Source organism: Kitasatospora sp. NPDC004745, assembly GCF_042873275.1.
Lineage (GTDB): Bacteria > Actinomycetota > Actinomycetes > Streptomycetales > Streptomycetaceae > Kitasatospora.
The window spans coordinates 459,226-509,898 of the sequence record NZ_JBIALK010000004.1; the positions used below are offsets into that span (position 1 = coordinate 459,226).

47 protein-coding genes and 1 riboswitch (1 of these 48 only partly in view) are annotated in these 50,673 nt (G+C 74.0%); of the genes, 13 read left to right on the top strand and 34 right to left on the bottom strand.

Going from position 1 to position 50,673, the window contains the following annotated elements; genetic code table 11:
- Window positions 1-1,149 carry the 3' portion of a tetratricopeptide repeat protein gene (locus ACFYUY_RS10995; RefSeq protein ID WP_387899976.1) on the top strand. The gene continues 1,236 nt to the left of window position 1, outside the view, so 1,149 of the gene's 2,385 nt are visible here — the last part of the coding sequence; its start codon lies beyond the left edge, outside the window; it ends in the stop codon at window positions 1,147-1,149.
- Window positions 1,150-1,183: 34 nt separating this feature from the next.
- On the opposite strand, the gene ACFYUY_RS11000 is transcribed toward ACFYUY_RS10995, so the two are convergent.
- Complete coding sequence (locus ACFYUY_RS11000) at window positions 1,184-2,695, bottom strand: PQQ-binding-like beta-propeller repeat protein (protein ID WP_387899978.1); 1,512 nt, start codon at window positions 2,693-2,695, stop codon at window positions 1,184-1,186.
- Between the two features lie 225 nt (window positions 2,696-2,920).
- Here ACFYUY_RS11000 and ACFYUY_RS11005 point away from each other — a divergent pair, with 225 nt between their 5' ends.
- The 8 genes from ACFYUY_RS11005 (at window position 2,921) to ACFYUY_RS11040 (ending at window position 8,793) form a co-directional block, all read left to right on the top strand.
- Window positions 2,921-3,721, top strand: coding sequence for an ArsR/SmtB family transcription factor (locus ACFYUY_RS11005; protein WP_387900027.1), 801 nt, complete (start codon window positions 2,921-2,923; stop codon window positions 3,719-3,721).
- Window positions 3,722-3,734: 13 nt separating this feature from the next.
- Window positions 3,735-4,214: a hypothetical protein gene (locus ACFYUY_RS11010; RefSeq protein ID WP_387899980.1), complete on the top strand. Its 480-nt coding sequence runs from the start codon at window positions 3,735-3,737 to the stop codon at window positions 4,212-4,214.
- Window positions 4,215-4,440: 226 nt separating this feature from the next.
- Window positions 4,441-5,850, top strand: a complete 1,410-nt coding sequence (locus tag ACFYUY_RS11015; protein ID WP_387899982.1) for a serine/threonine-protein kinase — start codon at window positions 4,441-4,443, stop codon at window positions 5,848-5,850.
- A gap of 183 nt (window positions 5,851-6,033) precedes the next feature.
- A complete protein-coding gene (locus ACFYUY_RS11020; protein WP_387899984.1) occupies window positions 6,034-6,738 on the top strand; it encodes an alpha/beta hydrolase in 705 nt (234 codons plus the stop codon).
- A gap of 127 nt (window positions 6,739-6,865) precedes the next feature.
- Entirely contained in the window at window positions 6,866-7,219 is a 354-nt protein-coding gene (locus ACFYUY_RS11025; protein WP_360214316.1) for a DUF6204 family protein, read from the top strand.
- A 71-nt stretch (window positions 7,220-7,290) separates the two neighbouring features.
- The gene (locus ACFYUY_RS11030; protein WP_387899986.1) at window positions 7,291-7,824 is read left to right on the top strand and encodes a MarR family winged helix-turn-helix transcriptional regulator; all 534 of its coding nucleotides are present in this window, start codon (window positions 7,291-7,293) and stop codon (window positions 7,822-7,824) included.
- Window positions 7,825-7,892: 68 nt separating this feature from the next.
- Window positions 7,893-8,204, top strand: coding sequence for a sulfurtransferase TusA family protein (locus ACFYUY_RS11035; RefSeq protein WP_360214320.1), 312 nt, complete (start codon window positions 7,893-7,895; stop codon window positions 8,202-8,204).
- A 136-nt stretch (window positions 8,205-8,340) separates the two neighbouring features.
- Window positions 8,341-8,793: a hypothetical protein gene (locus ACFYUY_RS11040; protein WP_360214322.1), complete on the top strand. Its 453-nt coding sequence runs from the start codon at window positions 8,341-8,343 to the stop codon at window positions 8,791-8,793.
- Window positions 8,794-9,016: 223 nt separating this feature from the next.
- Here ACFYUY_RS11040 and ACFYUY_RS11045 read toward each other — a convergent pair whose 3' ends face one another.
- The 3 genes from ACFYUY_RS11045 to def form a co-directional block, all read right to left on the bottom strand.
- Window positions 9,017-10,450 carry a transcription antitermination factor NusB gene (locus ACFYUY_RS11045; protein ID WP_360214324.1) on the bottom strand — a complete coding sequence of 478 codons (1,434 nt, stop codon included), beginning with the start codon at window positions 10,448-10,450 and terminating at the stop codon, window positions 9,017-9,019.
- Between the two features lie 138 nt (window positions 10,451-10,588).
- Window positions 10,589-11,533: a methionyl-tRNA formyltransferase gene (gene fmt, locus ACFYUY_RS11050; protein ID WP_360214326.1), complete on the bottom strand. Its 945-nt coding sequence runs from the start codon at window positions 11,531-11,533 to the stop codon at window positions 10,589-10,591.
- A 40-nt stretch (window positions 11,534-11,573) separates the two neighbouring features.
- A complete protein-coding gene (def, locus tag ACFYUY_RS11055; protein WP_360214328.1) occupies window positions 11,574-12,119 on the bottom strand; it encodes a peptide deformylase in 546 nt (181 codons plus the stop codon).
- A 279-nt stretch (window positions 12,120-12,398) separates the two neighbouring features.
- Between def and ACFYUY_RS11060 the strand changes: the two genes are divergently transcribed.
- On the top strand, window positions 12,399-13,025 hold the full coding sequence (locus tag ACFYUY_RS11060) for a hypothetical protein (protein ID WP_387899989.1): 627 nt from the start codon (window positions 12,399-12,401) through the stop codon (window positions 13,023-13,025).
- 157 nt (window positions 13,026-13,182) lie between these two features.
- On the opposite strand, the gene ACFYUY_RS11065 is transcribed toward ACFYUY_RS11060, so the two are convergent.
- The 14 genes from ACFYUY_RS11065 to pyrR form a co-directional block, all read right to left on the bottom strand.
- Complete coding sequence (locus ACFYUY_RS11065) at window positions 13,183-15,267, bottom strand: primosomal protein N' (protein WP_387899991.1); 2,085 nt, start codon at window positions 15,265-15,267, stop codon at window positions 13,183-13,185.
- A 94-nt stretch (window positions 15,268-15,361) separates the two neighbouring features.
- Entirely contained in the window at window positions 15,362-16,570 is a 1,209-nt protein-coding gene (metK, locus tag ACFYUY_RS11070) for a methionine adenosyltransferase (protein ID WP_360214334.1), read from the bottom strand.
- Window positions 16,571-16,704: 134 nt separating this feature from the next.
- On the bottom strand, window positions 16,705-17,964 hold the full coding sequence (coaBC, locus tag ACFYUY_RS11075; protein WP_360214336.1) for a bifunctional phosphopantothenoylcysteine decarboxylase/phosphopantothenate--cysteine ligase CoaBC: 1,260 nt from the start codon (window positions 17,962-17,964) through the stop codon (window positions 16,705-16,707).
- Window positions 17,965-18,207: 243 nt separating this feature from the next.
- Entirely contained in the window at window positions 18,208-18,474 is a 267-nt protein-coding gene (gene rpoZ / locus ACFYUY_RS11080) for a DNA-directed RNA polymerase subunit omega (RefSeq protein WP_030240625.1), read from the bottom strand.
- A gap of 37 nt (window positions 18,475-18,511) precedes the next feature.
- A complete protein-coding gene (gmk, locus tag ACFYUY_RS11085) occupies window positions 18,512-19,069 on the bottom strand; it encodes a guanylate kinase (protein WP_350601852.1) in 558 nt (185 codons plus the stop codon).
- Between the two features lie 49 nt (window positions 19,070-19,118).
- The gene (mihF, locus tag ACFYUY_RS11090; protein WP_030056187.1) at window positions 19,119-19,445 is read right to left on the bottom strand and encodes an integration host factor, actinobacterial type; all 327 of its coding nucleotides are present in this window, start codon (window positions 19,443-19,445) and stop codon (window positions 19,119-19,121) included.
- A gap of 372 nt (window positions 19,446-19,817) precedes the next feature.
- A complete protein-coding gene (pyrF, locus tag ACFYUY_RS11095) occupies window positions 19,818-20,651 on the bottom strand; it encodes an orotidine-5'-phosphate decarboxylase (protein WP_360214338.1) in 834 nt (277 codons plus the stop codon).
- Window positions 20,652-20,680: 29 nt separating this feature from the next.
- The gene (locus tag ACFYUY_RS11100; RefSeq protein ID WP_387899993.1) at window positions 20,681-21,796 is read right to left on the bottom strand and encodes a quinone-dependent dihydroorotate dehydrogenase; all 1,116 of its coding nucleotides are present in this window, start codon (window positions 21,794-21,796) and stop codon (window positions 20,681-20,683) included.
- A gap of 105 nt (window positions 21,797-21,901) precedes the next feature.
- Complete coding sequence (gene carB / locus ACFYUY_RS11105) at window positions 21,902-25,210, bottom strand: carbamoyl-phosphate synthase large subunit (protein WP_360214342.1); 3,309 nt, start codon at window positions 25,208-25,210, stop codon at window positions 21,902-21,904.
- Window positions 25,203-26,360 (bottom strand): glutamine-hydrolyzing carbamoyl-phosphate synthase small subunit, encoded by a 1,158-nt coding sequence (carA, locus tag ACFYUY_RS11110; protein ID WP_360214344.1) that lies wholly within the window; start codon window positions 26,358-26,360, stop codon window positions 25,203-25,205. Before carA ends, carB begins: the two co-directional genes overlap by 8 nt.
- A complete protein-coding gene (locus ACFYUY_RS11115; RefSeq protein ID WP_360214346.1) occupies window positions 26,357-26,920 on the bottom strand; it encodes a hypothetical protein in 564 nt (187 codons plus the stop codon). The genes carA and ACFYUY_RS11115 overlap by 4 nt, the downstream gene beginning before the upstream one ends.
- Window positions 26,917-28,221 (bottom strand): dihydroorotase, encoded by a 1,305-nt coding sequence (locus ACFYUY_RS11120; RefSeq protein WP_360214348.1) that lies wholly within the window; start codon window positions 28,219-28,221, stop codon window positions 26,917-26,919. Before ACFYUY_RS11120 ends, ACFYUY_RS11115 begins: the two co-directional genes overlap by 4 nt.
- Window positions 28,218-29,195: an aspartate carbamoyltransferase catalytic subunit gene (locus ACFYUY_RS11125; protein ID WP_360214350.1), complete on the bottom strand. Its 978-nt coding sequence runs from the start codon at window positions 29,193-29,195 to the stop codon at window positions 28,218-28,220. Before ACFYUY_RS11125 ends, ACFYUY_RS11120 begins: the two co-directional genes overlap by 4 nt.
- Window positions 29,196-29,200: 5 nt before the next feature.
- Window positions 29,201-29,824 (bottom strand): bifunctional pyr operon transcriptional regulator/uracil phosphoribosyltransferase PyrR, encoded by a 624-nt coding sequence (pyrR, locus tag ACFYUY_RS11130; RefSeq protein ID WP_360214352.1) that lies wholly within the window; start codon window positions 29,822-29,824, stop codon window positions 29,201-29,203.
- A 329-nt stretch (window positions 29,825-30,153) separates the two neighbouring features.
- Here pyrR and ACFYUY_RS11135 point away from each other — a divergent pair, with 329 nt between their 5' ends.
- Window positions 30,154-30,657 (top strand): transcriptional regulator, encoded by a 504-nt coding sequence (locus ACFYUY_RS11135; RefSeq protein ID WP_031072501.1) that lies wholly within the window; start codon window positions 30,154-30,156, stop codon window positions 30,655-30,657.
- Window positions 30,658-30,787: 130 nt separating this feature from the next.
- Here the strand turns inward: ACFYUY_RS11135 and ACFYUY_RS11140 are convergent, their stop codons facing one another.
- The 6 genes from ACFYUY_RS11140 to ACFYUY_RS11165 form a co-directional block, all read right to left on the bottom strand.
- Window positions 30,788-31,708: a hypothetical protein gene (locus ACFYUY_RS11140; protein ID WP_387899997.1), complete on the bottom strand. Its 921-nt coding sequence runs from the start codon at window positions 31,706-31,708 to the stop codon at window positions 30,788-30,790.
- A 150-nt stretch (window positions 31,709-31,858) separates the two neighbouring features.
- The gene (locus ACFYUY_RS11145; RefSeq protein WP_360214356.1) at window positions 31,859-32,686 is read right to left on the bottom strand and encodes a thioesterase family protein; all 828 of its coding nucleotides are present in this window, start codon (window positions 32,684-32,686) and stop codon (window positions 31,859-31,861) included.
- Window positions 32,687-32,839: 153 nt separating this feature from the next.
- Entirely contained in the window at window positions 32,840-33,277 is a 438-nt protein-coding gene (gene nusB / locus ACFYUY_RS11150; protein WP_360214358.1) for a transcription antitermination factor NusB, read from the bottom strand.
- A gap of 4 nt (window positions 33,278-33,281) precedes the next feature.
- Entirely contained in the window at window positions 33,282-33,845 is a 564-nt protein-coding gene (gene efp / locus ACFYUY_RS11155; protein WP_350629439.1) for an elongation factor P, read from the bottom strand.
- Window positions 33,846-33,921: 76 nt separating this feature from the next.
- Complete coding sequence (locus tag ACFYUY_RS11160; RefSeq protein ID WP_360214360.1) at window positions 33,922-35,028, bottom strand: aminopeptidase P family protein; 1,107 nt, start codon at window positions 35,026-35,028, stop codon at window positions 33,922-33,924.
- Window positions 35,029-35,141: 113 nt separating this feature from the next.
- Window positions 35,142-36,257 (bottom strand): HoxN/HupN/NixA family nickel/cobalt transporter, encoded by a 1,116-nt coding sequence (locus tag ACFYUY_RS11165; RefSeq protein ID WP_387900000.1) that lies wholly within the window; start codon window positions 36,255-36,257, stop codon window positions 35,142-35,144.
- Window positions 36,258-36,288: 31 nt separating this feature from the next.
- Window positions 36,289-36,482, bottom strand: a riboswitch (cobalamin riboswitch).
- A gap of 82 nt (window positions 36,483-36,564) precedes the next feature.
- Between ACFYUY_RS11165 and ACFYUY_RS11170 the strand changes: the two genes are divergently transcribed.
- Together ACFYUY_RS11170 and ACFYUY_RS11175 are read left to right on the top strand one after the other, a co-directional pair.
- Entirely contained in the window at window positions 36,565-36,948 is a 384-nt protein-coding gene (locus ACFYUY_RS11170; protein WP_360214364.1) for a metalloregulator ArsR/SmtB family transcription factor, read from the top strand.
- Between the two features lie 51 nt (window positions 36,949-36,999).
- Window positions 37,000-38,691 carry a hypothetical protein gene (locus ACFYUY_RS11175; RefSeq protein WP_387900001.1) on the top strand — a complete coding sequence of 564 codons (1,692 nt, stop codon included), beginning with the start codon at window positions 37,000-37,002 and terminating at the stop codon, window positions 38,689-38,691.
- Between the two features lie 27 nt (window positions 38,692-38,718).
- Here the strand turns inward: ACFYUY_RS11175 and ACFYUY_RS11180 are convergent, their stop codons facing one another.
- From ACFYUY_RS11180 to mltG (ACFYUY_RS11225), 10 genes are all read right to left on the bottom strand, one after another.
- The gene (locus ACFYUY_RS11180) at window positions 38,719-40,722 is read right to left on the bottom strand and encodes a hypothetical protein (protein ID WP_387900003.1); all 2,004 of its coding nucleotides are present in this window, start codon (window positions 40,720-40,722) and stop codon (window positions 38,719-38,721) included.
- Between the two features lie 70 nt (window positions 40,723-40,792).
- A complete protein-coding gene (locus ACFYUY_RS11185) occupies window positions 40,793-41,602 on the bottom strand; it encodes a DNA-formamidopyrimidine glycosylase family protein (RefSeq protein ID WP_360214370.1) in 810 nt (269 codons plus the stop codon).
- A gap of 139 nt (window positions 41,603-41,741) precedes the next feature.
- Window positions 41,742-42,695, bottom strand: coding sequence for an AAA family ATPase (locus ACFYUY_RS11190; protein ID WP_387900029.1), 954 nt, complete (start codon window positions 42,693-42,695; stop codon window positions 41,742-41,744).
- 95 nt (window positions 42,696-42,790) lie between these two features.
- Window positions 42,791-43,219, bottom strand: a complete 429-nt coding sequence (aroQ, locus tag ACFYUY_RS11195) for a type II 3-dehydroquinate dehydratase (protein ID WP_360214388.1) — start codon at window positions 43,217-43,219, stop codon at window positions 42,791-42,793.
- Window positions 43,220-43,227: 8 nt separating this feature from the next.
- Window positions 43,228-44,319, bottom strand: coding sequence for a 3-dehydroquinate synthase (aroB, locus tag ACFYUY_RS11200; protein WP_360214374.1), 1,092 nt, complete (start codon window positions 44,317-44,319; stop codon window positions 43,228-43,230).
- Window positions 44,312-44,833, bottom strand: coding sequence for a shikimate kinase (locus ACFYUY_RS11205; protein ID WP_360214376.1), 522 nt, complete (start codon window positions 44,831-44,833; stop codon window positions 44,312-44,314). Before ACFYUY_RS11205 ends, aroB begins: the two co-directional genes overlap by 8 nt.
- Window positions 44,833-46,017 (bottom strand): chorismate synthase, encoded by a 1,185-nt coding sequence (aroC, locus tag ACFYUY_RS11210; protein ID WP_360214378.1) that lies wholly within the window; start codon window positions 46,015-46,017, stop codon window positions 44,833-44,835. Before aroC ends, ACFYUY_RS11205 begins: the two co-directional genes overlap by 1 nt.
- A 262-nt stretch (window positions 46,018-46,279) precedes the next feature.
- Window positions 46,280-47,110 (bottom strand): shikimate dehydrogenase, encoded by an 831-nt coding sequence (locus tag ACFYUY_RS11215; protein WP_360214380.1) that lies wholly within the window; start codon window positions 47,108-47,110, stop codon window positions 46,280-46,282.
- Window positions 47,111-47,144: 34 nt separating this feature from the next.
- Window positions 47,145-49,073, bottom strand: a complete 1,929-nt coding sequence (mltG, locus tag ACFYUY_RS11220; protein WP_387900006.1) for an endolytic transglycosylase MltG — start codon at window positions 49,071-49,073, stop codon at window positions 47,145-47,147.
- 150 nt (window positions 49,074-49,223) lie between these two features.
- Window positions 49,224-50,504 carry an endolytic transglycosylase MltG gene (gene mltG / locus ACFYUY_RS11225; protein WP_360214384.1) on the bottom strand — a complete coding sequence of 427 codons (1,281 nt, stop codon included), beginning with the start codon at window positions 50,502-50,504 and terminating at the stop codon, window positions 49,224-49,226.
- Window positions 50,505-50,673 lie beyond the last annotated feature (169 nt).

Below are 50,673 nucleotides of genomic sequence, written 5' to 3' on the forward strand. Positions count from 1 at the left end.
GCCCTCCTCGATCCGCCCTCGCCCCGCTTCGCCGACCTCGCGGCGGCCCTGGCCTGGCTGGACGCAGAGCGGCCCAACCTCATCGCCCTCGTCACCGCCGCCCCGCCCCTCGGGCGGCCGCGCGCGACGACCTCCCTCGCCCTGAACCTGTCCCACTTCCTGAGCCGCCGTCGTCATCTCGACGACCTGCTCGACGTCACCGCCGCCGCCTTGAGGACGTTCCGCGAGCGAGGCGACCACGCGGGCGAAGCCGGGGCCCTGAACAACCTCGGCGTCACCCTGCGGAAGAAGCGCAGGTTCGAGGAGGCCATCGACGCCCACACCCGGGTCGTCGCCCTACGCCGCCGACTGGGAGACCGCAGTGGTGAGGCCGTGGCGCTGGTCAACCTCGGGGTCGCGCTCCGGGACGTCCGCAGGTTCGAGCAGTCCATCGACGTCCAGACCCGGGCAGCCGCGATCTTCGCCGAGCTCCACGACCGTCATGGCGAAGCCAAGGCCCTGAACAACCTGAGCCTCGCCCTGAGGGAGGCCCGCAGGTTCGAGGAAGCCATCGAGGTCCTCTCCCGGATCGGCACCGTGTTCCGTGACCTCCACGACCTCGAGAGCCAAGCCTCCTTGCTGAACAACCTCGGTGCCGCACACACGGCGGTCCACAGGTTCGAGGAAGCCATCGCCGCCCACGACCGGGCCGCCGCGACCTACGCCGAACTCCACGACCGCCACCGGGAGGCCATGACCCTGGCCACCCTCAGCGAGGCTCTGGTGAAGGTGGGCAAGTTGGAGGAGGCCATCGACCTCCTCACCTGGGCGGGCACCGTCTTCCGTGACCTCCACGACCCCCACAGCCAGGCCAGCACCCTGAACAACCTCGGTATCGCGCTGCGGAAGGCCCGCAGGTTCGACGAAGCCATCGCCGCCCACACCCGGGCCGCCGCGACCTACGCCGAACTCCACGACCACCACCGCAGGGGCGGTGCGCTGAACAACCTCGGCCTCGCTCAGAGCCGGGCGGGCAGGTTCGACGAGGCCCTCGATTCGTTGTCCCGGGCCGCCACCATCTTCCGAGAGCTCGACGACCGCCACAACGAGGCCAGGGCCCTGGCCAACCGTGCGCAGGCTGCGGAGCGGGGCCAGGCTCCGCCGGACTGACCCCGACGCTCCGTCACCGCCCCCGCCCCGCCCCTCAGCCGAGGCCGCGCACCGGGGGCTCGTCCCGGGTCCCGTCCTCCGCCACCACGGTGAACCGCTCCCGGCCGGTGACGGACAGGGTGACGGGGTTGACCGACACCGTGTCGTTGACGTCCAGTTCGCTGCGCCGCCGCCCGGTGGCCGCCTCGACGCTGGTGAGCTTGTCCCGGGTGAGCGCCCACACCGAGGGGCCGTCGACCACCACGCCGATGACCTGGTCGTCCAGCCCGGCCGTCCAGCGCTTGGCGCCGTCCGCGAGGGAGTAGGCGACCAGCCGCCCGGTGGCGGTGCGGCTGGGGTTCTTGCCACCGGTGATCCGCACGTCGTCGGGCCGTTTGCCGGGGACGATCAGCAGGTCGCCGACGACCACGCCGCCGTACAGCGGCCGGGCGTCGAACTCGTCGAAGGCGTGGACCCCGCCGAGCATCACGTCGAGGTCGTACTCGTCACCGGTGACCGGTATCGCGGCCCGCTGCCGGCCGGCCCGGTCGTAGCTGAGGACGGCGTGCGTGCCGCGCTCGCCCTGGGTGTCCACCCACACCGCGAGCGGCTCGACGGAGACGACGGCCAGGTTCCGCAGTCCGCCTGCACCGGGGAGCGCGACCCGCGTCTGCTCCCGGCCGTCGGCCGGGGAGAGCGAGCGCAGCACGGGTTCGGCCGCCCCGCACTGGGCGACGGTGACGACCGCCGCCGCTCCTCCGGCCACCTGGAGCGGCGCGCAGCCGGTGTCCGGGTCGCTGCGCCAGGCGGCGGCGCCGTCGGCGAGGCGCAGGGCCCGCCAGTCGGTCCGTTCCTGGAGGACGGCCTCGTCGTCGGCGACGGCGAGCAGGTCCGGTTCGGCGGTGTCGCCGAACCGGGCGGGGGCGTCGGCCACGGCCGTCCACCGGGCCGTGCCGTCGGAGAGGTCGAGCGCGGTCACGGATCCGCAGGGCTGGTCGTGCGGGGAGTGGCCGAGCAGTCCGAGGCCGCGGCCGGTGCCGCGGCTCATGGCGCACACGGAGTCGTCGCCGGGGGGTGTCCACCGCCAGGCGACGGTGCCGGTGCCGCTGCGGTAGGCCACCACCTGGTCGGGCCGGACCCGGACGACGAGGTTCCCGCTGGTCCAGCTGCCGACGGCGCGGGCGGTGGCCGGCCGGTCGGGCGGCGCCTTCCAGTCGTCGTTGAGGCCCGTCCCGGCGAACAGCGCGAACGCGCCGACGCCCAGCGCCGCGCCGCCCGCGATGGCGGGGACGCCGCGCCGGGGGTGGAGCAGGGCCCAGAGCAGGCCGGCTGCACACGGCATCAGGCCGAGGATGCTGACGATGCCCATGGATCCGAGGCTGTCGCCGCCGAAGCCCTGGGACGGCCCGAGCAGCACCGCCAGGCCCATGCTCGCGAAGAAGGCGCCGAGCAGGCCCCCGGAGACCACCATCCAGGTGTCCCGGTCCAGGGCGGGCCCGGACGGCCCGAACCGCCTCGCGCCGGCCCGCCCCGTTCGGACGTCCTTGTCCCCGGGCACGTCGGCCATGCCGGTCCCTCTCCGTGAAGCGCCGCCCGCCACACGAGCGCCGATCATCGGATGATTTCAGGACAAGGAAAGATCCAAAACCAAGAGCGTGGAAAACCCGGCCCAGCCCCGGCCCCCGGCCCAGCCCCGGCCCGCCACCCGCCACCCGCCACCCGCGCGTCCCCCGGTTGACAATAGGCAGGCAAACACCTGCATAATCGAAACGTGAGCCTCGAAGCATCAGCGATGGACTCGGTCTTCAAAGCACTGGCCGACCCCACCCGCCGCCTCCTCCTCGACCGCCTGCGCGAGCAGAACGGCCAGACCCTGCGCGAGCTGTGCGAGCACCTCGCCATGGCCCGCCAGTCCGCCACCCAGCACCTGGACGTGCTCCAGCGGGCCAACCTCGTCACCGTCGTGCGCCGGGGCCGGGAGCGGCTGCACTACCTCAACCCGGTCCCGATCCACGAGATCGAGGAACGCTGGATCGCCGGCTTCGAGAAGCCCAACCTGCAATTGATCAGCGCCGTCAAGAACCAGGCAGAGGACTACGCCATGACCGCCACCAGCACCCCCGTGCCCAGCTACGTCTACGTCACCTACATCCGCGCCACCGCCGACCAGGTCTGGCAGGCCCTGACGGACGCCGACCTCACCGCCCGCTACTGGGCGCACGCCAACGTCTCCGACTGGCGGCCCGGCTCCCGCTGGGAGCACCGCCGGACGGACGGCTCCGGCACCCTCGACGTCGTGGGCCGCGTCCTGGAGGCCGAACCGCCGACCCGGCTGGTGCTCACCTTCGACGACGCGCCGAAGGGCGGCGACGACCCGCGGCCCGCCGAGGACGCGTCCGTGGTGACCTTCCTCGTCGAGCCGCACGAGTCGATCGTCCGGCTCACCGTGACCCACGAGAACCTGCCCAACCTGGAGATGTACCGGGGCATCTCGCACGGCTGGGCGGCCGTGCTGGCCAACCTCAAGTCCCTGCTCGAAACCGGCGAGGCGCTCCCGCAGGCCCCCTGGGCGATGTCCCGCCCGCAGGCCTGAGGGGGCGGGCGACATGCTCGACACCACCCGGCTCCGCGCGGCCTACCGCGCCCTCCTCGACGCCGCCGCGGCCCCCGGCACCCCGGCCGCCCCGCCGGACGGCGAGTGGACGGCCGACCAGGTGCTCGCCCACGTCTCCCTGGTCACCGCCACCACGCTGGCCGCCGTCTCGGCCGTCACCGCGGGTGCGAACACCGGCTACGACAACCGCCACGCCCTGGACACCTGGACGATCGACCGGACGATCGTCCTCGCGGGCGGCGGCACCGCCGGCCTCCGGGAACGCATCCGGGTGCAGGGCGAGGCCCTCTGCGCCCTCGCCGGCCCGGGCCTGAGCGAGGCCGAGCTCGACACCCCGGTGCCCACCCTGCTGCTCTCGAACGGCACGGTCCTGGTCGACCGGCCGCTCCCGCTGCGGGACCTGCTCACCGGCCTCGCCGACGTCGAACTGCCCGCCCACACGGCACAGTTCCGCGCCCTGGTCGCCGCGTAGCGCTCCGGGCCGGCCGGAGTGGGAGGTCGGCCGGGCCGACTTCCCGCTCCGCCCGGCGGGCCGGCCGGCACCCCCGCCGGCCTCCGCCCACGCCCGCCGCGCGGGCCGCGCCGGGCCGGGCCCCGGCCCCGCCCCGAGGGCCCGGCACCGGTGACGGCCCGCCCCCGCGGGGCGGTAGGTTGAACCGGGGCCGGGGCGCGGCACCGGGGCGTGAAAGGGGCGGGGGATGCAGCCTGGCGACGTACTGGACGGACGGTACGAGCTGGTCGAGCAGATCGGCGAGGGCGCGTTCGGCGCGGTCTGGAAGGCGCGCGACGCGCGGATCCAACGACTCGTCGCCGTCAAGGTGATGCTCCCGGGCACCGGCAACACCCCGAAGGACGCCGCCCGGTTCGTCCGCGAGGTCGCCACCGCCGGCGCGCTCAACCACCCGTCGATCGTCACCGTGCACGACTTCGGCCAGCACGACGGATCGGGCCGGCCGCTGTACTTCCTGGTCATGGAACTGCTCGACGGCGCCCCGCTCAGCCGCCACCTCGGCGAGGGGCCACTGCCGCTGCACCAGGCGCTCGCCTGGGCCGTCGAGATCTCCCAGGCGCTCGCCACCGCCCACCGGGCCGGCGTCGTCCACCGCGACGTCAAGCCGGCCAACGTGATGATCCAGTCCTCCGGGGCGGTCAAGGTCGTCGACTTCGGCATCGCCCGGGTCGGCGCCGCCGACGACGGCCTGACCAGCACCAACGTCATCGTCGGCACCCCCGCCTACATGGCCCCCGAGCGCTTCGACGGCGGCGGCCTCGACGCCCGCTCCGACCTCTACGCCTTCGGCTGCCTGCTGTACGAGCTCCTCACCGGCCGCACCCCCTTCCGCGGCACCCTGTACGAACTGATCCGCCAGCACGGCGAGGTCCACCCGCCCGCGCCCGGCACCCTGCGGCCCGGACTCCCCGCCGAGGTCGACGCCCTCGTCCTGGAGCTGCTCGCCAAGGACCCCGGACGACGCCCCCCGCACGCCGAACAGGTCGCCGACCGCCTGCTGCACATCGCCGAGCAGGCCGGACGGGCCCCGGCCGGCCACCACGCCACCGTCCGGGACGTCCCCGCCGCCCAGGAGGACCCGTACGTCCTGGCCCGCCGCCAGGAGGCCGACCGGCTGTTCGCGCAGACCCGCGACCAAGCCGCCCAGGCCGCCCTCCAGTTCGAGGCCGGCATCGCCCGGCAGCGCCTCGAGGCGGAGCAGGACATCGCCGCCGTCCGGGCCCGCGGCGAGGCCACCGCGCGGCAGACCATCGCCGACGCGCAGCGCCGCGGCGAGGAGATCGAACGCGAGGCCGCCGCCCGGGCCGCCGCCAGCCTCAAGCAGCTCTCCGAGGCGGAGCAGCGCACCGACCTGCTGCGCCGTCAGACCGACAAGCTGCGCGCCGACGCCGACAGCCTGCGCCGCAGCGTCGACAACGCCCGCCGGCAGGCCTCCGACTTCCTCGCCGACGCGGCCGCCAAGGCCGGGCTCGGGCCCTCCCCGGAGCCCCGGCACGCGATCGCCCCGCCGCCCGGGGCCCAGCGCCGCAACCTGTCCCGGCTGCTCCCCGGCCGGAAGGCGGCCGACGGCGAGCAGGAGCAGGGCGGCCGGGCCTGACCGCGGCCGCCCCGACCACCCGCGCCGACCACCCGCGCCGGGGCGGCAGTCGCCCGGCCGGCCGGGCGCACGCACGGCTCACCCGCACCCGCGCCACCGGCCGGGTCCGGCGGTCCCCGCTCGACCACCACGACCCGCCCGCGGAACCGTAGAATCCGCGGGTACGCACCAGGGAGGGATCGAGTGTTCCGAGCACGACGGCCGCGCGCCGCCCAGCTGACCCCGCCACCAGGAGGCGACGGCGCGACCGGCCGGGTCACCGGCGTCGTCCTGCTCCTGCCCGGCGGCTTCCTGCGCAGCCGGCGCGGCCCCCTGAAGGTCGCCGAGCTGGGACTGCGCGACCTCACGGCCGAACTCACCGCCCGCGGCCGCCCGCACGGGATCGCCGTCCACCTCCTGCGCTACCGCTACAGCGGCTGGAACGGCGCCGACGCCGACACCGCCGTGGACACCCGCTGGGCGCTGGACGAACTCGCCCGCCGTTACGGCGACGTCCCCGTCGTCCTCGTCGGCAACTCCCTCGGCGGACGCGCCGCCTTCTGGTGCGCCGGCCACCGCAACGTCGTCGGGGTCGCCGGAATCGCCCCCTGGCTGCCGAGCGGCGACCCGGTCGAACAGCTCGCCGGCCGCCGCGTCCTGATCGTCCACGGCACCGGTGACCGCAGTGCCGCCAACGCCGTCCAGTCGCTCGAGTACGCCCTCCGGGCCCGGCCCGTCAGCGCGGACCTCGCCCGGTACGAGGCACCCGGCGCCAACCACTACCTGATCCGCGAGGCGGCCGACATCAGCGCCATCACCACCTCCTTCAGCCTCGCCGCGCTCGACGCCGAACCGGCCCCGCCCGCTCCGGGCACCGTCTGCACCCGTCTCCCGGCGGCCCGTTCGTAGCCGCGCCCCGGGCACCGGGCGCCCGGCCGGGCAGCGCCCCGCCGGGCGTCGCGCCCGCCCGGCCGCGCACGTCCGCACGCCGGAATCGTGTTGGCGGCCGGGCGGCCGGGCCGCCTATGGTCGGGGGATGACCACTCGAACCTTCCGCATCACGGTGCGCGGCGTCTTCGACGGCCTCAGTGCCGAGCAGCGTGCCGAACTCCTCGCCCGGGCGCCCGAGCACGACGTGCTGCGCGCCGCCTTCACCCCCGAGGGCCACCTCAGTTACGACCTCGCCGCCCGCACCGCCTTCACCTTCCGCTTCCTGGACTCGGGCGAGGCGGAGGAGGACGTCCTGGCGGCCACCGAGCGCGCCGAGCTGGCGGCGCAGGAGTGGCTGACCACGCGCGGCTACGGCTACAAGAACCTGCGCTCGCTGGCGGAGGACCTCTCCCAGGCTCCGCTCGGCAAGCGGCAGCGCCGCGCCGCCCGGGCCGACTGACCCCCTCCCCCCTCCGCTACCTCCTTGACGGCCGAGCACGGCGATATGCTTGAGCAGTCAAGGAGGTAGCAATGATGACCCCGCAGGCCGACCGGCCCGACCCGGCTCAGCCCGACCCGGGCCCCGTACCGTCCGAACCCGCCCGGCCGGACCCGCTCGACACCGCCCTGCGCCTCGTCCGAGCCCAGGCCGCCGTGATCAGGCGCTTCGACGCCACCCTCAGCGGCCTGCACGGCGTGAGCCTCTCCGACTTCACCCTGCTGCTGCACCTCGGCGCCGCCCCCGGCGGCCGGATGCGCCGCGTCGACCTCGCCGAGGCCCTCGGCCTCACCGCCTCCGGCGTCACCCGCGGGCTGGCACCCCTGGAACGGATCGGCCTGGTCTCCCGGGAGGCGGCGGCGCGCGACGCCCGGGTCGCCTACGCCGCACTGACGCCCACCGGACGCGAACGGCTCGCCGAGATGCTGCACACCGCCCGCCGGACCGCCGACGACCTGTTCACGGCCGACCAGTGGGGCGCCGACGACCTGGGCCGGCTCTCCACCCTGCTCACCCGCCTCGGCGGCACCGCCCCCGACCAACGCCCCGGCCGCCCCCCGACCTAGGCTGAACCCGCACCACGAGCACCACCCCCAGCAGCCCCGGCAGCCCCACCACCAGGAAGGACGGGACCATGCCCCAGGCGCCCGACACCACCACCCCCGACCTGACCGTCGACGGCACCGGCCTGCTCTGCGTCCAACTGCTGCTGCGCCTGCGCGCCCGGATCGCGGACCTGCCGGCCGGCGCGGTGGTCCACATCCACACCACGGACCCCGCCGCCCCGCTCGACCTGCCCGCCTGGTGCCACCTGACCGGCCACGACTACCTCGGCCCGGTCCCCCACCCGGCCACCGACCGGGAGGTCTACGCCCTGCGCCTCACGGCCGCCGCCCGCCCCACCCGTGCCGACCGCCCCTGGCACACCGCCCCGGCCGCCGACTGACGCCGCGCCGGCTCCCGGCAGGCGCCGGGGCAAGCACAGCAGGCCCGCCCGCAGCCGGGCCCCGGACCCTCCGCCGACCCGGTGTGCCACGATGAAGGGAGCCGAACAGCCGCGCACCACAGGGAGGTTGACCGCCGTGGATCCGATCCTCAGTTGCCTCTGGCAGGACCAGGACGGCGAGTGGGCACTGACCGTCAGCCATCACGACGACGGCTGGGAGCTGGTCGCCGCCGCACCGCACTGGTCCGAGTCGCTCCCCTTCACGGACCGGGACGAGGTCCGCCGGCTCGCCCAGGCCCTGCTGGACCTGCCCGCCGACCCCGAGCCCTACGAGTGCGAATGGCACCTCTCCCGTTCGGAGTCCGACGGCTCCGAGGGCGAGCACACCCACTACGCGACCTTCGCCGTCGGGCTCGACCCCACCGACGACCACCGCCCGTACCTCGCCTACCAGTCCTACTACCATCGGGGTCACGGTGCCGCGCTCGGCCTGGAGGTGATCTGCGAGGACCCGCCGGTCGACCAGCTGCGCGCCCAGGCCCGGGCCTTCCTCGCCGGTCTGCGGGACGACCCGCCGCGCCGGCCGTGAGGGCCACCGGCACGCACCGGCGGCCGGGCCGGCCCCGGGCGCGTCGGCCCGCGCCGACCGCTCCGGTGCGACTGCCGAACTCCCCGACGCCGCCAACCCGTTGAGCACCTGTCGGCCACCCGCCGACCGCCGACGGCGGCGCCGGAAGCTCCGCCGCCGCCGACGCGCACCGCAACGGCACGCCGCCCCTCCCCGCCGGGAGGGGTCGGCCGCCGCTACCGGGTCAGGCGGTCCGCCGCAGCAGCGCCAGGTACATCGCGTCCGTCCCGTGCAGGTGCGGCCAGAGCTGCACGTCCGGCCCCTCCCCGAGCGCCGGGACACCGGGCAGCAGCGGGCGGGCGTCGATCCACTCGACACGGCCGCCCTCGGCGCGCAGCACATCGTCGACGACGGCCCGGGTCTCGGCGAGGTGCGGCGAGCAGGTCGCGTAGCCGACCACGCCACCGATCCGGGTGGCCTCGACCGCCGAGCGCAGCAGGTCCCGCTGGAGCGGGCCGAAGGCCGCGACGTCGGCCGGCCGGCGCCGCCAGCGCGCCTCCGGCCGGCGGCGCAGCGCGCCCAGGCCGGAGCAGGGCACGTCGACCAGCACCCGGTCGAAGCCGCCGGAGCGCCAGGCCGGGCGGGTGCCGTCCGCGGCGATCACGGTGTAGGGCCCGGGGTTGCCGTCGAGGGCCCGCGCCACCAGGCGCGCCCGGTGCGGCTGCTTCTCGCTGGCGACCAGCCCGGCGCCGCGCTCGGCGGCGAGGGCGCCGAGCAGCGCGGCCTTGCCGCCGGGGCCGGCGCAGCCGTCGAGCCAGAGCCGGTCGGGGCCGTCCAGCGGCGCGTTCGCGAGGGCGAGGGCGACGAGCTGGCTGCCCTCGTCCTGGACGCCGGCCCGGTTCTCCTGCACGGCGGTCAGCGCGCCCGGGTCACCGCCCTCGGCGAGCCGCAGCGCGACCGGGGACCACCGGCCGGGCAGCGCCTCGGGCAGCGCCTCGGCCAGTTCGCCGACGGTGGCCCGGCCGGGCCGGGCGACGAGCGTCACCTCGGGCCGCTCGTTGTCGGCCCGCAACAGCTCCTCGATCGCGGTGCGCCCGGACGCGTCGGGCTGCCAGCGCCCGAGCGAGTCCCAGAGGGCCGAGACGACCCAGCGCGGGTGCGAGTGGACGACGGCGAGGTGGTCCTCGGCGTCCCGGTCGTACGGCGGGGCGACCTGCTCGATCCAGGTGTCCAGGTCGTGGGCGCTGATCCGGCGCAGGACGGCGTTGACGAACTTGGCCTTGCCGTCACCGAGCACCACCCGGGCCAGCTCGACGGTGGCCGAGACGGCCGCGTGGCTGGGGATGCGGGTGGTGAGCAGCTGGTGGGCGCCGAGCGAGAGGACGTCCAGCACCGGCGGGTCGACCTTGCTGAGCGGCCGGTCGATGCAGGCGGCGATGACCGCGTCATAGGTGCCCTGCAGGCGCAGGGTGCCGTAGACGAGCTCGGTGGCGAGGGCGGCGTCGCGCCGGTCCATGCCCTTCTGCTCGGCCTCGCGCAGCAGCGACGGCAGGATCAGGTTGGCGTAGGCGTCGCGCTCGTCGACGGCACGCAGCGCGCGGAACGCGACGATCCGGGCCGGGTCCTTCTTCGGGCGGCGGTGCGGGCGGGGGGCGCGGTTGGCGCTGGGAGTGGTCATCGGTGCCTCAAGGTGCTGCGGTGGCTATCGGGTACTGGTCGTTCAGGGGTGCTGCTGTCGGGCTGCCGCCGTCCTGGTGCTCGTGGACCGAACGGTCCGGTCCACGAACAGTAACGCCAAAGCGCCGGCCCGGCCGGATCAGGCCCCGGCTGCGAAGCGCTCGCCGGACTCCAGCCGCGCGCCGCGCGCCCAGTCCGCCGCCCGCATCGCCTTCTTGCCCTGCGGGCGGACCTCGCCGAGCTCGACGTCGTGGCTGCCGGTGCCGACCCGCACGCTGTTCTTGCCGACCACGGCCAGCTCGCCGGGCGCCAGGTCGGCCGACTCCGGCAGCAGCCGGACCGGACCGGTGACCTTCAGCCGCTCGCCGCGGAACTCCGTCCAGGCGCCCGGCGCGGGGGCGCAGCCGCGCACCACCCGGTCGATCCGCAGCGCGGGGTGGGCCCACTCGATCCGCGCGTCCTCGACGGTGATCTTCGGCGCGAGGGTGATCCCCTCGGCCGGCTGCGGGACGGCGTGCAGCGAGCCGTCCGCGATGCCGTCCATGGTGGCCGCGAGCAGCCGTGCGCCGGACAGCGAGAGCCGGGTGAGGAGTTCGCCGCTGGTGTCGGTGGGGCGGACCTCCTCGGTGATCACGCCGTAGACCGGGCCGGAGTCCAGGCCCTGCTCGATCAGGAAGGTGGACGCGCCGGTGACCTCGTCGCCGGCCAGCACCGAGTGCTGGACGGGCGCCGCGCCGCGCCAGGCGGGCAGCAGCGAGAAGTGCAGGTTGACCCAGCCGTGCTCGGGGATCTCCAGCGTGCCGGGGCGCAGCAGTGCGCCGTAGGCGACCACCGGGCAGCAGTCGGGGGCGAGTTCGGTGAGCCGGGCGACGAAGTCCGGGTCGCTCGGCTTCGCCGGCTTGAGGACCTCGATCCCGGCCTCCTCGGCGCGCTGGGCGACGGGGCTGGCGACGAGCTTGCGGCCGCGGCCGGCGGGGGCGTCGGGGCGGGTGACCACCGCGACGACCTCGTGCCGGTCGGAGGCGAGCAGGGCGTCCAGGGCGGGAACGGCGACCTCGGGGGTGCCGGCGAACACGAGGCGCATCAAGTGCCTTTCTGCAGAGGGGGAGCGGACGACGCCGGAGTCAGCGCGCGGAGCCGAAGGTGCTGTGCGGGGAGACCTTGACGACGGGGGCGGGGCCGCCGCCCCAGTCGGTGTCCCGGATCGCCTTCAGGGCGGCCTTGCGCTGCTCGCGGTCGAGCCGGTCGATGAAGACGATGCCGTCGAGGTGGTCGGTCTCGTGCTGGATGCAGCGGGCGAGCAGCCGGGTGCCCTCCAGGGTGACCGGGTCGCCGTACATGGTGAAGCCCTTGGCGACGACGCCGTACGCGCGCTTGGTGTCGTAGCGCAGGCCGGGCAGGGACAGGCAGCCCTCGGGGCCGTCCTGCTCCTCCTCGGTGAGCGACAGGTCCGGGTTGATCAGGTGCCCGGTGACGCCGTCCACGTGGTAGGTGAACACCCTCAAGGAGACGCCGAGTTGGGGCGCGGCGAGGCCGGCGCCGGGGGCGTCGAGCATGGTGTCGGTGAGGTCCCGGACGAGGGTGCGCAGTTCCTTGTCGAAGGTGGTCACCGGCTGAGCGGTGGCCCGCAGGACGGGGTCTCCGAAGAGACGGATCGGCTGGATCGCCACGAGGAACGGGCTCCTGTCCGTAGAAATCCGCAGCATTGGGGTCCCGCCAAGTCTATGCAACGCGCGGGGGCCTCCGCCCGCGCCCCCGACCCCGCGGACGCACCCGCCACGCACCCCTCCCGCACCCCCGGCACCGGCTACTGGCATATCCCGAGTCTGTCGCGCGGCGTTACCCCGGCCCCCGCTCCGGCGTTGGTCAAGTGAGATTGACCGGGGTCGGGGCGCACGGGACACCGCGCCCCGGCCGAGCCGAACCGTACGGAAGGTGGCACGTAGGCCATGGCCGAGCAGATCAACCACGACGCCCGGGCGCGGGCGAGCCTTCACCTGCTGGTGCGGGACATCGAGCGGGTGAGGCGGCAGGTCGACGCGCTGCGGACGCTCACCGCCCAACTGGGCAACGTCTACCGGCCGCGCCGCCCGAGCACCTCGGCCGGCTTCGTGGTGTACGGGCGGGCGCCCGCGCCGACGGTGCGGCTGGCGCAGGAGCTGCGGGAGAGCGTGGAGACCCTGGTGGCGGCGGCGGTCGAGTTCGACCGGGCGCTGGGCTTCTCCTGGGACTCGGTGGGCTCGGCCCTCGGGGTCACCAAGCAGGCGGTGCACCGCCGGTACGGGATGCGCCGCCCCACCAGCGAACTCCTCGCCGCCAGCGGCGCCGTCCCGGGCCCGGGCCGCCCGGACCGTTCCGAGGAGCTGCCGGCGGCGCCGTCCGGCGGCCTGGCCGTCACCGTCCCGGCGGCCCGCCAGGGCGGGCTGGACCGCACCGCCCTCGAACGCAACGCCCTGGAGCGCACCGCTCTCGAGCGCACCGCTCTCGAGCGCACCGCGCTGGAGCGCACCACCGGGGACCGCACCGCGCCGGACCGCGCCCCGGTCGACCGCACCGGCATCCCGCTGCGCGGCTGACCCTTCCGGCCCGGGCCACCCGGGGCGGGGTGGCCCACTCACCCCGCCCCTCGCTCCCGCGCCTCGCGCCCGCCCCCGCCACGGCCCGCACCCCACCGCGTCCCCGGCCGGCACCCCGGCCCCCGTACCCCCGGCCGGCACCCCGGCCCCGCCACGGCTACCCGATGTCGGTCGGGTCCACCCGCACCCGCACCGCCTCCGGCGTCCGCAGCGCGATCCGCGCGATCTGCGCCGCCTTGAGCGCCGCCGCCAGCGCCGCCCCCTGCCCGGGCGGCACCCGCAGCAGCGCGCGTTCCTGTTCCTCCCCCCGCAGCGCCGGCGCCGGCACCGGCCCGAGGACGTCCGCCTCCGACGGCAGCCGGATCAGCCCCAGCAGGTCGGCCACCGCCGCCGGGCTCCCGCTCACCGAGGCCATCCGCGACACCGGCGGGAAGTGCAGCTGTGCCCGTTCGTCGCGCTCCAGCCCGGCGTGCCCGAGCGGGTCCCAGCGGACCAGCGCCTGCACCGGCCGGGCCGAGGGCTCGGCGACCACGACGACCGTCCCGCCCTCCTCGGCCGGCCGGACCAGTGCGGCGGCCGCCAGCCAGAGCCGCAGCGTCTCCTCCCCCGCGCGCAGGTCGGGCCGGCTCAGCAGGGCCCAGCCGTCCAGCAGCAGCGCGGCGCCGTACCCGGTGCCGCCCTCGACGACCGGCTCCGCGCCGGGGGTGGAGATCACCAGCGAGGGCTCGTCGGGGACGGTGGCCAGGACCGCGTCCCGCCCGGAGGTGCGCACCGGGACCCGTGGGAAGGCCTTGCCGAGCTCCTCCGCGGTGCGCCGGGCGCCGATCACCTGGGCCCGCAGCCGGAACGAGCCGCACTCGGGGCAGTGCCAGTCCGTCTCCGCCTGCCCGCACCAGCCGCAGCTCAGCGCCTCGTCGGCGGAGGGCGCCTCCAGCGGGCCCTCGCAGCGCCGGCAGCGGGCCGGGGTCCGGCACCGGCCGCAGGCCAGCCGGGGCACGTAGCCGCGCCGGGGCACCTGGATGAGCACCGGGTGCCCGGCGGCCAGGGCCTCCCGGGCGGCCTCCCAGGCCACCGAGGGCAGTCGGGCGGCCTGGGCGGCGGCGTCGCGGTGCTGGTCCTGGTCCGTGACGGTCCGCACCCTCGGTGCGACCCGCCGCACGGTCTCCCGGTCGGCGGCGAGCGGGCGGGCCCAGCCGGTGCTGACCAGCTGCGCGCCCTCCACCGTGACGGCGTGACCGCCGAGCAGCACGGCCGCGCCCTCCTCCGCGGCGCGCAGCAGGGCGACCTCGCGCACGTGCGGGTGCGGGGCGCGCGGGTCGCTGTGGCTGTTGTCGCCGTCGGACCAGACGACGACCAGGCCGAGGTCGCGCACCGGCGCGAACATGGTGGCGCGGGTGCCGATCACGGCGTGCACCGAGCCGCGGCTCACCGCGAGCCAGCGCCGGTAGCGTTCGCGCGGGCCGAGGTCGGCCTCCAGCGCGACGTGCCGGCCCGGCCCGAGCAGCTCGGTCAGCGCCCGGTCGACCCGGGCGACGGACCGCCCCTCGGGCAGCACGACGAGCGCGCCGCGCCCGCCGGAGAGCGTCGCCGCCACGGCCCGGGCGATCTCGTACGGCCAGCCGGGGCCGGGCAGCGCCGCCCAGACGGCGCGCGGCGAGCCGCCGGCGGCGAGCGAGGCGAGGAGGTCGGGCCCGGCCGGGTAGCGCTGCCAGCCGCCGGGGGCGGGGGCGGGTGGGCGCGGCAGCGGGGGCGGCGAGGGTTCGGCCTCGGCCTTGGCGTGCCGGGGCGGGACGGCCAGCTGGAGGACGTCGGCGAGGGTGCCGGCGTAGCGGTCGGCGACGGTCCGGCAGAGCCGGAGGAGGTGCGGGGTGAGCACGGGCTCGGGCGAGAGGACCTGGGCGAGCGGCGCGAGCGGGCCGGGGAAGTCGCTCTTCTCCAGCCGGGCGACGATGAAGCCGTCGTGCAGTTCGCCGCCCTCGCGCTGGCCCTTGACCACGCGCGCGCCGAAGCGCACCCGGACCCGGACGCCGGGCCGGGCCTCCTCGGCCATCGCGGCCGGCACCTCGTAGTCGAAGAACTTGTCGATGGTGAGCACGCCCTTGTCCACCACGACCCGGGCCACCGGCAGGTGCTCGGCGCGCTTGGCGCCGCGCCACGTCCGGGGCTTGGCCCGCTTGACCGTCTCCCGGATGAACGCCAGCTGCTCCGGCTCGGCGGCCCCGTTCTCCCCTGTGCTGCTCATCGCTCCCAAGTACTACCAGGTCACACCGACAGTGCGCACGAAAGGCGGCGCCCGCCCCGGTCGGGGCGGGCGCCGCCTTTCGCGGAGCGCGGGGTCAGTCCTTGACGGCGGCCTTCAGCTGCTCGACCCGGTCGGTGCGCTCCCAGGTGAAGTCCGGCAGCTCACGGCCGAAGTGGCCGTACGCGGCGGTCTGGGAGTAGATCGGGCGCAGCAGGTCCAGGTCGCGGATGATCGCGGCGGGACGCAGGTCGAAGACCTCGCTGACGGCCTTCTGGATGGACAGCACGGGCACGGACTCGGTGCCGAAGGTCTCGACGAAGAGACCGACCGGCTCGGCCTTGCCGATCGCGTACGCGACCTGCACCTCGGCGCGGCGGGCGAGGCCGGCGGCGACGATGTTCTTCGCCACCCAGCGCATCGCGTACGCGGCCGAGCGGTCGACCTTGGACGGGTCCTTGCCGGAGAAGGCGCCGCCACCGTGGCGGGCCATGCCGCCGTAGGTGTCGATGATGATCTTGCGGCCGGTGAGGCCGGCGTCGCCCATCGGGCCGCCGATCTCGAAGCGGCCGGTCGGGTTGACCAGCAGGCGGTAGCCCTCGGTGACGAGCTTGATGCCCTGCTCGGCCAGCGCCTTCAGCTCCGGCTCGACCACGAACTCGCGGATGTCCGGGGTGAGCAGCGACTCCAGGTCGATGTCACTGGCGTGCTGGGTGGAGACCACCACGGTGTCGAGGCGGACGGCCTTGTCGCCGTCGTACTCGATGGTGACCTGGGTCTTGCCGTCGGGGCGCAGGTACGGGATGGTCCCGTTCTTGCGGACCTCGGTCAGCCGGCGGGAGAGGCGGTGCGCCAGGGTGATCGGCAGCGGCATGAGCTCGGGCGTCTCGTCGGACGCGTAGCCGAACATCAGGCCCTGGTCGCCGGCACCCTGCTTGTCCAGGTCGTCCTCGTCGCCCTCGACCCGAGCCTCGTACGCCGTGTCGACGCCCTGGGCGATGTCGGGCGACTGGGCCCCGATGGACACCGAGACGCCGCAGGAGGCGCCGTCGAAGCCCTTCTTGGAGCTGTCGTAGCCGATCTCCAGGATCTTGTCCCGGACGAGCTGGGCGATCGGCGCGTACGCCTTGGTGGTCACCTCGCCGGCCACGTGCACCTGGCCGGTGGTGATCAGCGTCTCCACGGCGACCCGGGAGGTCGGGTCCTCCCGCAGGAGAGCGTCAAGGATGGTGTCGCTGATCTGGTCAGCGATCTTGTCGGGGTGGCCCTCGGTGACGGACTCCGAGGTGAACAGGCGGCGAGACACAGCGCTCCCTGGGGTTGCAGCGGCTGCTGACTGAAGGCCCCCGGTGACCGGGGACTTCCGGAAAGACTTGATTCCTGGAGTGTAACGGGCCGGTTCTGCGGAACGTCACCCGCTTCCACAAATCAAGACCGTTCTCAAGCAGGGCTCAATCGGCTCCCGCCGGTTTCCAGCCGCCGCGCGACGAGGTCCCAGACGACGTCCGCGAGGGCCTCCTTCGGACCGACCGGAACGGGGGTCTCGCTGCCGTCCGAGCCCAGAACCACGGCCTCGTTGACGTCCGTGCCGAAGGCCTTGCCGTTGCCCACCTCGTTGACGACGAGGAGGTCGCAGCCCTTGCGGGCGAGCTTCGCGCGGCCGTTCGCGAGCACGTCGTCGGTCTCCGCCGCGAAACCCACGACCAGTTGGCCCGAACGGGGGCGGTGCGCCGACAGCTCGGCCAGGACGTCGGGGTTGCGGACGAGGGCGACGGGCGCCGGCTCGACCCCCTCGACCTTCTTGATCTTGCCGGTGGCGTACTCGGCGGGCCGGAAGTCCGCCACGGCCGCGGCCATGACCACGGCGTCCGCGTCCCCGGCCGCCTTCAGCGCCGCCTCCCGCAGCTCCAGCGCGGTCGACACGTGCACCACGTCGACCCCGGCCGGGTCGGGCAGCTCCGCGTTGGCCGAGACCAACGTCACGCGCGCCCCGCGCGCCGCTGCCGTCACGGCGAGCGCGTACCCCTGCTTGCCGGAGGAGCGGTTGCCGAGGAAGCGCACCGGGTCCAGCGGCTCGCGGGTGCCACCGGCCGAGACCACCACGTGCCGGCCGGCCAGGTCGGTCGGCACCGCGCCGCCGCGGCGCAGCACCGACCGGCAGGCGTCGAAGATCGCGGACGGCTCGGGCAGCCGCCCCTTGCCGGTGTCCTTGCCGGTGAGCCGCCCGACGGCCGGCTCCAGCACGATCACGCCGCGGCGCCGCAGCGTGGCGACGTTCTCCCGGGTGGCCGGGTGCTCCCACATCTCGGTGTGCATGGCGGGCGCGACCACGACCGGGCAGCGGGCGGTGAGCAGGGTGTTGGTGAGGAGGTCGTCGGCCAGGCCGTGGGCGGCCTTGGCGATCAGGTCCGCGGTGGCGGGGGCGACGACGACCAGGTCGGCCTGCTGGCCGATCCGCACGTGCGGCACCTCGTGCACGCGCTCCCAGGTCTCGGTGGCGGCCGGGCGGCCGGACAGCGCGGCCCAGGTGGCCTCGCCGACGAAGTGCAGCGCGGCCGCGGTGGGCACCACGGTGACCTGGTGGCCGGACTCGGTGAACCTGCGGAGCAGCTCGCACGCCTTGTAGGCGGCGATGCCGCCGCTGACGCCGAGGACGACGCGCGGCGCCTCCACCCCGGCCGGATCCGAAGTCGCGCTCATGCTCCCGCTCTCCTCCACTCCTGGGACGTGCACACCCTACGACCCCTCAGCTGCGACGCGCACTGTGGTGCCCGGCACAGCCCGCCGGCACCCCCACGACACTCCACGGCACCCCGCCGCACCCCCGGCGGCACCGGGCCCCGGCCCCCGCGGGCACGGCACCGACGGCCCCCCGGACACGCCGAAGGGCCCGGCGGAAACGATTCCGCCGGACCCTTCGAGCAGAGAGCTCCGGAACCCGCCTCAGGCGGCCTCGATCGCCTCGGCGGTCAGCATGCCCGCGTTGATCTCGCGCAGCGCGATCGACAGCGGCTTCTCGTGGACGTGGGTGTCGACCAGCGGGCCGACGTACTCCAGCAGGCCCTCACCGAGCTGGGAGTAGTACGCGTTGATCTGGCGCGCGCGCTTGGCGGCGTAGATCACGAGGCTGTACTTGGAGTCGGTGGCCTCGAGCAGCTCGTCGATCGGCGGGTTGATGATGCCCTCGGGCGCGGTCATGGAAGAGGACACGCTAAAACCTTCCGAAAGGGTGGAAAAGACAGACAGGTCAGGCTACACCGAGCAAGGCTAGCAGTTCGGCCGCTACCTGCTCGACCGAGGTGTTGACAAGGGTCGTGTCGAACTCGGGCTCGGCCGCGAGCTCGACCTTCGCCGCCTCCAGCCGCTTCTCGATCACGTCCTGCGGCTCGGTGCCCCGGCCGGTCAGCCGGCGGACCAGCTCGTCCCAGCTCGGCGGGGCCAGGAAGACCAGCTGCGCCTCGGGCATCGACTCGCGGACCTGGCGGGCGCCCTGCAGGTCGATCTCCAGCAGGACGGGCTCGCCGCGCTCCAGCTTCTCCAGCACCGCCGAGCGCGGGGTGCCGTAGCGGTTGCCGGCGAAGACGGCCCACTCCAGCAGTTCGCCGTTGGCGATCAGCTTGTCGAACTCGTCGTTGTCGACGAAGTGGTACTGGACCCCGTTCTGCTCGCCCGGCCTCGGGTGGCGGGTCGTCGCCGACACCGAGAGCCAGACCTCGGGGTGCTGCTTCCTCATATGAGCGACGACCGTGCTCTTGCCGACCCCCGAAGGGCCGGAGAGCACGGTCAGCCGCGGACGCTCACTCATGCACCGATTATCCCGGATCGCGGACGATCCCGGGACCACGGGGGCACGGTCAGGCGGCACCGCCGCCGAACTCCCGCTCCAGGGAGGCGATCTGGTTCGTGCCGAGGCCGCGGACACGACGGCTCTCGCTGATGCCGAGGCGCTCCATGATCTGCTTGGCACGGACCTTGCCGACGCCCGGAAGCGACTCCAGCAGGGCCGAGACCTTCATCTTGCCGATCACGTCGTTGTCGGCCTTGCCGGCCTTGATCACCTCGTGCAGGGAGGCGCCGGAGTGCTTGAGCCGGTTCTTGACCTCGGCGCGCTCCCGGCGAGCCTCGGCGGCCTTGGCGAGCGCGGCGGTGCGCTGTTCAGGGGTAAGGGGCGGAAGAGCCACGCCGTTCACCTCAGGGTGTGGAAGGAAGGGATTGAGCTATGACTGGTTTGGTTCCCAGGACACCGTCCGCAGATCGAACCCAAGTGGAATCACAGGGCCCTTGACCTGCGGGAGCTACGAGTTCGCGGCTCTCCGATGACCTATCGCCGGACACTACCCGTATTGCGGCGCCACGTCAGGAAAAGAACACGAAAAGTCCTGGTCAGCCAAGGCCGACCAGGACTTTCCAGGGCAAAATGACCGCGATTGCGAAACTTTGACACCGCCAATGTGACGGCGCTCACGTCAACCGCCCCGCCGCCCCGCCGTCCTGCGGACACTGCGCAGGGTCACCGGGCGGCTACCGGGGCGCGTCCGCGGGCCCGGCCGGGCCTACTTCACCGCGTCCGCGTACTCGCCCACGAACCGCTCGGCCGCCGACCGCAGGGCCGCCACCGAGGGGCCGTGCCTGAGCACGTCCCGGCTGACGCTCGGCACCACGTTGATCACCGAGGCGCCGAACACCCGCGGCAGGTCCGCCATGGTGGCCCCCTGGGCGCCGATGCCGGGAGCCAGCAGCGGGCCGTTGATGGCCAGCTCCACGCCCGCGTCGGCGAGCGTGGCGCCGACCACGGCGCCGAAGGAGCCGAGCGGCGCGGCACCCGCGTTCTCGGCCGCCAGCTGGCGCAGCACCGCGGCCGCGACCGGCTCGCCGTCCGCACCGACGGCGCGCTGCACCTCGGCGCCCTCCGGGTTGGAGGTGAGCGCCAGCGCGAACACGCCGCAGCCCTGCGCGCGGGCCAGGTCGAGCGCCGGGCGCAGCGAGCCGAAGCCCAGGTACGGGCTGACCGTGACGGCGTCCGAGAACAGCGGGCTGGCGGGCGACAGGAAGGCCTCCGCGTAGGCGGCCATGGTGGAGCCGATGTCGCCGCGCTTGGCGTCCATCAGGACCAGCGCGCCGGCCGCCCGGGCCTCCTCGACGGACTTCTCCAGCACCGCGACGCCCTTGCTGCCGAAGCGCTCGAAGAACGCCGCCTGCGGCTTGAGCACGGCGACCCGGTCGGCGAGCGCCTCGACGACGGTGCGGCTGAAGGTCTCCAGGCCGGCGAGGTCGTCGCCGAGCCCCCAGGCGGCGAGCAGGGAGGCGTGCGGGTCGATGCCGACGCAGAGCTGGCCGCGGGTGTCGAGCGCCTGGCGCAGCCGGGCGCCGAACGGGGCGAGGGTCATGTCGTCCTTTCCGAAGGTGGTACGGGGGTTCAGGAGGCGGTCTTCGCGCCGTCGACGGCGCTGCCGACGGCCGCGGCCAGGTCGCGGAAGCCCGCGGCGCGGATCCGGGCGGAGAGGCCCCGGTGGATCCGGCGGCACCAGAACGGGCCCTCGTAGATGAAGGCGCTGTAGCCCTGGACGAGGTCGGCGCCGTGGATGATCCGCTGCCAGGCGTCCTCGGCGGTCTCCACGCCGCCGACCGAGACCAGCGTCAGCCGGCCCCCGGTGCGGGCGCGCAGCCGCTGGAGGACCTCCAGGGCGCGGGCCTTGAGCGGGGCGCCGGAGAGGCCGCCCATGCCGATCTCCTCGACCCGGGCGGCGTCGGCCCGCAGGCCCTCGCGCCCGATCGTGGTGTTGGTGGCGATGATGCCGTCCAGGCCCAGTTCGAGGGCGAGGTCGGCGACGGCGTCGACGTCCTCGTCGGCCAGGTCGGGGGCGATCTTGACCAGCAGCGGGACGTGGTGCGCGGTGGTGCGGTCGGCCGCCTCGCGGACGGCGGCGAGCAGCGGGCGCAGGTGGTCCACGGCCTGCAGGTTGCGCAGGCCGGGGGTGTTCGGCGAGCTGACGTTGACCACCAGGTAGTCCGCGTACCTGGCGAGCCGCTCGGTGGACTTGACGTAGTCGGCGACGGCGTCGGCCTCCTCGACGACCTTGGTCTTGCCGATGTTGACGCCGATCACCGGGGTGGAGCTGGTGTGCGGGCGGGCGGCCAGGCGCGCGGCGACCCGGGCCGAGCCCTGGTTGTTGAAGCCCATCCGGTTGATCAGCGCGCGGTCCTCGACCAGGCGGAACAGCCGGGGCGTCGGGTTGCCCGGCTGGGGCTCGCCGGTGATGGTGCCGATCTCGACGTAGTCGAAACCGAGCATGGCCAGGCCGTCGATGCCGACGCCGTTCTTGTCGAAGCCGGCCGCCAGGCCGAACGGGCCCGGCAGGTCGAGGCCGAGGGCGGTGGTGTGCAGGGCGCGGTCGCGCGGGGCGAGCACCAGCCGGACGAGCGTGCGCAGGCCGGGCACCGAGGAGGCGAGCCGGATCCAGAAGAAGGCGAGGTGGTGGGCCTTCTCGGGGTCCATCTTCTTGAAGACGAGGTCGAACAGCAGCTTGTACAAAACCCAACTCCCGGATCAGGGCCCGGATCCGGCCGTGAGCACCCGGATCAGGGCATGGAAGTGGGGGGCACCCGTCTGGCGTCGGTGCCCCCCACAGCGGTGGTGCTACTTGCGGCCCGCGTTGATCAGCTCGGCGTGCTCCTGGAGCGACATCACGCCGACCTCGTCGCGCAGCAGCCGGTCGATGCCCTGGACGGCCGCGCCCATCGCCTGGATGGTGGTCAGGCAGGGCACGCCGCGGGAGACCGCGGCGGTGCGGATCTCGTAGCCGTCGAGGCGGCCGCCGGTGCCGTACGGCGTGTTGATGATCAGGTCGACCTCGCCGTCGTGGATCAGCTGCACGATCGTCTTCTCGCCGTTCGGGCCCTCGCCCTCGCTGTGCTTGCGCACCAGCGTGGACGGGATGCCCCCGCGCTGCAGCACCTCGGCGGTGCCGGCCGTGGCGAGCACCTCGAAGCCGAGGCTGACCAGCGCCCGGGCCGGGAAGACCAGGTTGCGCTTGTCGCGGTTGGCGACCGAGACGAAGACCTTGCCCTTGGTCGGCAGCGCGCCGTAGGCGCCGGCCTGGGCCTTGGCGTAGGCCGTGCCGAAGACCTTGTCGATGCCCATGACCTCACCGGTCGAGCGCATCTCCGGGCCGAGGACGGTGTCCACGCCGCGGCCGTGGACGTCGCGGAAGCGGCTCCAGGGCAGCACGGCCTCCTTGACCGAGATCGGGCAGTCGGCGGGCAGCGTGCCGCCGTCGCCCTCGGCCGGGAGCAGGCCCTCGGCGCGCAGCTCGGCGATGGTGGCGCCGAGCGAGATCCGGGCGGCGGCCTTGGCCAGCGGCACCGCCGTCGCCTTGGAGGTGAACGGGACGGTCCGGGAGGCGCGCGGGTTGGCCTCCAGCACGTAGAGGATGTCCCCGGCCATCGCGAACTGGATGTTGATCAGACCGCGGACGCCGACGCCGCGCGCGATGGCCTCGGTGGAGGTGCGCAGGCGCTTGATGTCGTAGCCGCCGAGGGTGATCGGGGGCAGCGCGCAGGCGGAGTCGCCGGAGTGGATGCCGGCCTCCTCGATGTGCTCCATGACGCCGCCGAGGTAGAGCTCGGTGCCGTCGAAGAGCGCGTCGACGTCGATCTCCACCGCGTCGTCGAGGAAGCGGTCGATGAGCACCGGGTGCTCGGAGATCAGGCCGGCGTGGCGCTCCAGGTAGGAGGCGAGCGAGGCCTCGTCGTAGACGATCTCCATGCCGCGGCCGCCGAGCACGTAGGACGGGCGGGCGAGCACCGGGTAGCCGATCTCGTCGGCGATCGCCTTGGCCTCCGCGAAGGAGAAGGCGGTGCCGTGCTTGGGGGCCGGCAGGCCGGCGTCGCGCAGGACGCGGCCGAAGGCACCGCGCTCCTCGGCGAGGTCGATCGCCTCGGGCTGGGTGCCGACGATCGGCACGCCGTTGTCCTTGAGCGCCTGGGCCAGGCCGAGCGGGGTCTGGCCGCCGAGCTGGACGATCACGCCGGCCAGCGGGCCGGCCTGCTGCTCGGCGTGGACGATCTCGAGCACGTCCTCCAGGGTGAGCGGCTCGAAGTAGAGCCGGTCGGAGGTGTCGTAGTCGGTGGAGACGGTCTCCGGGTTGCAGTTGACCATCACGGTCTCGTACCCGGCGTCGGCCAGCGCGAAGGAGGCGTGCACGCAGGAGTAGTCGAACTCGATGCCCTGGCCGATGCGGTTCGGGCCGGAGCCGAGGATGATCACGGCGGGCTTGGTGCGCGGGGCGACCTCGTTCTCCTCGTCGTAGGACGAGTAGAAGTACGGGGTCCTGGCGGCGAACTCGGCGGCGCAGGTGTCGACGGTCTTGAACACCGGGCGGATGCCGAGCGCGTGCCGCACCTCGCGGACCACGTCCGCCTTCAGGCCGCGGATCTCGCCGATCTGCAGGTCGGAGAAGCCGTGCCGCTTGGCGTGGCGCAGCAGCTCGGGGTTGAGCTTCTCGGCCTCGGCCAGCTCGCCGGCGATCTCGTCCAGCAGGAAGAGCTGGTCGACGAACCACGGGTCGATCCTGGTGGCCTCGAAGACCTCCTCCGGGGTGGCGCCGGCCCGGATCGCCTCCATGACGGTGTTGATCCGGCCGTCGGTCGGCACGACCGCCTTGGTCAGCAGCTCGGCCTTGTCGCCCACCGGGCCGACCCAGCTGAACTGGGAGCCCTTCTTCTCCAGCGAGCGCAGCGCCTTCTGCAGCGCCTCGGGGAAGTTGCGGCCCATGGCCATGGCCTCGCCGACCGACTTCATGGTGGTGGTCAGCGTGGCGTCGGCGCTCGGGAACTTCTCGAACGCGAAGCGCGGGACCTTCACCACGACGTAGTCGAGGGTCGGCTCGAAGGAGGCCGGGGTCTGCTCGGTGATGTCGTTGGGGATCTCGTCCAGGGTGTACCCGACGGCCAGCTTGGCGGCGATCTTGGCGATCGGGAAGCCGGTGGCCTTGGAGGCGAGCGCCGAGGAGCGGGAGACGCGCGGGTTCATCTCGATGACGATGACCCGGCCGTCGTCGGGGTTGACGGCGAACTGGATGTTGCAGCCGCCGGTGTCCACGCCGACCTCGCGGATCACGGCGATGCCGACGTCGCGCAGGATCTGGTACTCGCGGTCGGTGAGCGTCATCGCCGGGGCGACGGTGATCGAGTCGCCGGTGTGCACGCCCATCGGGTCGAAGTTCTCGATGGAGCAGACGACCACGACGTTGTCGTTCTTGTCGCGCATCAGCTCCAGCTCGTACTCCTTCCAGCCGAGGATGGACTCCTCCAGGAGCACCTCGGTGGTCGGCGAGAGGGCCAGGCCCTGGCCGGCGATGCGGCGCAGGTCCTCCTCGTCGTGGGCGAAGCCGGAGCCGGCGCCGCCCATGGTGAAGGAGGGGCGGACGACGACCGGGTACCCGCCGAGCGTGTCGACGCCGGCGAGCACCTCGTCCATGGTGTGGCAGATGACCGAGCGGGCGGACTCGCCGTGGCCGATCTTGGCGTTGACGGCCTCGACGACGCCCTTGAAGAGCTCGCGGTCCTCGCCCTTGTGGATCGAGTCGACCTTGGCGCCGATGAGTTCGACGTTGTACTTGGCGAGCACGCCGTTGGCGTCCAGCGCGATCGCGGTGTTGAGCGCGGTCTGCCCGCCGAGGGTCGGCAGCAGCGCGTCGGGGCGCTCCTTGGCGATGATCCGCTCGACGAACTCCGGGGTGATCGGCTCGACGTAGGTGGCGTCGGCGATCTCCGGGTCGGTCATGATCGTGGCCGGGTTGGAGTTGACCAGCACGACCCGCAGGCCCTCGGCCTTGAGGACCCGGCAGGCCTGCGTGCCCGAGTAGTCAAACTCGGCGGCCTGGCCGATCACGATCGGGCCGGAGCCGATCACCAGGACGGACTTGATGTCAGTGCGCTTAGGCACGCTGGCCCTCCATGAGCTTCACGAAACGGTCGAAGAGGTAGGCCGCGTCGTGCGGGCCGGCAGCTGCTTCGGGGTGGTACTGCACGCTGAAGGCGGGGACGTCCAGTGCCTGGAGGCCCTCGACCACGTCGTCGTTGAGGCAGACGTGGGAGACCTCGACCCGCCCGTAGGGGGTCTCGCTCACCTTGTCCAGCGGCGCGTTCACGGCGAAGCCGTGGTTGTGCGCGGTGACCTCGACCTTGCCGGTGGTGCGGTCCTGCACCGGCTGGTTGATGCCGCGGTGGCCGTACTTGAGCTTGTAGGTGCCGAAGCCCAGCGCGCGGCCGAGGATCTGGTTGCCGAAGCAGATCCCGAAGAACGGGGTCCTGCGCTCCAGCACGCCCTGCGCCACGGCGACCTGGTGGTCGGCGGTGGCCGGGTCACCCGGGCCGTTGGAGAAGAAGACGCCGTCCGGCCGGACCGCGTAGAGGTCCTCCAGGGTCGAGTTGGCCGGCAGCACGTGCACCTCGATGCCGCGCTCGGCCATCCGGTGCGGGGTCATCCCCTTGATGCCGAGGTCCAGCGCGGCGACGGTGAAGCGCTTCTCGCCGATCGCCGGGACGACGTACGCCTCGGTGGTGGCCACCTCGGCGCACAGGTCGGCGCCCTTCATCTCGGGCGACTGCTGCACCCGGGCGAGCAGGGCGGCCTGGTCGGCCAGCGCCTCACCGGAGAAGATGCCGCAGCGCATCGCGCCGCGCTCGCGCAGGTGCCGGGTCAGCGCCCGGGTGTCGATGCCGCTGATGCCGACGACGCCCTGGCGGACCAGCTCCTCGTCCAGCGAGCGGGTGGAGCGCCAGTTGGAGGCCACCCGGGCGGGGTCGCGCACGACGTAGCCGGCGACCCAGATCTGCTTGGACTCGTCGTCCTCGTCGTTCCAGCCGGTGTTGCCGATCTGCGGGGCGGTCATCACGACCACCTGGCGGTGGTACGACGGGTCGGTGAGGGTCTCCTGGTAACCGGACATGCCGGTGTTGAAGACCGCTTCGCCGAAGGTCTCGCCGGTCGCGCCGTAGGCCTCGCCGCGGAAGGTCCGGCCGTCCTCCAGGACGAGCACGGCGGGGACGCGTTCCCGCCGTTGGCGCTGCGTGGTGGGGGCAGGTGCGGTCATCGGGAAGCCTCTTCCGTCTTCGTCGTCGTACGTGTTGCGAGGTGAGTGACCGCCTCGACCCAGGCGGCGTGCTCATCGGGGTGGTCGGCCCGGAAGCCGGAGTCCAGCTCGGTCTCCCCGTGCGTCCAGGTGACGACGAGCAGACCGGCCGGGACGACCTTCCCGGCGATCCCGGAGTCCGTGCGGGCACCGGTGAGGTGCCCGGCCGGGATCCAGAGGTCGACGTCGCCGGGGCGCCGTACCAGCAGGCCGTCCTCGCCGAGGGTGAGGTCGGCCCGGCTGCGGTTGCCCAGGCCGTGCGCGACGACCCGGTCGAGCCAGTTCCCGGCGGTGGTGGTGCCGTGGTACCGGCCGCTGGTCTCCAGGATGGTCCGGCCGGCCCGGTCCGGCACGGCGGGCAGCGGCGGGATGCCGGACTGGAGGGTGCGCCGCCAGTTCCAGCCCTGCCGCATCAGCCAGTACACGAGGGCGATCAGCACCAGCAGGCCGACGGCCCAGCCGATGTACCCGGGCCAGTTGGTGACCTTGGCCTGCTCCTGGGCGAGGAGCAGCGCGGTCACGCGAGGCCGCCCTGCTCGGCGAGCTCGCCGGCCAGCACGGTGGCGCGCCCGCGCAGGAAGGTGGCGTGCACCCGTCCGGGCAGGTCAAGGCCCTTGTAGGGGGTGTTGCGGCTGCGGGTGGCGAAGCTGTCCGGGTTCACGGCACCACGGTACGCGGGATCGAACAGCACCAGGTTCGCCGGCTCACCGACCGAGACGGACCGGCCCTGGCCGGTGAGACGGCCGATCCGGGCCGGGCGGTGCGACATCCGGTCGGCGACGCCCTCCCAGTTCAGCAGGCCGGTCTCGACCATGGTCTGCTGCACGACCGACAGGGCGGTCTCCAGGCCGACCATGCCCATCGCGGCGACGGCCCACTCGCAGTCCTTGTCCTCGGCCGGGTGCGGCGCGTGGTCGGTGGCGACGGCGTCGATGGTGCCGTCGGCGAGCGCCTTGCGCAGCGCCTGGACGTCCTCGGCGGTGCGCAGCGGCGGGTTCACCTTGTACACCGGGTCGTAGGAGCGGACCAGCTCGTCGGTGAGCAGCAGGTGGTGCGGGGTGACCTCGGCGGTGACGTCCCAGCCCTTGGCCTTGGCCCAGCGGATGATCTCGACCGAGCCGGCGGTGGAGACGTGGCAGACGTGCAGCCGGGAGCCGACGTGCGCGGCGAGCAGCACGTCGCGGGCGATGATCGACTCCTCGGCGACGGCCGGCCAGCCGCCGAGCCCGAGCTCGCCGGAGACCTGGCCCTCGTTCATCTGGGCGCCCTCGGTCAGCCGCGGCTCCTGGGCGTGCTGGGCGACGACGCCGTCGAAGGCCTTGACGTACTCCAGGGCGCGGCGCATCAGCACCGCGTCGTCCACGCACTTGCCGTCGTCGGAGAAGACCCGCACGCCGGCCGCGGACTCGTGCATCGCACCGAGCTCGGCGAGCTTCTTGCCCTCCAGGCCGACGGTGACGGCGCCGACCGGCTGCACGTCGCAGTAGCCGGCCTCCTGGCCGAGCCGCCAGACCTGCTCGACGACGCCCGCGGTGTCGGCCACCGGGGTGGTGTTGGCCATCGCGTGCACGGCGGTGAAGCCGCCCATCGCCGCGGCCTGGGTGCCGGTGAGCACGGTCTCGGCGTCCTCGCGGCCGGGCTCGCGCAGGTGGGTGTGCAGGTCGACGAGGCCGGGCAGGGCGATCAGCCCGGTGGCGTCGATCTCGATGTCGGCCTCGACGGCCAGGCCGGTGCCGATGGCCTTGATGACGCCGTCGGCCAGGTGGAGGTCCTGCGGGGCGCCGCCGAGGATCTGGGCGTTGCGGATCAGGTAGGTCGTCACTGGGCGGTCTCCACGGTGTCGGTGCGGGGTGCGTCGGCGGGGGTGGCACCGCCGAGCAGCAGGTACAGGACGGCCATCCGGACGGAGACGCCGTTGGCGACCTGCTCGACCACGGTGCAGCGCGGCGAGTCGGCGACCTCGGCGGTGATCTCCATGCCGCGGACCATCGGGCCGGGGTGCATCACGATGGCGTGCTCGGGCAGCTGGGCCATCCGGGTGCCGTTGAGGCCGTAGCGGCGGCTGTACTCGCGCTCGGTGGGGAAGAACGCGGCGTTCATCCGCTCGCGCTGCACCCGGAGCATCATCAGCGCGTCCGTCTTGGGGAGCACGCTCTCCAGGTCGTAGCTGATGTCGCACGGCCAGTTCTCGATGCCGATCGGCAGCAGCGTCGGCGGGGCGACGAAGGTGACGTGGGCGCCGAGGGTGGTCAGCAGGTGGACGTTGGAGCGGGCGACCCGGCTGTGCAGCACGTCGCCGACGATGGTGATCCGGCGCCCGGCCAGGTCGTGCCCCAGGCCCGGGTTGAGGTGGCGGCGCATGGTGAACGCGTCGAGCAGGGCCTGGGTGGGGTGCTCGTGGGTGCCGTCACCGGCGTTGATCACGCTGCCGTGCAGCCAGTCCGACTGGGCGAGCCGGGACGGCGCGCCCGAGGCGTGGTGGCGGATGACGACAGCGTCGGCGCCCATCGCCTGCAGGGTGAGCGCGGTGTCCTTGAGGCTCTCGCCCTTGGAGACCGAGGAGCCCTTGGCGGAGAAGTTGATGACGTCGGCGGAGAGCCGCTTCTCGGCGGCCTCGAAGGAGGTCTTGGTGCGGGTCGAGTCCTCGAAGAAGAGGTTGACGACGGTGCGGCCGCGCAGCGTGGGCAGCTTCTTGACGGCCCGCCCGGAGAGCTGGGCCAGCTCCTCGGCGGTGTCCAGGATCAGCAGCGCGTCGTCGCGGCTGAGATCGGCGGCGGAGACGAGGTGGCGCTTCACGCGGGTTACTCCGGGAGGTGCGGTTCGGTGGGCTGGGAGGCCAGGGCCTGCGAGCTTCGGGCGGCGTGGTCGCGGTCGCCGACCAGCACGGCGTCGACGCCGTCGGTGTCGGCCAGGCGGACCTGGACCGCCTCGCGCAGCGAGGTGGGGAGGTTCTTGCCCACGTAGTCGGCCCGGATCGGGAGCTCGCGGTGGCCGCGGTCGACCAGGACGGCGAGCTGCACGGCGCGCGGGCGGCCGATGTCGCTCAGCGCGTCGAGCGCGGCCCGGATGGTGCGGCCGGAGAAGAGCACGTCGTCGACGAGGATGACGAGCTTGCCGTCGATGCCGCCGGAGGGGATCTCGGTGTGCTCCAGGGCGCGGGCGGGCTTGAGCCGCAGGTCGTCCCGGTACATGGTGATGTCCAGGGTGCCCAGCGGGATCTCGCGCCCGGTGATCTGGGCCAGCCGGCCGTGCAGGCGGCGGGCGAGGTGGACGCCCCTCGTGTGGATGCCGAGCAGCACGACGTCCTCCGCGCCCTTGGCGCGCTCGACGATCTCGTGCGCTATCCGGGTGACGACCCGGGCGATGTCCGTTCCGTCCAGCACCTGGTGCGGCGGTCGCGGCGTCGAATCCTGCTGTGTGGTCATGCCGAAGCGGACCTCCTTCCCCGCCTCACTGGACGGGCCTTAAAGGATGTCTGGGACGACCCCCGCCGACCGGGCGAGGGCTTCCGGTCATCGTATCAGCGCGCCGGGAGGCAAACGGACATCCGTCGTTCCGCTTCGGCGGTTCACGCCCCGGACGCACCCCCGATGCGGGCCATTCGCACGACTGCCCCATTCGGCTTGACGCAGCTACCTTACTCTACGTAACCTCACAGTGAGTTACGAGACGGACGTCGAACCCACCGGTAACGGCGTCGGCAATCGCCCGTGACCCACCACTGAACGCGAAGCAATCTCGTCCGGGGAGATCAATGTCCAGCGACTACGCGAAGCAGCTCGGAGGCAAGCTCCGAGCCATCCGCACTCAGCAGGGGCTCTCCCTGCACGGTGTCGAGGAGAAGTCCCAGGGGCGCTGGAAGGCAGTCGTCGTCGGCTCGTACGAGCGCGGCGACCGTGCGGTCACCGTGCAGCGGCTGGCCGAGCTGGCGGAGTTCTACGGCGTGCCCGTGCAGGAGCTGCTGCCCGGCGGCACCCCCGGCGGCGCGGCCGAGCCGCCGCCGCGCCTGGTCCTCGACCTGGAGAGACTGACCCAGGTCCCGTCCGAGAAGGCCGGCCCGCTGCAGCGCTACGCGGCGACGATCCAGAGCCAGCGCGGCGACTACAACGGCAAGGTCCTCTCGATCCGCCAGGACGACCTGCGCACCCTGGCCGTCATCTACGACCAGTCGCCGTCGATCCTCACCGAGCAGCTGATCTCCTGGGGCGTGCTCAACCCCGACGCGCGCCGCGCGGTGCGCGAGGAGGAGGCGAGCTGACGCTCGCCGCACCGGCTCCCGCCAGCGCGAGCACGCAGGTACCAGCAGAAACGTCACGGCGCGGCTCCCCGGATCCCGGGGGCCGCGCCGTCGCGCGTCCGGCGCCGGCCGCACCACCGCCGCCCGGCGGTCAGCAGACCGTCCCCAGGCTGTAGCCGGGCTGCGCCGCCACGCCGTCCAGCCGCACCGGCCGGGCCGACGGCGCCCAGTCCTGCCCGCCGCTCGACCAGGCCCAGGAGGCCGGCAGGTACTCCCCGCAGGAGGCCGCCGAGCCCTGCGACCCGTGCAGCACCGCCACCCCGGGCAGCTCCAGCGCCAGCCCCGCGCACAGCACCGCGCAGACCAGCTCCAGGTCCTCGTCGTTGATCCGGACCACGCCGTCCTCCCACTGCAGCACCCGGGCCGCCGCCGTCAGCCGGCCGCCCGGCGCGTCCACCCGCAGCCGCAGCTCGTACACCCCGGCACCGGCGCCGACCAGCATCCGGCGGAACACCTCGCCGCCGCGCTGGTAGGCGGCGCGCACCCAGCGGGCGTGGTCCTCGTCGGCCTCCCCCGCGCCCCCGACCAGACCGCCGTCCAGCAGCAGGTCGGCGTGGCAGAGCGTCAGCCCGTTCTCCCGGGCCCGGACCAGCCGCGGCACGAAGTCCCCGGCCAGCTCCTCCCCCTGATAGGCCAGCAGCTGGGTCTGCAGCGGCGGGTTGACCAGGTAGCGGTCGCGGGCGGCCGGCTCCGCCGGGTCCAGCCCGTGCAGGACGCAGAACTCCTCGAAGTCCTGCGGGTGGAACATCCGGGCCCGCACCACCTCGAAGCGCTCCACCGCGTCGGCGAGCAGTTCGGCGGTGTCGGCCAGGTAGCGCTCGAAGTCCGGTGCGTCCGACAGCCCCCAGGCACGGGCCCGCGCGAAGTCCGCCGCGCTGGTCAGCACGCCGATGACGAACGCCTGCTCGCCGCCCTCGGCCCGCTGCCGGCGGTGCGGCGCGCGGGCGACGGGCCGCGGGCCGGCGGCGGTGCAGTCGGAGTTACGGCGGGCGCGGCCCTTGCGGCTACTCATCGGTGGCTCCTGGCATCGGCGGCGACCGCCGGGCGACGGTCAGCGGCGGGCTCGCCGCTGACCGTCTATCTCCCCATCACCGCGCGCCGCACACGTACGGCGTGTCACAGGAATGTAACCGACGGTAAGTCGCGGTGAACTCCGCGGAAATCAGGCCCCGCGCGGCACCCGGGCCAGCTGCCTGGACTGCGCGACCAGCCGGCCGGACTCGTCCCAGACCTCGGCGTCCTCCTCGAAGTAGCCGCCGGCCACGTTGCGGGTGGCGTGGGTGACCCGGAGCCAGCCCGGGACCGGCCTGGCCCGCAGGTGGACGGTCAGCTCCACGGTCGGGGCCCAGCCGGGCAGGCCCAGGTCGAAGGTGACGGGCGGCAGCGCGTCGGCGACCAGCAGGAGCAGCAGCGGGTCGGGCTCGCGCCCGTCGGCGAGCCGGAACCAGCCCTGGATCCGCCCGTTGCCGGAGGGCTGACCGAGCGCCCAGCCCACGGTGGACGGGTCGAGCCGCAGGTCGAAGCGCTCCAGCAGCGCCGCCTGCTCGATCAGCTGCGGCGGGGCGTGCTCGACGCCGATGCACTGGTCCGGCGGCGGCAGCTGCGGCGGCTGCGCGGTGGTGCGCACGTCGCCCTCGACGGTGGAGAGGTCGCCGTGGCTGGCCACCACGCGCAGGCGTTCGACGCCGTCCTGGCTCAGCGAGGCGGTGCCGGTGGAGAGGCCGCGGCCGCTGCGCAGCACCTCGGTGCGGACGGTGGCCGGGCCGGGCGTGGAGGCGGACAGGTAGTAACCGCTGATCGACACCGGGTCCGGGTGGTCGGCGTGCTCCAGCGACAGCGCGTGTCCGGCGACGGCGAGCAGCATCCCGCCGTTGACCCCGCCGCCGATCTGCCAGCCGGGGCCGAGTTCGGCCTCGTAGCGGCCGGGCTCGTCGGCGTGTCTGGTCAGGGCGATGCCCCGGTCGAACTCGCTGCGGGTCGCGGTGGTCATGGGGGTGGCCTGCCCTTCACTGCGGGGACGTGTGCGCCTGCGCCCGCCAAGTTACTGGCGAGTAGATCACCACCTTACGCCGCCCGGGTGAAACGCGCGACGGCCGTCGCACCCGGGATCCGGGTCCGACGGCCGTCTGCGGGGCGCCACCGCCTACCGGCGGATGCTCGGCTTCAGCTCCAGGAAGCGCGCGAGCAGGCCGTTGACGAAGGCCGGGGAGTCGTCCGTGGAGAACTCCTTGGCGATCTCGACCGCCTCGTCCAGGACGACCGCGTCCGGGACGCCGTCCTCCCAGATCAGCTCGTACGCACCGAGCCGCAGGACGTTGCGGTCCACTATCGGCATCCGGTCGAGCGTCCAGCCCACCGCGTACTGGGAGATCAGGTCGTCGATCCGACGGGCGTGCTGGACGTACCCCTCGATGAGTTCCATGGTGTACTCACCGACCTGCGGGGTGCCCTCCTCCGGCTTGGGCTCGCGGGCGCGGGCCACCCAGTCGGCGAGGACCTGCTGCGGGTCGACCCCGCGGTGGTCGGCCTCGAAGAGGATCTGGAAGGCCCGGGTACGGGCCTTGCTGCGTGCGGCCGACACGGACTTACTTCACCCGGCCGAGGTAGCTGCCGTCGCGGGTGTCGACCTTGACCTTCTCACCGGTGGTGATGAAGAGCGGCACCTGGATCTCGGCGCCGGTCTCCAGGGTCGCCGGCTTGGTGCCACCGGTGGAGCGGTCGCCCTGGACGCCCGGCTCGGTCTCGGCGATGGTCAGCTCGACGGCGGCCGGGAGCTCGATGTAGAGCACCGCGCCCTCGTTCTGCGCGACCAGGGCCTCGAAGCCCTCCAGCAGGTACTTGGCGGCGTCGCCGACGACGGCGGGCTCGATGGTCAGCTGGTCGTAGGTGTCCATGTCCATGAACACGAAGTTCTCGCCGTCCTTGTACGAGAACTGCATGCCGCGCTTGTCGACGTTGGCGGTCTCGACCTTGGTGCCCGCGTTGAAGGTCTTGTCGACGACCTTGCCCGTCAGGACCTCCTTGAGCTTGGTACGCACGAAGGCCGGGCCCTTGCCGGGCTTGACGTGCTGGAACTCGACGACGGACCAGAGCTTGCCGCCCTCCAGCTTGAGGACCATGCCGTTCTTGAGATCGTTCGTGGAAGCCACGGGCGCACTTACTCCTGGATATAGCTGTCAAGGAACCAAGGGGTGCGTCCTGCCGCCGACGGCCCGGGGGCCGCGGTCACAGGGCGAGGAGCTCCTTGGTGGTGATGGTGAGCAGCTCGGGCCCGCCCTCCTCGAGGGGGCGCACCACGAGCGTGTCCTCGATCCGGACACCGCCCCTGCCCGGGAGGTGGACCCCAGGACCGACGGTGACCGGTACGCGGCTGTCCAGTTTACCCATGTCCGAAGGGCCGAGGCGCGGCGCCTCCCGGATCTCCAGCCCGATGCCGTGCCCCACCGGGTGCGGGGACGCCTCGGTGTGGCCGGCCGCCTCCAGGATCTGCCGCGCGGCCCGGTCGGGCACGTACTGCTCCACGCCTGGTCCGAGCGCCTCCCGGGCGGCCCGCTGGGCGCGGAACACCAGCCGGTGCAGCTCGACCTGCCAGGGCGCGGGGGCGGCGCCGATCACGAAGGTCCGGGCGGTCGAGATGCCGTAGCCGCGGTACTGGGCGCCCATCACCACGGTCAGGAAGTCACCCTCCTCCACCCGGCGGTCGGTCGGCTGGTGGGCGGGCTGCCCGGAGTGGCTGCCGGTGCCGACGGACACCGGGAAGGCCGCCCGGTCCGCACCGTGGTCGATCATCCGGCGTTCCAGCTCCATCGCCAGGTGCCGCTCCGTCCGCCCGACCAGGATCGACTCCAGGAGCTCGCCGAGCGCCTGGTCGGCGATCTCGGCGGCGATCCGCAGGTCGGCGATCTCGTGCTCGTCCTTGACCACCCGCAGCCGCTCCACCAGCCGGTCCAGGTCGGCCAGCCGGGCACCGCCGGACAGGCCGGCCACCGACCGGTGCCGGCTGACGGTCAGGTCGTGCTCCTCCACCGCCAGCGCCGCCAGCCTGAGCCGCGCCGCGGCCTCGGCCGCCGCCAGGGCGGTGTCCGCCCCGGCCGGCACCGGCACCTGGGTGACGTCCGGGGCGATCAGGTGCTCCCCGGTGTCGTCCGGCGGCAGGTCGTCCGGCAGCGCCAGCAGTGCACGGTCCCTGGTGAGCAGCAGCGTCGCCCCGCAGGGCGCGCAGCCGGTCAGATACCGCACGTTCGCCGCCCGGGTGATCAGCGCCGCATCGGCCCCGGCCGCACTGCAGTGCTCCCTCACCCGCTCCCGCCGACCCGCGTACGCATCAGACATGCGTCGAGCCTACGAAGCCGCACCCCGTTCCGCCCGCCGAGCACTCCCGAGGGGGCACGTCGCCGCTGCCCGCACGCCCCGGCTCGCACCCCGGGCCGACCGGTACGGGGCTGTCACTGCTCGGACGGCTGCCAGCGCTGCTCGACCCCGGCCAGCTTCCAGTAGCCGATCGCCGCGGCCCAGACCACCACGAAGAGCCCGGCGATCGCGTACCCGACGTTGTCCAGCGAGATGTCCGCGATCCAGCCGCTCACCGGGTCGGTCAGGTCGAGCTTCTCGTGCAGCACGCCGACCAGTTCGATCGTGCCGATGACGAAGGCCACCGCGATCGACAGCCCCGTGATCGTCAGGTTGTAGTACACCTTGCGCACCGGGTTGGAGAAGGCCCACTGGTACGCGAAGTTCATGAACGTCCCGTCCAGCGTGTCGAACAGGCTCATCCCGGCCGCGAAGAGCAGCGGCAGGCAGACGATCGCGTACCAGGGCAGCCCGGCCGCCGCGCCCGAGCCCGCCATCACCATCAGGGTGACCTCGGTCGCGGTGTCGAAGCCCAGGCCCAGCACCATGCCCACCGGGAACATCTGCCCCGGCCGGGTGATCGACCGCGTCGCCCGGTTCAGCACCCTCGCCAGGAAGCCGCGCGAGTTCAGGTGCTCCTCCAGCTGCGCCTCGTCGTACTTCCCGGCCCGCATCGCCCGGAACACCTTGAGGATGCCCACCAGCGCCGCCAGGTTGAGCGCGCCGATCAGGTACAGGAACGCGCCGGAGGCCGTCGTGCCGACCATCCCCAGCCACTGGTGGGTCGTCGACTCGTCGTCCATCAGGGTGTTGGCCAGCTGGGCGCCGCCCGCCACCAGGGCGGCCATGATGACCACCATCGAGGAGTGCCCGAGGGCGAACCAGAAGCCCACCGACACCGGGCGCTTGCCGTCCGCCATCAGCTTGCGGGTGGTGTTGTCGATCACCGCGATGTGGTCGGCGTCGAAGGCGTGCCGCATGCCGAGGGTGTACGCGGTGATGCCCAGGCCCACCCCGAAGACCTGGGTACCGACCGCGTAGTTGTGGGGCGCGACCAGGAAGAACAGCGTCCCGAACGCGACGACGTGCATGGCCAGGATCACGCCCATCAGTCCGGCCGTGCGGACGGTGTCCTCGCGCTTCCAGCGGAACGTCGGCAGTGCGGACGGCGTCGCCGGCGCCCCGGGGTCGGCGGTTTCGGGCAGGGTCATACGCGGATCACGCTCCAGCACCTCGTGGAAAGACTTCGTGAGATGCCGTGGCCGGTCTCCTGGCTTACGGGGCACCCGTACCCGCCTTCCCAGACGCGCGAAGCGCCCAGTGGCGTCGTGGATACGGACGACTCCCCCCGATCACAGTGGCGAGGGCCGCTCCGGACTGGGACCCCTGAGGGTCCGTCACCGGTCTTCCCGAGCACCACGGCGGGCAACACCGTAGGGGGCCCGGCTCCACCCATGCAAGGCTGCGCACCTGCGCAGGTGTCCAGGATCACAGGCCCCGGCCTGCGAGAATGTCCACATGCATCTCGTACCGGCCGACCGCGCGGACCACCGCACCATCGACGGACACCGGGTCTGCGAGGCCATCGCCGCCATCGGCGACACCGCGCACGTCCGCACCTGGGCCGAGCGGTTCTCCCTGCTCGCCGACCCGGGCCGGCTCGCCCTCCTGCTCGCCCTGCACCGCGCCGGCCCGCTCGCCGTGACCGACCTCGCCGTCGCCACCGGTATGCGCGACCCCGCCGTCTCCCAGGCCCTCCGACTGCTCCGCACCGCCGGCGTGGTCACCGGCGACCGCGACGGACGCGTCGTGCGCTACCGGCTCGTCGACGACGCCCTGCGCCCCCTCCTCGACCCCTGCGCCGCCGCCGACCACCACGAACCCACCGCTGCCACCGGCTGACCCGCCCCGGACGGACCCGCCGGAGCGGGGCCGGATGAGTACGATCTTCGTGTGCTGAACCGCCTGCGGCGCCGGCCCCGGCCCTGGCCCGACGAAGACCGCTGGGAGACCTGGCCCGTCCGGGCCCGCGTCCTCGCGGTCGCCCGCACGCTCACCTCGGCCACCCGGGTGCTCGACGTGCTCACCCTGCTCGTCCGCCCGCAGCTCGGCGTCCGGTGCTACCTCACCGTCAACCCGGGCTCGGCGTTCACGGCGGGCCTCGGCCCCTACCTGGCCGACCAGCAACCCGCCGTCACGGTCATCCCGTGGGAGGAGGCCGTCCGGTACGAGTTCGACCTCGCGGTGTCCTGCGCGGTCCACGCCTCCATGCACCGGCTGCGCGCCCCGCTCGTCGTCCTCCCCCACGGCGCCGGCTACAACCGCCTGGTCGCCGAGTCCACCGGGGACGGGGTCAGTGCCGCCGGCCTGTCCCGTCAGGAGCTCACCCACCGGGGGCGGGTCTTCCCCGCGGTCATCGGGCTGTCCCACGAGGAGCAGTTCGAGCGGCTGGCGGCCACCTGCCCCGAGGCGCTGCCGCACGCACGGGAGGTCGGCGACCTCACCTTCGCCAGGATGCTGGCCAGCCGCGGCCGGCGGGACGCCTACCGCGCCGCCCTCGGGGCCGTCGACGGCCGGCGCCTCGTCGTCGTCACCTCCACCTGGAGCAGGCACTCCCTGGCGGCGCACTGCCTCGACCTGCCGCGCCGGCTGGTCACCGCGCTCCCCGCCGACGAGTACGCCGTGGCCGTGGTCCTGCACCCCAACGTCTGGGACCGGCACGACCCCGAACTGCTGCTGGCCACGGCCCGGGGCTCCGGCCTCAGGCTGATCCCCCCGCACCAGGGCTGGCAGACCGCCCTGGTCGCCGCCGACCTGCTGATCGGCGACCACGGATCGGTCTCCTTCTACGGCGCGGCACTGGACCGCCCCACCCTGCTGGTGGCCACCGGCGCCGCCGAACTCGACCCGGGGTCCCCCACCTACGCCTTCGGCCAGGCGGCGCCCGCGCTCGACCCGGACGGCGACCTGCACGCCCAGCTCGAAGCGGCCGTCGCGACGTACGACCCGGAGCTGCTGCGCCCCGTCACCGACCGCTCCCTCGGCCAGCGCGACCGGGCCGTCCCGGCCCTGGCCCCCGTCCTGTTCGGCTTCCTGGCGGACAAGGTCGACGACCTCACCACCCCCACCGCCCTGCCGCCCTACCCGGCCCCGGTACCGCTCCCGGCGGAGCGGCCGACCGCCTACGACGTCGAGGGCGAGTGCGCGGACGGCGAGGTCTCGGTACGCCGGTACCCGATCGACCCGCAGGGCCACCCCCGGGGCTTCTTCGCCCTGGACGCCGCCGAGACCACGGTGGAACTGCGCTCCGTGGCCGAGGTCCTGGCCAGGACGGAGGTCGACGCCGAGGAGCCGGCCGGGCGCTGGATCGTCGAGGCCGCCGACGGGATCCCCGGCCTCGCCGTGACGGTGGCCGCCCTCGCCCGGGACCGCTGCGCGCTCCGGCTGCGCACCGGCGAGCTCCTGGAGGCACGCGCCGAGGCCCCGTGGGCCGGCGCCGAGCCCCGGCTCGACCCGCTGCTGCTCGGCGCGGCCGTCGCGCTCTGGCTCGCCGAGGGCGGCGCCCCCGGCACCCTGCCCGACCACGGCCTCACCATCCGCACCGGCCGCCACCGCACCCGGGTGGCCTTCACCCCGCCGCCCTGAGGCCTTTCCTCCGGCACGGTGACGGTTTCAGCCCTTCAGCTCCTCCAGCCGGCCCCGCGCCCGCTCGGCGAGTGCCGCGTCGCCCAGCTCCTCCGCGAGCGCGGTGAGCAGGGTGAAGGCCTCGGCCTCCTTGGCCCGCTGGCCGAGTTCGCGAGCCCGCCGCGCGCAGTCCTCGGCGGCCCGGACGGCGAGGTCAAGCCGCCCCAGCGCGCGCTGGGCCCGGGCCCGGACCAGCGGCAGCCGCATCAGCATCGGGTCGCCGGTCTCCTCCGCCCGCGCCGTCGCCTCGTCCAGGACGTCCAGCGCCTCCGCCGCGCGCCCGGCCGCGACCAGCGCCTGGGCGACGTTGTAGCTCTGCACCACCACGCCGTGCGGATCGGTGCGGTTGTCCTCCAGGGCCAGCCGGAACAGCTCCACCGCCTGCTCCGGGCGCCCGTCGGCCAGGCAGAGCAGCCCGTGCGTCTCGTGCAGCACACCGCTCAGCTGCGGCTCCCCGACCAGCGGCAGCTGCTCCGAGGCCAGCGCCAGCTGCTCGGCCGCGCGGGGGAAGTCCCCGAGCTCGTAGTGGGCGCGGGCCAGCTGGTTGCGCATCCGGATCACCGCGTCCGGGCGGTTGTCCCACTGCGCCGACTCGACGCCGAGCCGGTGCGTCTCGATCCAGTCCCCGTAGTTCTTGCCGCTGTGGTAGAGCGCCCAGAGCGATTCGCACAGCCGCCACACCTCACCGTGCCAGCCCTGTTCGGCCGCCGCCCGCACCGCCTCCCGAAGGTCGGCCCGTTCGGCCCGGAGCCACTCCAGCGCCTCCGCCTTGGAGGCGAACTCCCGCCCCGGGGCGTCGGGGGGCTCCTGGAGCCGGAACCGCTCCCCGAGCACCAGCGCGTCGGCCGCGGCGGCCCGGGCCCGGTAGTAGGCGACCGCGCGGGCCAGCAGGCCGGTGCGGTCGGGGAGTTCACCGGCCGTGCGGCGGGCGTGCAGGCGCACCAGGTCGTGTGCGCGGAACCGCTGCCCCGGCCCCGGGTCCACCACCTCGTCCAGCAGGTGGGCCGCGCGCAGTTCGCTCAGCCCGTCCCGGACGCGCTCGACGCCGGCCGCCTCCGCCAGCTCGGCGGAGACGAACGGCCCGGGGGCGGTACCGACCAGCCGGTACAGCGCCCGGGCCGGCCCGGAGAGCCGCCCGTACACCTGGTCGAGCATCCGGTCGACCCCGCCCTCCTCGTTGCTCAACGAGGCCAACCTCCGCTCCGAGTCAGCGAGTTCGGCCACCACCTGGTCGACGTCGAGCTCGTCGTGGTCGACCAGCTGGAAGCCCACGGCGTTCAGTGCCAGCGGCAGTCCGCCGCAGAGTCCGACCAGCTCGTCCAGCTCCCGGTCGGTGCCCCGGTCGGGCCCGAGCCAGCGGCGCACCAGCTCCGCACCGGCCGGGGCGCTCAGCGGGTCCAGCCGCCGCACCTCGGCGCCGTCGAGGACCAGACCGGGCAGGCGTCGCCGCCCCGCGACCACGACGAGCCCGTCGGACGGCAGCAGCGTGCGGACCTCCCCCGCCTGCTCGACGTTGTCCAGGAACACCAGGACGCGCTTGCCGGTCGTCACCGTCCGGTACGCCGCGGCCCGCTCGGCCAGGGTGGCCGGCACCTCGGCCCCGAAGGCGCGCAGGAACCCGGCCAGCACCTCACCGAGGTCGACCCCGCCGAGGTGGCGGTAGGCCGCGAGGTCCGCGTAGAGGTCGCCGTCCGGGAGGTGCGCGCGGTGCGCCGCGACGAACTGGGAGATCAGTTCCGTCTTCCCCACGCCGCCGAGGCCGGTGAACGCCACCACCGCCGGACCGTTCTCGTCGAGCCGGCCGAGCGCCCGGACCAGGGCGGCGAGTTCACCCTCCCGGTTGACGAAGGTGGGCCGCGGTCTGCGGACCTGACGGGGCGTACCGGGCGGCGGCGGGCCCTGGTGCAGGTGCACCGCCCCGATGCTCTGGGCCTGCACCACGTGGCCCCCCACCGTCCCCGAGACGGTGTTGGCCACCTCCCGCCGCTCCATCCGCCTGCTCCCTCCGGCCGGTCGGCCCCAGCCTACGGGCTGGGCTCCCGGCCGGGGCGTGATCGGCCGGTCAGGTCGTCTGGCAGGTGGGGCACCAGAAGAGGTTGCGGGAGGCGTGCTGCTCGGTGCGGACGTCGGTGCCGCAGACCAGGCAGGGCATCGCGGCGCGGCGGTACACGTAGACCTCGCCGCCGTGGTCGTCGACGCGCGGCGGGCGGCCCATCGCCTCGGGGGTGTGCTCGGGGCGGACGGTGTCGATCCGGCCGGCGCCGACGCCCTCGCGCATCAGGGCGACCAGGTCGGCCCAGACGGCGTCCCATTCGGCGCGGGTGAGGTCGCGGCCGGCCCGGTGGGGGTTGATGCCGTGCCGGAACAGCACCTCGGCCCGGTAGACGTTGCCGACCCCGGCCAGCACCTTCTGGTCCATCAACAGGGCGGCGACGGTCGTCCGGCTGGCCGACACCCGGCGCCAGGCGGCCTCCGGGTCGGCGTCGGCGCGCAGCGGGTCGGGGCCGAGGCGGGCGGCGACGCCGGCCTTCTCGGCGCCGGTGACCAGGGCGCAGGTGTTGGGGCCGCGCAGGTCGGCGTAGCCCTCGTCGTTGGCCAGCCGGAGCCTCACCAGGCCGACGGGTTCGGGGGCGGGGCCGGTGGCGAAGGTGAAGCCGCCGTAGAGGCCGAGGTGGACGTGCACCCAGGCGCCCTCCTCGAAGCCGAGGAAGAGGTGCTTGCCCGTCGCCTCGGCCGCGGTGAGCAGCTGCCCGTCGATGCTCTTGGCCTCGTCGGCGAACCGGCCCTGCGGGCTGGAGACCTCGACCGGTCGGCCGCCGAAGGCGCGCAGGTTCTCGGCGGCGAGGCGGTGGATGATGTGGCCTTCGGGCACGGGCGTCAGCTCCCCCGGGTGGTTCGACAGGCTGGTGGGCCCCGGTGGGCCGGGACTCCGGCGGGCCGGCGGCCCGGTACTCCGACGGGACCGGTCCATCATCGCAGCCGCCACCGACGGCCGGGCCCGGCCGGGGAGGTCAGCGGACCGGCATGCCCATCAGCCGGGCGAGGATCACCCGGTCCAGTTCGGCGGCGGTGCCGGCCACGTCCAGGTAGGAGTTGTCGATGATCGGCAGCCCGGAGTTGTACCAGCCGGCCATCCGGCCGTGGATCCGGGCCACTTCCTCGTCGCCGAGCCGCCGGTTGCCGTTGCGCCGGGCGTTGCGGCGCAGCACGGAGTCGAGGCTGGGCAGCAGCACGACGGGGATCATGCCCGGTCCGATGTGGCGCTTCCAGCCGCCGAGTCCGATGGCCGGGCGGTCCGGGAAGACGGCGTCGTCGATGATGCAGGAGATGCCGTTGGCGAGGTAGTTGCGGCAGGCGAAGCCGCAGGTGCGGCGGGCGAGCCGGTACTGCGCCTCGGAGGCGTTGTTCCAGCCGGACTGCGGGTTGGCGAAGCCGGACTGCACCCATTCGCGGACGTCGTCCAGGCTGATGTGCGCGGTCGGGGTGGGCCGCCGCTCGGCCCAGTACCGGGCGACGGTGGTCTTTCCGGCGCCGGCCGGGCCGATCAGCAGGACGGCGATCGGCCCGGTGGGCGCGTGCCGCTGCGGCGGGTGGGCGGGCAGCTGGACGGGCATGCCGGAGGGCAGCACGAAGTGGCCGGTCGCCCCGGCGGGGACGGGCGCGCTCGGTGCGCTCGCCACGGGGGGCGCGCCGGGTACGGACACCGGCGGGGCCGGCGCGGCGGGCACCGGGGCCGGCGCGGGCGTCGGCACGGGTGCCGGGGGCATCGGCGGCGGTCCGGCCGCACCTGCGGGGCTCGTCGGACCGATCGGACCCACGGGGTTCGTCGGGCTCATCGGGCCCGTCCCCGCCGGCTGCGCTCCCGGTGGGAGCGACGGCCCGGCCCCGGGCCCGGCGGGCCCCGGCGGCACCGGCGGAGCGACGGGTCGCGGCGGGACCTGCCCACTCCCGGCGTACTGCGTCACGGTCACCTCCGACACCTCTCAGCGGGGACGATACACGTCGGCCCGGCGGCGGGCACAGTCCGCCGCCGGGCCGCTGACCGGCCGTCAACGGGGTGTCAGCGCGTGGTGAGCCGTTCGGCCAGCGCCCGCAGGGCCAGCTCGTAGGAGCCGAGCCCGAATCCGGCGATGGTGCCGGAGGCGACGGCGGCGATCACCGAGGTGTGCCGGAAGGTCTCCCGGGCGTACGGGTTGGAGATGTGCACCTCGATCAGCGGCGCGGTGCGCTGGGCGGCGGCGTCCCGCATCGCGTACGAGTAGTGCGTGAACGCGCCCGGGTTGATCACCACCGGCACCTTGCCGTCGGCCGCCTCGTGCAGCCACTCGACCATCTGCTGCTCGGAGTTGGTCTCGTGCACCTCGACCTCGAAGCCGAGCTCCCCGCCGAGCGCCGTGCAGCGCTCGACCAGCCCGGCGTAGGAGGTGGCCCCGTAGACGTCGGGCTCGCGGCTGCCGAGCCGGCCGAGGTTGGGGCCGTTGAGCACCATGACCCGGGTCACGCCGAGACCTCCGCGTAGGCGGCGACCAGCAGGGACGGGTCGGGGCCCTCCAGGACGGAGGTCTTGCCGAGGCCGTCCAGGACGATGAAGCGGATCAGGTCGCCGCGCGACTTCTTGTCGATCTTCATGGCGTCCAGCAGCTTCGGCCAGGCCGCGGCCTGGTAGGTCAGCGGCAGGCCGACGGAGGCCAGCACGGTGCGGTGCCGGTCGGCGGTCTCGTCGTCCAGCCGGCCGGCCAGGCGGCCGAGTTCGGCGGCGAAGACCATGCCGATGGAGATCGCGGCGCCGTGCCGCCACTTGTAGCGCTCGTTGCGCTCGATGGCGTGGCCGAGCGTGTGGCCGTAGTTGAGGATCTCGCGGCGGCCGGACTCCTTGAGGTCCCCGGAGACGACGTCGGCCTTGACCTGGATGGCGCGGCGGATCAGTTCGACGGTGTGCGGGCCGTCCGGGGTCTTGGCGCCCTCCGGGTCGGCCTCGATCAGGTCGAGGATGGCCGGGTCGGCGATGAAGCCGCACTTGATGACCTCGGCGAGGCCGGACACGTAGTCGTGCCGGGGCACGGTGGCCAGGGTGTCGAGGTCGGCGAGCACGCCCACCGGCGGGTGGAAGGCGCCGACCATGTTCTTGCCCTCGGCGATGTTGATGCCGGTCTTGCCGCCGACGGCCGCGTCGACCATGCCGAGCAGCGTGGTGGGCATGGAGATCCAGCGGACGCCGCGCAGCCAGGTGGCGGCGACGAAGCCGGCCAGGTCGGTGGTGGCGCCGCCACCGAGGCCGACGACGACGTCGCTGCGGGTGAAGCCGGTCTGGCCGAGCACCGACCAGCAGTACGCGGCGACCTCGGCACTCTTGGCGTCCTCCGCGTTGGGCACCTGCAGCGCGATGGCCTCGTAGCCCTCGCCGAGCAGGTCCTCGCGGATGGCGTCGGCGGTGGCGGCCAGCGCCTCGGGGTGGATGAGCGCGACCCGCTTGGCGCGGGTGCCGATGAGCGGCGCCAGCTCGCCGAGCAGCTGGTGCCCGATCAGCACGTCGTACGGGTCGTGGCCGGCGCTGCCGCCGACGTGAATCCTGACGATGGGGTCAGTCATGGGGGGTCTTCAGCTCCAGTGCTTCCAGTACGGCGTCCGCGACCTGCTCGGGGGTGCGGCCGGCGGTGTCGACGACGGCGGTGGCCACCTCCAGGTAGAGGGGGCGGCGGGCCTCCATCAGCTCGCGCCAGCGGGCCCGCGGGTTGACGGCCAGCAGCGGGCGCGGCGCGTCCAGGCCGACCCGCTTGACCGCGTCCGCCAGCGGGACCTCCAGGAAGACCACCGGCAGTTCGCGCAGCAGGGCGCGGGTGGCCTCGGCCAGCACCGCACCGCCGCCGAGCGCGAGGACGCCGTCGTGCTCCTCGGCGCCGGCGCGCACGGCCCGGACCTCCAGCTCGCGGAAGTGCGGCTCGCCCTCGTCGATGAAGATCTCCGGGATCGGCTTGCCGGCCAGCGCCTCGATGTCGGCGTCGGTGTCCCGGAGGGCGACGCCGAGGCGGTCGGCCAGGGCCCGCCCGACGGTGGACTTGCCACTGCCGGGCGGGCCGACCAGCACCACGATCGGGGTGCCCATTACCGGACGATCAGGTGGTCGAGGTAGTTCTGCACGTTGCGGCGGGTCTCGGTGACGTGGTCGCCGCCGAACTTCTCGTTGACCGCGTCGGCCAGCACCAGCGCGACCATCGCCTCGGCGACGATGCCGGCGGCCGGCACGGCGCAGACGTCCGAGCGCTGGTGGTGCGCCTTGGCCGGCTCGCCGGTGCGCACGTCCAGGGTCTGCAGGGCGCGCGGCACGGTGGCGATCGGCTTCATCGCGGCGCGCACCCGCAGGACCTCGCCGGTGGACAGGCCGCCCTCGGTGCCGCCGGAGCGGCCGGAGGTGCGCCGGACGCCCTCGGGGGTGGGGACGATCTCGTCGTGCGCCTGGGAGCCGGGCACCCGGGCCAGCTCGAAGCCGTCGCCGACCTCGACGCCCTTGATCGCCTGGATGCCCATCAGCGCGGCGGCCAGCCGCGCGTCCAGCCGGCGATCCCAGTGGACGTGCGAGCCGAGGCCCACCGGCACGCCGTAGGCGAGCACCTCGACGACGCCGCCGAGGGTGTCGCCGTCCTTGTGGGCCTGGTCGATCTCGGCGACCATCGCCTTCGAGGCGTCCTCGTCCAGGCAGCGGACCGGGTCGGCGTCCAGCCGGGCCTCGTCGGCGGGCTGCGGGACGACGCCGGCCGGGGCCTTGGCGGCGGCCAGCTCGACCACGTGGCTGACGATCTCGATCCCGCAGGTCTCCTTCAGGTACGCGCGGGCGACGGCGCCGAGCGCGACCCGGGCGGCCGTCTCGCGGGCGCTGGCGCGCTCGAGGATCGGGCGGGCCTCGTCGATCGAGTACTTCTGCATGCCGGCGAGGTCGGCGTGGCCGGGCCGGGGGCGGGTGAGCGCCTCGTTGCGGGCCAGTCCGGCCAGCACCTCCGGGTCGACCGGGTCGGCCGACATGACCTGGTCCCACTTGGGCCACTCGGTGTTGCCGACCATGATCGCGACGGGGCTGCCCATGGTCTCGCCGTGCCGGACGCCGCCGAGGAAGGTCACCTCGTCCTGCTCGAACTTCATCCGTGCGCCGCGACCGTAACCGAGCCGGCGGCGCGCCAGCGCGTCGGCCACCACCGCGGTGGTGACCGGTACACCGGCGGGCAGGCCCTCCAGCGTCGCGACGAGTGCGGGGCCGTGCGACTCCCCCGCCGTCAGCCAGCGCAACGTACCCAACGGAGCTCCTTCATCAGCGGACCGGCCACGGCACCGCCGGGGCCCGCCCGGGCGTGCCTTGTGCCTGAATCCTTTCATGCCCCGGCAGCACCCGTGGGCACAGTCCGCGTGCCGGACGGCAACCGGCCAACCGACGGGACGGTACACGACGGGTTCCGGCCAGGAGCGGGCTCCGGCCGCTCCCGGCTCGCACCGGTTCACCGCCCTGCAGCACCGCGTCGGCACCCGGCCCGCACCGCGTCGGCACCGGGCAGCCGCGGCGTCAGCGCCCGGCGAGGGCCCGCTCGCCCGCCGCCCGCATCGCGGCCAGCGGACCCGGGCCGCGCCCGGTGAAGGCCTCGCTCTGCAGCACCGCCTGGTGCACCAGGAGGTCCAGCCCGCCGAGGACGGTCGCCCCGCGCGCCGCGCACGCGGCGGCCAGCGCGGTCGGCCACGGGTGGTAGAGCACGTCGAACAGCGCCCCCGGCCCGGCCGGCAGCTCCGCGGCGAAGCCGTCGGTCGCGCCGGCCGGCGTGGTGGAGACGGTCAGCGGCCTGGCCAGCGCCTCGGCGCCGCGCTCCCAGTCCGCGGTGCGCACGGCCACGCCGAGCCGTTCGCCCAGCTCGGCCATCTCGCGGGCGCGCTCCGGGCTGCGCACGTAGACGGTCACCTCGCCGGTGCAGACCTGGGCGAGCGCCGCCAGCGCCGAGGAGGCGGTGGCCCCGGCGCCCAGCACGGCCGCCTCCGGCACCGAGGTGATGCCGCGCTCGCGCAGCGCGTTGACGAGGCCGGGGACGTCGGTGTTGTCCCCGGTGCGCCGGCCGTCCGCGGTGAACACCACGGTGTTCACCGCGTCCACCGCGCGGGCCGCGGCGCTGACCTCGTCGAGCAGCGGGATGACCGCCCGCTTCAGCGGCATGGTCAGCGACAGCCCGGCCCACTCGGCCTCGTCCAGTCCGGCGAGGAAGCCGGGCAGGCCGGCCTCGTCCACCTCGAAGCGGTCGTAGCGCCAGCCGTCCAGACCGAGCGCCGCGAAGGCGGCCCGGTGCAGGTCCGGCGAGAGCGAGTGGGCGATCGGGGAGCCGAGTACCGCGGCCCGGTGCTTGCTGGTCAACGCTTCGTCTCCGTGAACTGTCGTCCGGCCCGGGCTACTTCGCGGTGCAGTGGCCGCGCGCCTCGTCGAAGCCCTGCCCGGCCGCCTGGCAGTACTCCTTGACGTTGGCGTAGTGCTCCTTGCTCGTCTCGGCGAAGCGGGTCTCGGTCGGGGACATCGCGATGAAGTACAGCCACTTGCCGTCGGCCGGGTGCAGCACCGCGTTGATCGCGTCGTCGCCGGGGTTGGAGATCGGCGTCGGCGGCAGGCCCTGGTTGATGTAGGTGTTGTACTTGTTGGACGCGTCGTCCATGTCCTTCTTGGTGAGCTCCTTGCGGCCCAGCGAGTACTGCAGCGTGGTGTCCATGCCGAGGCGGTGGTGGGTCTCGGGCTCGTTGGCCAGCCGGTTCTGGATGGTCTTGGCCATCTTGGCGAAGTCGGCGGTGTTGTTGCCCTCGCGCTGCAGGATGCTCGCCTCGATGAGCACCTCGTAGCCGTTCTTGAGGCCCACCGAGGCGGCCTGGGCGTCCAGGTTCGCGTACTTGTCGGTGGCGTTCTTCACCATCGCCTTGAGCAGGTCCTCGGGCTTCATGCCGTCGGCGATGTTGTAGCGGGTCGGCCAGAGGAAGCCCTCGACCTTGCCCTGGGCGTACGCGGGCAGGCCGAGGTCGTTGACCTGGGCCGTGGCGACGCCCGCGGTGGTGCCCTTGGCGAGCTTCAGCTTGGTGTCGATCATGGCGTAGATCTCGCTGGAGTTCTTGCCCTCGGGGATCACGATCGCCGCGCCGCCCGCCTGCGCGAGCAGTTCCTTGAGCGCGTCGGCGGCCGGCATCTCCTTCTTCAGCCCGTAGAAGCCGGGCTGGACGGTGCCGCACTTGGGTTCGGCGTTGCACGCCGCGCTGAAGGCGTCGACGCTCTTCACCACACCGGCGTTCTTCAGCACCAGGCCGATCTGCCCGCCGACGGCGCCCGACTTGACCTCGACCTGGACGGAGCCGGTGCCCTCGCCGGTGAAGTCCGGCGGCGGACCGAAGTGGTCCTGGTAGAAGCCGTAGCCCCACCAGCCGGCGCCGCCCATGGCGCCGAGCAGCACCAGCGCGACCAGCAGGCAGGCCCCGCCGTTGCGGCGCCCGGACTTCTTGCCCTTCTCCTTGCGCTTCTTCTGCGCGTCGCGGGAGTTGTCCTCGTCGCCGAGGAAGCCGGACTGCCCGGCCTCGGCCTCCTCCTCCGCGTACGCGCCGTCCTCGTGGTGGCCGTCCTCGTGGCCGTCCCACTCGTCGGTCTCCGGTTCGGGCCCGGCCGGGGCGGCGCCCGCCTCCAGTGCGGCGGCCTCGGCCTCCCAGTCGATGCCGTCCGGACCGGGCCCGGAGGCCGGGGCGGGGGCGGCCGGCTGGGGTGCCCGGCGCCGGCCCTGCGGCTGGCCCGGCTGCCCGGGCTGGGCGCCCTGCTGCGGCATGCCGGGCTGCTGCACGCCCTGCTGCTGCATGTCGGCCTGCTGCTGCATGCCCGGCTGCTGGGCGTACCCCTGCTGCGACATCTGCTGCTGCGGCATCTGCTGCTGGCCCATCGGCTGCTGCATCTGCGGCGGCATCTGCTGCTGCTGGTACCCCTGCTGCCCCATCTGCTGCTGCGGGTACTGCTGCTGGCCGTAGCCCTGCTGCGGCATCTGCTGCTGCGGGTAGCCCTGCTGCCCCGTCTGCTGCTGGCCGTAGCCCTGCTGCGGCATCTGCTGCTGCGGATACCCCTGCTGCCCCATCTGCTGCTGGTACCCCTGCGGGTATCCCTGCTGGCCCGGATGCTGCTGGTCCATCGGCTGCTGCTGGTACCCCTGCTGCGCGTCCCCGTAGGCCTGCTGGCCCTGCGGGTACTGCTGCCACTGGCCGTCCTGCTGGCCGGGGACCGGCTGCTGACCGCCGTACCCGGGATCACCGGGGTGCCACGGCTCGGAGCCCTGGGGGCCGTAGCCCCGACCCAGATCGGTCATTGATCCCCTTAACCGACGAAGACGGCCGGAGGATCGGACCGGCCGTCCGGGACGCCGTCCCGGATGATTCTCGAACCGGCGTGCTAGCGCAGCGCCTGGGAGGAGACGTTACCGTACCGCAGACGCGCCCCCGGCAGGGCGGACGTGGCGTCAGTGCCCGACCTCGCCCGCCGGCGCGCTGCCCGGCGCACCGCCCGGCGTGGCCGCCGCCGGGCCGGAGGCGGCGCCCGACGGGCCGCCCGGGGACGTGGCCGAGGCGCTCGGTTTCGCCGTCGCGCGGTAGGCGTTGAACTCCGCGACGTTGCGCTGCTGCACGTCGAAGCTGTCGGTGAAGCGGGTGTCGCCCGGCTTCACGGTCACGAAGTAGAGCCAGTCCCCCTGCGCCGGGTCCAGCGCGGCCATGATCGCCTGCCGCCCCGGGTTGGAGATGGGGGTGGGCGGCAGTCCGGGGTGCAGGTAGGTGTTGTACGGGGAGTCCAGGCGGGTGTCGGTGACCGTGGTGTTCAGGGTGGAGCGGCCGAGCGCGTAGTTGATCGTGGAGTCCAGCTGCAGCGGCATGCCCTTGGCCAGCCGGTTGTAGATCACCCGGGCCACCTTGCCCATGTCCTCGGTGTTGTCGGCCTCGCCCTGGACCATGCTGGCCACGGTGACCAGCCCGTAGAGGCTCTGTCCGAGGGTCTGCGCGACGACGTCCGCGTCGTCCCGGCTGAACTCCTTGCCGGCCCGTTCGACCATCTGCTTCAGCAGGTCGACCGCGGTGGTGCCGTCGGTGACGCTGTACGTCGCGGGGAAGAGGTAGCCCTCGGGGCTGCCGTTGGCGAAGTCCGGCAGGCCCAGCTCGGCGCCCTGGTCCTTGGCGGTGCGCTGGGTGGTGCCCTCGGGCAGGTTGAGCTTCTTGTCGATGGCCGCGTAGATCTGGTAGCCGCGCCAGCCCTCGGGGATGGTCAGCCCGTTGGCGTTGGCCGGGTCGATCAGGATGGCGAGCGCGGCCGCGGCCGACATCTTCTGCTTCAGGGTGTACGTGCCGGGCTGGATCCGCCCGGCGGCCGCGGCGCTGCCCTTGGCCGCCCGGGTGAAGGCGGTCGAGCTGGCCACCACCCCGTTGCGCACCAGCGCGGACGCGATCTGGGAGAGCCCAGCGCCCTCGGGCACCGAGACCTGGACGCTGCCGGCACCCTCCCCCGCGAAGTCCGCGGCGGCCGGGGGCTTGCGCTGTCCCTGGAGCCAGCTGTAGCCGGCCAGTCCGGCCCCGCCGAACACCGCGACCAGGGCGAGCGCGGTGAGCGCACAGGCGAGTCCGTTGCGCCGCCGGTGGGGATCCGGTGCATCGGAGCGCGGGCGGCGCGCACCCGGCGGACGGCCCTGCGGCTCCAGCACCGGCGCACCCAGGTGGCCGGGGGTGAGCCCCGGGTGGAAGTCCTGGTCGGTCATGGCTCGCGTCCCCTCGGCGGTCCCGGAACAGACGAGAGGGGTGCGGGGGGGCGCCGCCCCCCCCCCCCCCCACCCCCCCCCCAAAAAAACCCCCCCCCCCCCCCCCCCCCGGGCGCGGGCCGGCCCACCCAGGACCCGTAACAAAAAGCCGCCCCCCGGGACCAGCACG

Bases quoted from the DNA above. Each gene is read 5' to 3' on its own strand.
- ACFYUY_RS11000 (WP_387899978.1), bottom strand. From the start codon at position 2,695: ATGGCCGACGTGCCCGGGGACAAGGACGTCCGAACGGGGCGGGCCGGC.
- ACFYUY_RS11005 (WP_387900027.1), top strand. From the start codon at position 2,921: ATGGACTCGGTCTTCAAAGCACTGGCCGACCCCACCCGCCGCCTCCTC.
- ACFYUY_RS11010 (WP_387899980.1), top strand. From the start codon at position 3,735: ATGCTCGACACCACCCGGCTCCGCGCGGCCTACCGCGCCCTCCTCGAC.
- ACFYUY_RS11015 (WP_387899982.1), top strand. From the start codon at position 4,441: ATGCAGCCTGGCGACGTACTGGACGGACGGTACGAGCTGGTCGAGCAG.
- ACFYUY_RS11025 (WP_360214316.1), top strand. From the start codon at position 6,866: ATGACCACTCGAACCTTCCGCATCACGGTGCGCGGCGTCTTCGACGGC.
- ACFYUY_RS11030 (WP_387899986.1), top strand. From the start codon at position 7,291: ATGATGACCCCGCAGGCCGACCGGCCCGACCCGGCTCAGCCCGACCCG.
- ACFYUY_RS11035 (WP_360214320.1), top strand. From the start codon at position 7,893: ATGCCCCAGGCGCCCGACACCACCACCCCCGACCTGACCGTCGACGGC.
- ACFYUY_RS11045 (WP_360214324.1), bottom strand. From the start codon at position 10,450: ATGACCACTCCCAGCGCCAACCGCGCCCCCCGCCCGCACCGCCGCCCG.
- fmt (WP_360214326.1), bottom strand. From the start codon at position 11,533: ATGCGCCTCGTGTTCGCCGGCACCCCCGAGGTCGCCGTTCCCGCCCTG.
- ACFYUY_RS11060 (WP_387899989.1), top strand. From the start codon at position 12,399: ATGGCCGAGCAGATCAACCACGACGCCCGGGCGCGGGCGAGCCTTCAC.
- ACFYUY_RS11065 (WP_387899991.1), bottom strand. From the start codon at position 15,267: ATGAGCAGCACAGGGGAGAACGGGGCCGCCGAGCCGGAGCAGCTGGCG.
- coaBC (WP_360214336.1), bottom strand. From the start codon at position 17,964: ATGAGCGCGACTTCGGATCCGGCCGGGGTGGAGGCGCCGCGCGTCGTC.
- gmk (WP_350601852.1), bottom strand. From the start codon at position 19,069: ATGAGTGAGCGTCCGCGGCTGACCGTGCTCTCCGGCCCTTCGGGGGTC.
- pyrF (WP_360214338.1), bottom strand. From the start codon at position 20,651: ATGACCCTCGCCCCGTTCGGCGCCCGGCTGCGCCAGGCGCTCGACACC.
- carA (WP_360214344.1), bottom strand. From the start codon at position 26,360: ATGACCGCACCTGCCCCCACCACGCAGCGCCAACGGCGGGAACGCGTC.
- pyrR (WP_360214352.1), bottom strand. From the start codon at position 29,824: ATGACCACACAGCAGGATTCGACGCCGCGACCGCCGCACCAGGTGCTG.
- ACFYUY_RS11135 (WP_031072501.1), top strand. From the start codon at position 30,154: ATGTCCAGCGACTACGCGAAGCAGCTCGGAGGCAAGCTCCGAGCCATC.
- ACFYUY_RS11140 (WP_387899997.1), bottom strand. From the start codon at position 31,708: ATGAGTAGCCGCAAGGGCCGCGCCCGCCGTAACTCCGACTGCACCGCC.
- ACFYUY_RS11145 (WP_360214356.1), bottom strand. From the start codon at position 32,686: ATGACCACCGCGACCCGCAGCGAGTTCGACCGGGGCATCGCCCTGACC.
- ACFYUY_RS11160 (WP_360214360.1), bottom strand. From the start codon at position 35,028: ATGTCTGATGCGTACGCGGGTCGGCGGGAGCGGGTGAGGGAGCACTGC.
- ACFYUY_RS11165 (WP_387900000.1), bottom strand. From the start codon at position 36,257: ATGACCCTGCCCGAAACCGCCGACCCCGGGGCGCCGGCGACGCCGTCC.
- ACFYUY_RS11170 (WP_360214364.1), top strand. From the start codon at position 36,565: ATGCATCTCGTACCGGCCGACCGCGCGGACCACCGCACCATCGACGGA.
- ACFYUY_RS11180 (WP_387900003.1), bottom strand. From the start codon at position 40,722: ATGGAGCGGCGGGAGGTGGCCAACACCGTCTCGGGGACGGTGGGGGGC.
- aroQ (WP_360214388.1), bottom strand. From the start codon at position 43,219: ATGGTGCTCAACGGCCCCAACCTCGGCCGGCTCGGCAGCCGCGAGCCC.
- aroB (WP_360214374.1), bottom strand. From the start codon at position 44,319: ATGACTGACCCCATCGTCAGGATTCACGTCGGCGGCAGCGCCGGCCAC.
- ACFYUY_RS11205 (WP_360214376.1), bottom strand. From the start codon at position 44,833: ATGGGCACCCCGATCGTGGTGCTGGTCGGCCCGCCCGGCAGTGGCAAG.
- mltG (WP_387900006.1), bottom strand. From the start codon at position 49,073: ATGACCGATCTGGGTCGGGGCTACGGCCCCCAGGGCTCCGAGCCGTGG.
- mltG (WP_360214384.1), bottom strand. From the start codon at position 50,504: ATGACCGACCAGGACTTCCACCCGGGGCTCACCCCCGGCCACCTGGGT.